This is a genomic window from Microbispora sp. H11081, from assembly GCF_012999535.1.
Lineage (GTDB): Bacteria > Actinomycetota > Actinomycetes > Streptosporangiales > Streptosporangiaceae > Microbispora.
Genome location: NZ_JABBWV010000017.1, coordinates 1 through 55,949, shown reverse-complemented (window position 1 = coordinate 55,949; position 55,949 = coordinate 1). Strand labels below are relative to the sequence as shown.

Here is a 55,949-nt window from a genome sequence, read left to right as displayed (position 1 = left end):
GGGAGCAGCGGCGCCACGGCCTTGGGGTGGTTCTTCCAGTAGCCGATGGTGAGCGTGCATCCCACGGGCGGCGGAGTGGTGCAGCCCACCGTCACCGTCGCGGTCGCGGAGGGTCCCGCCGTGTTGTCGTCGGTGTGGGTCAGGGTCGCCGTGTTCGTCCGCACGCCGGCGTCGTCGCAGGTGAACGTCCGTGTGTAGGTGGTCGTGGCGCTGCCGGGGAACGTTCCCAGGTTCCCCTGCATGGTGTCGTCGACGGACACCTCACCGTGGACGTCGGTGATTCCCGACGGCCAGCCGAAGCTGGCGGACGTGTTCGGGCCGAAGGGCGTCCCCAGGCGTCCCGAGTGGTTGGTGATCGAGGTGTCGGCCGACACCTTGTACGCCTTGCCGACCTCAGGCGGCGACGGGACCGCTATCTCGTACCCGTAGCAGCGGGACTCGCCCGGCGCCAGGACCGGATGGGCGGAGGTGTCGAGCGGCGTCGAGACCACGACCGTGGAGCTCGGGGGCTTCGTGACGTTGATGACCGAGGTCAGGCCCTCCGTGGCGATCGCGCCGCCGTTGGTGATGCAGACCTGTCCCGCGATGTACGCCGCTTCCGTGCCGTCGTCCCTGGTCAGTCCCACCACGTACGTGACGGCGCCGGTCTGACCTGGCGTCAGGTCCAGACTCGTCGGATCGGCAGTCTTTGTCACGTTCCATTCGTACGTCCTGGTCCAGTGCGGCGTAGCTGACACTGTCTGAGCCAGCGTCGTGCCGGCCTTCGAATCCGCGAGTGCCGGCGCCGCCGGCAGCCCGCCGGCGACGACCAGGGCGACCACAGGCACCCAGCCGAGGCGACGCGTCCGAAATCGCATATCAAATCCCTTGCTGTCCCCCGCCGCCACCACGACCGTGGGGCCGATGATGCCGACGGGTAATCACTTATGCGATGTCCGAGTCTAGGAATTTTGCACATATTTAGCTATAGATGAGGGGTTTTCTACTTAATTGTCAAGATGCCTGTCCGGGGCATGGGGAACCGCCCCCAAGCCGGAAGCGATCGCGTGAAAGTTTCGTCCTCCACGGCTGGTGGCGAGTGTCCGGAAGTCACCCGGATTGACCCGAATTCCCGCCGCTTCCTACGGTCAGCGGGAATGTCGAGGGAGGAACCATGACATCCCGGCTAAGGTCCGTCTGGGTCACCATGCTCGTGGCGCTGCTCACGGCGGCGCTGAGCGCCGTCCTCGTCGCCGATCGCGGGGTCGCGCGGGCGGCGGACGTCCCGTACAAGGACCCCGGCCTTCCGGTGGCGGCACGAGTGGACGACCTGCTGTCCAGGATGTCGCTGGACGACAAGGTCGGGCAGATGACCCAGGCCGACCGGTCGGCCCTGACGACGATCTCCGACGTCGCGGCGTACCGGCTCGGCTCCATCCTGTCCGGCGGCGGTTCGGCGCCCTCGCCGAACACCGCCTCGTCCTGGGCCGACATGTACGACAACTTCCAGCGGCAGGCGCTGTCCACCCCGCTCGGCATCCCGATGATCTACGGGGTCGACGCCGTGCACGGGCACAACAACGTCGCCGGCGCGACGATCTTCCCGCACAACATCGGGCTGGGGGCGGCCCGCGATCCCGACCTGGCGGAGCGGGTCGGGCAGGCGACGGCGGAAGAGGTGTCGGGCACCGGCGTCGACTGGACCTTCGCCCCCTGCCTATGCGTGGCCCGCAACGACCGCTGGGGCCGCACGTACGAGTCGTTCGGCGAGGACCCGGAGCTCGTCACGAGGATGACCACGATCGTGGACGGGTTCCAGAAGGCCGGGAACGCCTCCATCCTCGCCACCGCCAAGCACTACGTGGGCGACGGAGGCACCACGGGAGGCAGGGACCAGGGCAACACCGAGCTGAGCGAGGCCGACCTCCGCGCGACCCACCTCGCGCCCTTCAGGGCCGCCGTGGAACGTGGCGTGGGCTCCGTCATGGTGTCCTACAGCTCCTGGAACGGCGCGAAGCTGCACGGCCACAAGTACCTCCTCACCGACGTGCTGAAGGGCGAGCTGGGCTTCACGGGCTTCGTGGTCAGCGACTGGGCGGGCATCGACCAGCTCGACGGCCAGACCGGGTTCACCGCGAGCGAGATCACCACGGCGGTCAACGCGGGCGTCGACATGGTCATGGTGCCGAACGACTACAGGAGGTTCGTCACGCTGCTCAAGCAGGAGGTGCAGGCAGGGCGCATCCCGATGTCGCGCGTCGACGACGCCAACCGGCGCATCCTGACCCAGAAGTTCCGGCTCGGGCTCTTCGAGAAGCCGCTGACCGACCGCTCCTACACCTCCACCGTGGGCAGCGCGGCGCACCGCGCCGTGGCCCGCGAGGCCGTACGCAAGTCGCTGGTCCTGCTGAAGAACGCCGGCAACGTGCTCCCGCTGGGCAAGAGCGGCGGCAAGATCTTCGTGGCGGGCAAGAGCGCCGACGACATCGGCAACCAGAGCGGCGGCTGGACGATCAGCTGGCAGGGCTCGTCCGGGAACATCACCAGCGGAACCACGATCCTCCAGGGAATCCGCGACGCCGTCGGCTCCGGCGCCCAGGTCACCTACAACAGGGACGGCAGCGGCATCGACTCGTCCTACCGCGCGGCGATCGCCGTCGTCGGCGAGACGCCGTACGCCGAGGGCCAGGGCGACAGGACGGGCTCGATGGGCCTCGACTCCACCGACCTCGCGACGCTGCAGCGGCTCAAGGCGTCCGGCGTGCCGCTGGTGGTGGTGCTGGTCTCCGGCCGGCCGCTGGACATCGCCGCCCAGATCGACCAGTGGAACGCGCTGGTCGCGGCGTGGCTGCCGGGCACCGAGGGCCGCGGCGTGGCCGACGTGCTGTTCGGCGACCACACCCCCACGGCGAAGCTGCCGGTGACCTGGATGCGCAGCGCCGACCAGCAGCCGATCAACGCGGGGGACGGCAAGCAGGCGCTGTTCGAGTACGGCTACGGGCTGACCTACGCGGGTTCCAGCCCGTCGCCGTCGCCCTCGCCGTCACCCTCGCCGTCGCCCTCGCCGTCACCCTCCCCCAGCCCGTCGCCGTCGCCGTCCCCCAGCCCGTCGCCGTCGCCGTCGCCCAGCGCCAGCCCGTCGGCGCCGTCCGGCGGATGCGTGGTGACGTACAAGGTGAACGACTGGGGCGGCGGGTTCACCGCGGACGTGACGATCACCAACAGGTCGTCGAGCCCGGTCAGCGGGTGGCGGCTCCAGTGGGCCTATGCCGGCGACCAGCAGGTCACCGGCTACTGGAACTCGACGATCACTCAGTCGGGCCGGCAGGTCACCGCGTCCAACGCCGCCTGGAACGGGACCATCGGCGGGGGCGGCGGCACGGCCAGCTTCGGCTTCCAGGGGACCTACAGCGGCGCCAACGCCGCCCCCACCGCGTTCACGCTCAACGGGACGGCCTGCGCCACCGGATGACGGCGCCCCGGCGGGGGCGGCGCGGCTCAGAACGTCTGGGCCAGCGCCACCCCCGCCCCCGCGGCGAACAGCACGATGCCGATCGCGAGGAAGACGACACCGAGGAGCGTTCCACTCCCCGCCAGACTGTCGACGCGGATCCGCGTCGGCTTGGCCGGGTCGTACAGCACCGGGACCTCCTCACCCGGCACGGCGGGCGGCGGATTGCTCCCGTGTGTGGTCTCCGCCTCGACCTGCTGGCCGTACGTGGTGGTGAAGCGGATCGTCGGGTAGTACACGGTCCCGTCGCCGGACCGGCTCGCCCGCAGCCGGACGACCATGCCGCGGGTGCGCCGCGCCCGGCGGCGGAACTCCCTCGCGTTCATCGTGACGCCGCCGCCGATGAGGGCGAAGAGGAGTCCGATACCCGAAAGAATCGCAGTGATGAGAGCGGTTGGTGACACGTTGGGACTTTAGGGCTCCCGCTCGCGATCTGGTTGCACCGTTCCCAAACCGCGACAGTCCAGGACCACGACACCCCGTACGGATCAGGGGCGCATCCGCATGAGCGTCTCGGCGACGTCGACGACCGGCTCGCCGAGGTCGAAGCGGCTGAACAGGTGGATCTGCTCGCCGGCGTCGATCTCCAGCAGCTCGGTCGTGAGGCCGTAGCGGCGGTGGGCGTCCACCCGGATGCGGTCCACGTCGTTCCACGAGATGCGTTCCCGCCCGGCGATCCCCGACACGACCAGCCCGTCCTCCCCCGCGGCGAGCCGCACCGGCGCGACCAGGTCGCGGCCGGTCAGCACGCCGATCCCCAGGGCCGCCATCCCGGCGAGGAAGAGTTGCGCGCCGTCGCCCGCGACCGCCAGCACGCCGCACAGCACGGTGCCCGCGGCCTTCAGCGCGACGATCCCGCGCGGCACCCGCCACTCGTGCCGCTGCTGCTCCTCAACTCCCGCCATCGGGGCAGCGTAGCCAATGTGAGGTCCTTTCGCGGCTCCTTCCCGCCGCTCGCGTCGCCCTAGGGCGTCTCGTCCTCCACGCGCATCGCCTGCTCCTCCGCCGTGTAACCGCCGAGATCGGGCCCCACGTCCTCGGCGATCAGGTCCTTCTCCGTGTCCACGCCCATGCCGCCGTCGGGATCGACGAGCCGGCCGGCCCGGCCGGGTTCGCCGCCCGCGTAGGAGTCGGCGTCCAGGTCCGGCTCCTCCCGGGACAGGCGCAGGTCGTGGGGCTCCCCCTCGCGCATCTCGGTGGTCGTGGTGCCGTACTCGTCGACTCCCATGGGCCGGTCGCCGGGCAGCGGCATCTCCTCCGGGTCCTCGGCCCACTGCCGGCCGGGAGTGCCCTCCTGCAGGTCCGGAATACCTTCGTCCTCGAACCGCGAACGCGGGTCGGTCTGTGGCCTGTTCTCTCTCATACCGGCCCCATGCCCCGCCGCGCGGACCTTAGGCGGGTCAGGTGACGGGGACGATCGTGGCCCGCCGCAGCACGCCGTCCTCGACGTCGAGGACGCCCACCGTGCCGTACGGCTGGCGGCGGCGGTCGGTGGGCGAGCCGGGGTTGAACACCCGCACTCCGTCGCCGGTCACGTCCATGGGGATGTGCGAGTGGCCGAAGACGACCACGTCGGCCTCCGGGAAGCGGCACCGCATGCGCGCGGTCCGCCCGGCGGCCTGCCCGCTGTCGTGGATCATCGCCAGCCGGAGCCCGCCGAGGTCGAGTTCGAGCGTCTCAGGGGCGCCCCAGGCCGCGACGTCCGGGCCGTCGTTGTTGCCCAGCACCGCGTGGACCGGGGCGTACTGGGACAGCTCCACCAGCACGTCCGCGGTGCAGACGTCGCCGGCGTGCAGGATCAGGCCTGCCTTCCGCAGGTGCTCGGCGACCGCGGGCGGACAGGACTTCCACCGCCGGGGCGCGTGGGTGTCCGCCAGTACCACGATCTTCACCATTCCATCTTCTCCCCATAGAAGAGGTGCCAAATCACAGATTCGGGGAATAGAGATCAGCGTCCCGATTGACCCTCACGCCCTGCACCCCTACACCGGTCTCCCCCGGCCGGTCCCGCTCGGGAGGAACGATGAGCAGGCAGATCGCCGACGGCTTCCAGGCCCCCACCCTGTTGGAGCTCGAGGCACGCGTACGCGGGCTGGAAACCCAGGTCGCCCACCTCACCGAGCTGGTCAAGACGTTGTCCGGGCAGAATCGGGAGAACCGCTGACGGCGCCCCCGCCAGGAAGACCTGGCCGGAGACGCCGTCGTGGGCCTCGGCTCCCCGCGACGGCTACGCGCGCCGTACGGAGGCGGCGACGGCCGGGATCTGCCGGCTCCCGCCCAGGCCCGCCGCGTGCCCGTTGCCGGACCCGCTGCCTGACCCGTTCGCGGACCCCTTGACGGATCCGTTCGCCGATCCGTTCGCCGATCCGTTCTGGGACGGCTGACCGGACCGGTTCGCGGGCGCGTCGGCTTCCAGGGGCTTCCGGGCCTCACCGGCCCGGGAGTCCCGCGCGGGCTCTTCCGCGCCCGCCGGGACGGGTGCGGCCCGTCCCTGGGACTCGCGCCCGGTGCCCACCGCCATCGCGCCCAGCCAGACGAGGGTCACGACCGCGATCGCCACCACCGCTCCGAGCACCAGTACCGCCACCGCCGCCAGGGAGACCACGGCTCCCAGCAGCTCCACCATTGAGACTCCTCCAGAGGTCGACCCCGATTACGGCACTCCGGTGACCGGTGGACAAACCACCCGTCATATGAGGGAACGGAAATTGCCGGGTATTGGTGCCTTGCCCCGTTTGGACGATCCTCATACCTTACTGATCGGCCAGCGCCGACCGACCCATGGGCAGGCCGTCGAGCCTGCGCAGGATCACGCCCTCCCGCAGCGCCCACGGGCAGATCTCCAGCACCGGCAGTCCGAACAGGTCCATCGCGGCGTCCGCGACGACCGCGCCGGCGAGAAGCTGCGCGGCCCGGCCCTCGGACACGCCGGGAAGCTCCGCCCTGCGGGCCGCCGGCATCGTCGCCAGCCTGGCCGTCCACTCGACCAGGTCATCGTGCGTCAGCGTCCGCTTGACGTACGGGCCGTCGCTCGACGAGGCCGCCCCCGCGATGCGCGCGAGCTGGCGGAAGGTCTTGGACGTGGCGACGGCGTGGTCGGGCCTGCCGTACCTCGCGACCGCCCCGGCGGCCCGCCCGATCTCGGTGCGCACGTACCGGCGCAGCGCGCGGATCTCCTCCAAGCCCGGCGGGTCCGCGGTGAACCAGTCGCGGGTGAGCCGGCCCGCCCCGAGCGGTAGCGAGACCGCGACGTCGGGCTCCTCGTCGATGCCGGAGGCGATCTCCAGCGAACCGCCCCCGATGTCGGTCACCAGCAGCCGTCCCGACGACCAGCCGAACCAGCGGCGTACCGCGAGGAACGTCAGCCTGGCCTCGTCGTCCCCCGACAGCACCTGGATGTCCACCCGCGTGTCGGCCTTGATCCTGGCCAGCACCTCCTCGCCGTTGACCGCGTCGCGCACCGCCGAGGTGGCGAAGGCGACCAGGTCCTCCACACCCTTGTCCTCGGCGATGCGGGCCGCCTCGCGTACGAAGGCCCCGAGCCGCGCCGCGCCCTCCTCGCTGAGCCTGTCGCCGTCGACGAGGTGCTCGGCCAGCCGCAGCTCCTCCTTGTGGGAGAACGCGGGCAGGGGACGCGCGCCCTGATGCGCGTCCATCACCAGGAGGTGCACCGTGTTGGAACCGACGTCCAGGACTCCGAGTCGCATGCTCCAGACGGTACCGCCCGCCCGGGGAAGATCCACAGTCTCCCGGCTTCGACCCTGTTCCCGGGGGTAGTTGCAGGCCGATCGGGCGAGGGAGTGCGATGGCATGAGCGTCAGGCAGAGGTACGGAGGCCTGTCCGGCGGACGGTCCGGTGACAGGCGCGGCGGCGCCGGGGGCGGCTGGTCGCGGGACTGGTCGGGAAGCTGGGCCGGCGGCTGGGGCGGGGGGCGCTTCGGGCGGCGCTTCGGGCGCAGGGGCAGGCGGCTGCGGGCCACGGCCAGGGACGCCTTCGGCTGGCAGCAACTGCGTCCCGGGCAGCAGGAGGCGATGGAGCTCCTGCTCGCGGGCCGGGACGTGCTGCTGGTGATGCCGACCGGCGGCGGCAAGTCGGCCGTCTACCAGGTGCCGGGGTTGCTCCTGGAAGGCCCGACCGTCGTCGTGTCGCCGCTCATCGCCCTGCAGCGCGACCAGGTCATGGGCCTGCTCAAGGCGGGGGCCGCGGGCGCCGTCGCGGTCAACTCGGCCGGCTCGGTCGATGCGGGCCTCGACCAGGTCACGGCGGGTGATGCCGAGTACGTGTTCCTCTCGCCGGAGCAGCTCGCCAAGCCCGAGGTGGTCGAGCGGCTGGCCGAGGCGCGTCCCTCGCTGATCGCCGTGGACGAGGCGCACTGCGTGTCCGCCTGGGGCCACGACTTCCGGCCGGAGTACCTGCGGCTCGGCAAGGTCATCGAACGCCTCGGCCGTCCCCCGGTGATCGCGATGACGGCCACGGCCGCGCCGACCGTACGCGAGGAGATCATCGAGTCGCTCGGCATGACCGGGGCGCAGCAGATCGTGCGGGGGTTCGACCGGCCCAACCTCCGCCTCGACGTCCGCCGGTTCACCGACGACGACGACAAGCGCAAGGCCCTGGCCGACCACGCCGCCGGGCTGGACGGCGTCGGGCTCGTCTACGTGGCGACGCGGCGGCAGGCCGAGGAGTACGCGGAACTGCTTCGGGAGAAGGGCCGCCGGGCCGAGGCGTACCACGCGGGGATGAAGGCTAAGGACCGCCGCCGCATCCACGAGCGGTTCCAGGACGACGACCTCGACACCGTCGTGGCGACCTCGGCGTTCGGGATGGGCATCGACAAGCACGACGTGCGCTACGTGCTGCACGCCGCGCCCCCCGAGTCGCTCGACGCGTACTACCAGGAGATCGGCCGGGCGGGCCGCGACGGCAACCCCGCCGACGCGGTGCTGTTCTACCGGCCGGAGGACCTGGGGCTGCGCAAGTTCTTCTCCGGGGGCAGGGCGGACGAGAACCTGATGCGGCGCATCGCGACGCTGGTGCACGAACACGGCGGCGACGTGGCCGCGGGCGACCTGCGCGAGCTTCTCGACATCGGGGCGGCCAGGCTGTCCTCGCACGTCAACCTGCTCGAACGCGCGGGCGCGCTCGACGTCTCCCACGGCGGCGCCGTGCGTTACGCGCCGGACGGCCCGCCGCCTGACGAGGCCGCCGCCCACGCGGCGCGGATCGACGAGATCCGGCACCGGATGGAGGACTCCCGGCTCGAGATGATGCGCGGCTACGCCGAGACGACCGGCTGCCGTCGCCGCTTCCTGCTGGAGTACTTCGGCGAGCCGTACGAACGGGCCTGCGGCGACTGCGACACCTGCCGCTCGGGGACCGTGACCGCGCCGGAGACCGGCGAAGGGCCGTTCCCCCTGCACGCCGACGTACGGCACGCCGAGTGGGGACACGGGATCGTGATGAGCCGCGAGCAGGACCGGATCACGGTGCTGTTCGACTCCGTGGGCTACAAGACGCTGGCCCTCGGCGTGGTGGACGAGCTGCTCGAAGTGGTCTGACCGGCCTGGGGCGTGTTCCTCCGGCTGGGCAATCATTACCGATCGTGTCCATGCCACCACTTGCGGTGATTTCACCGCGTGCTGAGACTCGTAAGGGGTCTTGAGTTCGGGGGTGGTACCGGTGCGTGAGGGGATCAGCACCAGGGAGACGTGGCCGTTCGAGTGCCTGCACTGCGCGCGGGTCTGGGAGGAGGAGTACGTCGTCCACCGCGGGCGCCACGAGGACGGCGACGACGTCGTCGTGTGGACCAGGGACGGCGCGGCCGTCCAGCCGCCGTGGTCGGGGATGACCTGCCCGGGGTGCGGCTGCGGCACCGTGACCACGTTCTCGACCGGCTGCCTGGCGAACCGCCGGGAGATCACGCCGGGCCTTCCCGCGCTGCGGCATCCCGCCGGGGAGGAGACCGCCCGAGGCGGCTGGTGGTTCGCGTCGCACGGCCTGCTCGGCATCGTGTTCCTGCTGCCGTCCGGTTTCGGCCTCTAGGAGGCGGCATCTCCGATTTATCCGGGAGCGGGCGGACGTCGTCCACAGGCGGCCGGGTATCCACAGGCGGCGTGAGGGGACGCGGTGGATCCGGCAGAATGAGAGCCTCCCGGAAGAAGGCGGATCAGGATCGTGACGACGTCCATTCAGCAGCGGATCGCCGAAGAGCTCGGCGTGCGCCAGAGCCAGGTCACCGCGGCCGTCGACCTGCTCGACGGCGGGGCGACGGTGCCGTTCATCGCCCGCTACCGCAAGGAGGCCACCGGCGCGCTCGACGACGCCCAGCTGCGCACGCTGGAGGAGCGGCTGCGTTACCTGCGCGAGCTGGAGGAGCGGCGGACGGCCGTCCTCGACTCGATCCGCTCCCAGGGCAAGCTCGACGAGGCCCTTGAAGCGCGGATCATGGAGGCCGACTCCAAGGCCCGGCTGGAGGACATCTACCTGCCGTTCAAGCCCAAGCGCAGGACGAAGGCGCAGATCGCCAGGGAGGCGGGGCTGGAGCCGCTGGCGGACGCGCTGCTGGCCGACCCGTCGCTGGACCCCCACGCGTCCGCGGAGGCATACGTGGGCGAGGGCGTGGCCGACGCCGCCGCCGCGCTGGAGGGCGCCAGGGCCATCCTGGTCGAGCGCTTCGCCGAGGACGCCGACCTCATCGGCGACCTGCGGGAGCGGATGTGGTCCCGGGGACGCCTCGTCTCCCAGGTGCGGGAGGACAAGCAGGAGGCCGGGGCCAAGTTCTCCGACTACTTCGACTTCTCCGAGCCCTTCACCCGGCTGCCCTCGCACCGCATCCTCGCGATGTTCCGGGGCGAGAAGGAGGAGGTGCTCACCCTCACGCTCGACCCGGAGGCCGAGGAGCCGAACGACTACGAGGCGCGCATCGCCCGGCGTTTCGGCATCGCCGACCAGGGCCGCCCGGCCGACAGGTGGCTGCTCGACACCGTGCGCTGGGCCTGGCGCACCCGCGTCCTCGTCCACCTGGGCATCGACCTGCGCACCCGGCTGTGGCAGGCGGCCGAGGAGGAGGCCGTGCGGGTGTTCGCTGCCAACCTGCGCGACCTGCTGCTCGCCGCTCCCGCCGGGGCGAGGCCGACCATGGGGCTCGACCCTGGCCTGCGCACCGGGGTGAAGGTCGCGGTCGTGGACGGCACGGGCAAGGTCGTGGCCACCGACACGATCTACCCCCACGAGCCCAGGCGGCAGTGGGACCAGTCGCTCGCGGTGCTGGCGCGGCTGGCGGCCGAGCACAAGGTGGAGCTGGTCGCCATCGGCAACGGCACCGCGTCGCGGGAGACCGACAGGCTCGCCGCCGAGCTGGTCAAGCACATGCCGCACATCACCAAGATCGTCGTTTCCGAGGCCGGGGCCTCGGTCTACTCCGCGTCGGCCTACGCCTCGCAGGAGCTGCCCGGCCTCGACGTCTCCCTGCGCGGCGCGGTCTCGATCGCCCGGCGGCTGCAGGACCCGCTGGCCGAACTGGTCAAGATCGACCCCAAGTCCATCGGCGTCGGCCAATACCAGCACGACGTGTCCGAGGTGAAGCTGTCGCGCTCGCTCGACGCGGTGGTCGAGGACTGCGTGAACGGGGTGGGCGTGGACGTCAACACCGCCTCCGCCCCGCTGCTGACCCGGGTCTCCGGCATCAGCGCCGGGCTGGCGGAGAACATCGTCGCGCACCGGGACGCCAACGGGCCGTTCCGCTCCAGGCGCGGGCTGAAGGACGTGCCGCGGCTCGGGCCGAAGGCGTTCGAGCAGTGCGCGGGCTTCCTGCGCATCCGGGGCGGGGACGACCCGCTCGACGCCTCCAGCGTGCACCCTGAGGCGTACCCCGTGGTGCGCCGCATCCTCGACTTCAGCAAGAGCGACCTGCGCACGCTGATCGGCGACACCGCGGCGCTCCGCTCGCTCAGGCCGTCCGACTTCGTCGACGACACCTTCGGCCTGCCGACCGTGACCGACATCCTCAGGGAACTGGAGAAGCCGGGCCGCGACCCCCGTCCGGCGTTCAAGACCGCCACCTTCAAGGACGGCGTCGAGAAGCCCTCCGACCTGTCGCCCGGCATGATCCTGGAGGGCGTCGTCACCAACGTGGCCGCGTTCGGGGCGTTCGTCGACGTCGGCGTGCACCAGGACGGTCTCGTCCACGTGTCCGCGATGTCGAACTCGTTCGTGAAGGACCCGCGCGAGGTGGTCAAGCCAGGCGACATCGTCCGGGTCAAGGTGCTCGACATCGACCTCCAGCGCAAGCGCATCTCGCTCACCCTGCGCCTGGACGACGAGGCGGCGGGCAACGGCCGCGGAGGCGGGCCTGACGGCGCGGCCCGGGGCGACCGGCAGGGCGGCCGGCGCGGCCAGCCGCGTCAGAACGCGTCCGGAGAGAACCAGGGCCGCCAGAACGCCGGTCGGCAGAACCAGACGGGCGGCATGGGCGGTTCCGGCCGCGGCAACGGACGGGGCTCGGGCGGCGCGCCGCAGAGCGGAGCCATGGCCGAGGCCCTTCGCAGGGCCGGCCTGGCCGACCCCGCCTCCGGTTCCGGAGACCGCCGCTCCCGCTGACACCCGCTCCCGGCGCACCGCCTGCCTGGCGTTACGCCTGTCCGGGCCGCCGGTCGCTCAGCGAGCCACGCCGGGGCCGCCGGCGGCCGGGGCCAGCAGGTCCTCCAGGACGGCGGCGAGGGCGGCGACCCCGGCGAGGCAGTCGGCCTCCTCGGCGCGCTCGTGCGGCGAGTGCGAGACGCCCGTGGGGTTGCGCACGAACAGCATGGCCGACGGGATTTCCCCGGCGAGGATGCCCGCGTCGTGCCCGGCCCCCGTGGGCAGCACGGGCGCGCCGCCGAGGACACGCGCGACGCGGTCGCGCAGCGGCACGTCGAAGTCGACGACCGGCGTGTAGGACTCCCGCGTCACCCGGGCCCCCTCCGCCGCCGCCGTCGTCTCCTCGACGAGCCTGTCCAGCAGGGCGGCGTCCGGAGCGCGGCAGTCGAGCCAGGCGGTGACCAGCGACGCGATGGCGTTGGTGCCGTTGGGCTCGACCCTGACCCTGCCGAAGGTGGCCAGGGCCCCCAGGCGCTCCGCGCCCGCGCGCGCGGCAAGCACGGCCGCCGCGTAGGCCGGCATGGGGTCACGCCGGTCCTCCAGCCGGGTGGTCCCGGCGTGGTTGGCCTCCCCGTGGAAGTCGAAGCGCCAGCGGCCGTGCGGCCAGATCGCGGAGGCGACGCCGACCGGGTGCGGCGTGCCGGCGAGGTGGCGGCCCTGCTCCACGTGCAGTTCCACGAACACGCCGATCCGCGCGAGGCGCTCGTCGTCGCGGCCGGCGGCCTCCGGGTCGCGTCCCGCCCGCTCCATCGCCGCCGCCAGCGTGACGCCGTCCGCGTCGCGCAGCGCCCCGGCCGTCTCCGGGCGGACGGCGCCGGTCATCAGCCGCGACCCCAGGCAGGCCAGGCCGAACCTGGCACCCTCCTCCTCGGTGAAGTTCACCACCGCGAGCGGCCGTTGCGGCCGCACGCCGCGCGCCCGCAGGGCGTCGAGCGCGGCGAACGCCCCGACGACCCCCAGCGGGCCGTCGTACGCCCCGCCGTCGGGCACCGAGTCCAGGTGGGAGCCGGTCACCACGGCGTTCCCCGCCCCGGGATCGCCCAGCCAGGCCCACTGGTTGCCGTTGCGGTCGGTCTCGTACGCGAGGCCTCTCTCGCTCGCCTGCGCGGCGAACCAGTCCCGGCACTCGGCGTCGGCCGACGTCCAGGCGTGCCTGCGGTATCCGCCCGTCGCGTCGTGCCGCCCCACGGGGAGCAGGTCGCGCCACATGCGGCGGAAGCCGTCCGCCACTTCCTCGCCAGGCAGATCCTCCGCCGTTCCCTCAGGCATCGGCGTCCGCACCGGCCGGCCCCGCACCGGCCGGCCCCGCACCGGCCATCGGGACGCGTACGCCCCGCTCGTTGGCGACCTCGGCGGCCCTGTCGTATCCGGCGTCCACGTGCCGGATCACGCCCATGCCGGGGTCGTTGGTCAGCACCCGGCGGATCTTCTCCCCCGCGAGCGGCGTGCCGTCGGCGACGGTGACCTGCCCCGCGTGGATGGAACGGCCGATGCCGACCCCGCCGCCGTGGTGGATCGACACCCAGGACGCGCCGGAGGCCACGTTGACCATGGCGTTGAGCAGCGGCCAGTCGGCGATCGCGTCGGAGCCGTCGAGCATGCTCTCCGTCTCCCGGTAGGGCGAGGCGACCGAGCCGCAGTCGAGGTGGTCCCTGCCGATCACGATGGGCGCGGAGATCTCCCCCGAGGCGACCATCTCGTTGAACCGCTCGCCCGCCCTGTCGCGCTCGCCGTACCCCAGCCAGCAGATCCGCGCGGGCAGGCCCTGGAACCGCACCCGCTCCCCCGCCATCCTGATCCACCGGGCCAGCGGCTCGTTGTCCGGGAAGAGATCGAGGATCGCGCGGTCGGTCGCCGCGATGTCGGCGGGGTCGCCGGACAGCGCCGCCCACCGGAACGGGCCCTTCCCCTCGCAGAACAGCGGCCGGATGTAGGCCGGCACGAACCCGGGGAAGTCGAACGCCCGCGCGTACCCGGCGAGGCCGGCCTCGCCTCTGATGGAGTTGCCGTAGTCGAACACCTCCGCGCCGGCGTCCTGGAAGCCGACCATCGCCTCGACGTGCCGGGCCATGGACTCACGGGCCCTGCGGGTGAACCCCTCGGGGTCCTTGCGCGCCAGCGCCTCCATGTCCTCGAACGCGACGCCCGTCGGCAGGTAGGCCAGCGGGTCGTGCGCGCTCGTCTGGTCGGTGACGACGTCGATCTCCGCGCCCGCGGCGAGCAGGGCGGGCACGGCCTGCGCGGCGTTGGCCACGACGCCGATGGACAGCGGGCGGCGGGCGTCCCTGGCCTCATACGCCAGGCGCAGCGCCTCGTCCAGGCTCTCCGCCCGCACGTCGAGGTAGCGGTGGCCGATGCGGCGCTCGACACTCCGCGGGTCGCAGTCGACGCAGATCGCCACGCCGCCGTTCATGGTGACCGCGAGCGGCTGCGCGCCGCCCATGCCGCCGAGCCCGGCGGTGAGGGTGATCGTCCCGGCGAGGCTGCCGCCGAAGCGCTTGGCCGCGACCGCGGCGAACGTCTCGTACGTCCCCTGCAGGATGCCCTGGGTGCCGATGTAGATCCACGAGCCGGCCGTCATCTGGCCGTACATCGTGAGCCCGAGCCGCTCCAGCCGCCGGAACTCCGGCCAGGTCGCCCAGTCGCCGACGAGGTTGGAGTTGGCGATGAGCACCCGGGGGGCCCACTCGTGGGTGGTCATGACGCCGACCGGCCGGCCCGACTGCACCAGCAGCGTCTCGTCCGCCCGCAGGGTGGTGAGCTCGCGCACGATGGCGTCGTACGACGGCCAGTCGCGGGCCGCCTTGCCGCTGCCGCCGTAGACGACGAGGCGCTCCGGGTGCTCGGCGACCTCCGGGTCGAGGTTGTTCATGAGCATGCGCAGGGCGGCCTCCTGCTGCCAGCCGCGCGTGGTCAGCGTGGCGCCGCGCGGAGCCCTGACGGGGTTCCGGCCCGCGGCCCCGCCGCGTGCGCTGTCGTCGTCAGCCACCAGTCCTCCTCCGCCGTGCCCGGCGCGCGTGGTCCCGTTCCGCGAGTCCATTCATCCTCGATGAATGAATAGATTCAGTCAATGAGGAAAACGCCGCGGGCCGCGGCCGACGCCTCGAACGCCTCAAGCCGGGCCTGCGCCCCGGGCAGTTCGTCGCACATGGCCTCCAGCAGCACCCGGCCGAGCATCATCGGCGCGCACGCCGTGTCGAACACCAGGCGGGTGCCCACGGCGGCGGTCAGCAGGACGTGGGACAGGCCGGCGAGCGACGGCACCCGCCGGTCCGCGACCGTGACGACGTTCAGCCCGGCCGCGCGGGCGGCGCGGAGCGCGTCCAGCAGTTCGGCCGGATAGCGGGGCAGGGCGAAGCACAGCAGGGCCGTCGCCCCGGCCGCCGCCGCCTGCTCGACCCGGTCGGTCAGGAGCGACCCCGCCTCGTGCAGGGGCCGTACGTCGGGGTGGATCTTCGCGGCGAAGTAGGCGAACCCGGCGGCCTGGGCCGCGGCGGCCCGCAGGCCGAGCACCGGCAGGGGGCGCGAGGCGGCGAGCAAGCGGGCGGCCTCGGCGACGGGACCGCCGTCGTCCAGCGACTCGGCCAGGGCGCGCAGGTTCTCGATCTCCGCCAGCACGGCGCGGCGGTACTCCCCGCCCGGGCCCTTCGCCCGGTCTGGCGCGGAGACGGGCTCATGGAGCACAGGGTCCCGGGGCGTGGGGTCCTGGGGCGTGGGGTCCTGGGGTGTGGCGGGGCGCGTGTCCGCGGGCTCCCCGCCGCCGGAGAGCTTCCCGGCGGCCTGGTGCGTGGAGGATCCCGCCCCGGATCCCGCGTCCGCCCCGTTCCGGCCGGCCGGAACGCCCAGTTCCCGGAACCTGCGCCGCAGACCGGGGTATCCGCTGTAGCCGAGCGCCATCGCGAAACGGGTCACCGACGGCTGGCTGACCCCGGCGAGCTCGGCCACTTCGATGCTCGACAGGAACGGCGCCTCGGCAGCGTGCCGGGCGAGGCAGTGGGCGATCCTGCGCTGCACGGGGGTCAGCCGGTGCCCCTCGAACAACCGCAGCAGGCGGGACGCGGCCTCCCCGCCGGGCTCCCCGTAGATCTCCCCGCCGGACTCCCCGCCGGACTCCCCGCCCGACTCCCCGACGGGCTCGCCGGGGGCCTCACGATGGGCGGCCGGTCCGTCGTCCGCGTCGTGCCCCGTCTTCATCGCCCCCGTCTTCATCGCCCCCGTCTTCATCGCCCCCGTCTTCATCGCCCCCGCCTCCGCCGGCCCGCGCCGGGCCGGTCGGCCCGCGTGCTCGCGCTCGACAGGAAGTCTCCACTGACGGGTTGTCCACAGGCAAGGCGCCGACGGCGCGCGCAGGCCCGGCGATTGCCTAGTCTGATCGGCAGAACCCAGCAAGGGAGATCACCGTTGAATACCGGTGTACTGAAAAGTGGTGGCATGGGCCGCCGCCTGGGGCTGGCGGCCGGAGCGGCCGCCCTGGCGGCGGCGGTGTGGGCGATGCGGGACGTCCCCGCCGCACTGGGGGCCCGGCCGTCCGGCGAGCGGGCGGGTCGGGTGCGCCGCTCCCGGCAGTTCCGCGACGGCGCGTTCCGCAACACGAGCCCCAACCCCGTCCTTCCGCCGGGAACCGGGCGGCAGGTCGCCCGCGAGTTCCTGCGCCGGACGCCGCGCAGGCCCCGCCTGCCCGTTCCGCTGATGACCCCCGGCCCGTCCCTGGGCGGGGACCTCGACGCCGTCTGGTACGGCCACTCCTCGGTGCTGATCGAGATCGAGGGGCGGCGGGTGCTGCTCGACCCGGTGTGGAGCGAGCGGTGTTCCCCGACGTCGTTCACCGGGCCGCGCCGCCTGCACCCTCCGCCGGTGCCGTTGTACGAGCTGCCCGAGCTCGACGCGATCGTCATCTCGCACGACCACTACGACCACCTCGACATGGACACGGTGCGTCTGCTGGTCCGCACGCAGTCGGCGCCTTTCCTGGTGCCGCTGGGGGTCGGCGCCCACCTGGAGCGGTGGCGGGTGCCCGCGTCGCGGATCGTCGAGCTGGACTGGGACGAGGAGGCCACGGTCTCCGGCCTCAGGTTCGTGGCGACCCCCGGCCGTCACTTCTCCGGCCGCGCGTTCCGCCGGGACCAGACCCTCTGGGCCTCCTGGGTCGTCGCGGGAGAGCGCAGGCGGGTCTTCTACACCGGCGACTCCGGCTACTTCGACGGGTACGCCGCGATCGGCGAGGCGCACGGGCCGTTCGACCTGTCGGTGGTGCAGATCGGCGCCTACAGCAAGGGCTGGCCGCACGTCCACATGACGCCTCAGGAGGCGATCCTCACGCACATCGACGTGCGCGCCGGGGTGCTGCTGCCGGTGCACTGGGGCACGTTCTCGCTCGCTCCGCACGCCTGGGACGACCCGGTCGACCAGCTGTGGCGGGAGGCGAAGGCACGCGACGTGCGCCTCGTGGTGCCGCGGCCGGGCGAGCGCGTCACGATCGACGATCCGCCCCCGGTCGACGGCTGGTGGAAGACGATCATGTGATGGCCGTTACCGCGGCCGGCGTCAGGAGGCCCGGTCGCGGGCCGCGGTGCGGCGCAGCGCGTCGGCGCGGGTCGGGTACATGGTGAGCCGTGAGGTGAGGCCGAGCAGCGAGAAAAGGTGACGCATCTGCGGGCTCATGCCGCAGACGGCGCCGTCTCCGCCCTCGGGCGGGGTGCGGACGCAGGCGTCGATGAGCACCCGCATGCCCGCGCTGTCGATGAACCGCAGCCGCTCCACGTCGAACAGGATGCGCGTCGCGCGACGGGCCAGGAGTGGGTCCACCTGCTCGCGCAGCGTGGAGACCGTGAGCACGTCGAGTTCACCGCTGAGGGTGATGAGGGTGAACGGAGGCGCCTGCGCCACCGAGACCTGGAAGTCGTGCAAGGATCCCCACCTCCGCCGGTGAGATGACCCACCCGGAAATTCTTCCGAATAATCCACATTACACGCGATATACAAAAATTCGCATATTCCGGACGAAAAGGGTGCGCACGTTTCCCATCCACCCCCGGGTAGTCGCGGTCCATGGGCATTCGGGCAACGGCGGTCGTCTGCCTCGCGCTCGCCACCGCGGGGTGCGGGTCGGCGGACGACACGTCGGTCACCGCGACGGCGGAACGATTCCTGTCGGCGGCCGGGCAGGGCCGGGCAGACGAGGCATGCCCGCTTTGCCGGCCTACTCCGGGCACACCTCGGTCGCCTCCCTGGCCCGCTACGCCCGCGTCTCGCCGGAGGCGCTGGCCCGCTGGGGCAGGGGGGCCGCGATCCGGCCGCGATCCGACGACTCTGATGCGGGCGGCCGATTCAGCGCGGGATGTCTCACCCTGGAAGGGCCAGTTGGCAGGGCGCCTGGCGGTCGCCGAGGATCACGCTTGTGCCGGCGTGCGCGGGTGGCGCCTGCGGGCGATCGCGCGCGCGATCAAGGGGGAGCCGATCAAGGTCGGGAGCAGCCAGTAGGCAACGGTTGGGAGCCTGTCCCACAGCGGCAGGTGGGGGCCGTTGTCGATGTAGAAGCCGGTCAACAGCAGCACGTAGGACGCGCCCATTGCGAGGATGTGGAGGTCGGGCCGGTGCCGCCGGTTGGCGTAGCCCGTCAGCGCGGCGGTGAAGCCAAGGGTGCCGATGACGAACAGGTGGGCGTTCTCCCGCCAGCGGATCGTCGACATGACGGTCAGGGTGACGTAGACGACAGCCCACGACCACAGGTAGATGCGCCCGAATCGCCGGTGCCGTGGGCTTCCCTTGCGCGTCAGTGCGGCGCTCGCGCCGCAGCCCACGCAGGTGATCCCGGCGGTGATGTGGATGGCGAGTGCGGCGAAGAAGACCGGTCCGGCGTTGGGGACCGGAGTGCCCAGGATGTCGATGTGGTCCATCGCATCTCCAATACGTAGTAACGCTACATGTAGCGACGCTACTCCGGGTCTTGGCTCGCGGGAAGAGCAGGTATAGCGTTGCTACCTATGAGGGCGGAAGCACTCAAAGGACACCTGGACGGTCTCCTGCTCGCCACGCTGGAGGACGGGCCGCAGCACGGCTATGCCGTGAAGGAAGCGCTGTGTGACGCCACGGGCGGCAAGCTCGATTTGCCCACCGGCACCGTCTATCCGGCGTTGCACCGACTGGAGCGCGCGGGACTGATCAAGGGGAGCTGGTCGGTGGTGGGCGGTCGCAGACGGCGCACTTATGAGCTGACCGAGCAGGGGCGGCGCTCCTTGGCGGGGGCACGCGACCACTGGCAGGAGTTCGCCGCCGTGATATCCGCTGCGCTGGGTGGTGGACCGTGGCCGGCCACGAACTGATCGAACGCCATCTGCAGACGCTCGCCGAACGGCTGCCCGGCCCCGTGGTCGACGAGCTCGCCGACGGCCTCTTGGCGTCCTACGACGACCAGATGGAGCGGCTCGGGGACCCGGACGCGGCGGCCCGGGCCGCCCTGGTGGACTTCGGCGATGCCGACACCGTCACCGCCGCCTTCGTCCGCGCCTCACCGGCCAGGCACGCCGCATTCACGCTGCTCGTGGCCGGGCCGATTGTCGGGCTGGGCTGGGGAGCCACTCTCCTCACCGCCAACGGCTGGGCTTCGGCGATCCCGCTGGCCTCACGCCTGGCCTTCGGCCTCCTGCTCGGCTCGGCCGTGCTCATGCTCGTGACCGCCGCCCGGGAACAGCGGCACTACCGCACCGTACGGCTGGCCGCCCTGGGTGGCGCGGGAACCGTCGCTGTACTGGACACGGTCATGCTGGGCACAGTCGTCACGCTTGCGCCGCCACCGTCCTTGCTGTTGCTCGTGGCGTTGACCGGCAGCGTCGCGAGGATCATGCTGGCGGTACGAGCTATCCCCGCCCTGATCACACGCTCATGACCCTGCTGCGGCATCGGCGCCGGGATCAGCGACCCGCGCTCCAGGACGGCGTCCACCGGCTGACAGGCGGGCCTCGCGGCCGAATGACAAGCTCCGGCAAAGCTCCCTATGTCCACGTTTGTCGCATTCCATGGCCTGGGTAGGGCCTGCGCCAATCATGGGGAGGAGCACCGAGATGACGTTCAATCCGCTGCAAGAGCGGGGAATCCCGCTGGATCGGCAGTTGCGCAACTGGCGCGAGCTGAATGTCACGCCGATCGACCCCGACCGCGCCGATCCCTACACCCGGTGCCGGATCATCACGATGAACGGCATCGAGACCGAGGCGATCATGTTCAGCCACCATTGCGCCCGGCACCAGTCCGATCTGCAGGCGAGGCGGCGGCTGGCAGAGGTGCGCTACATCGAGGCGCAGCAGCAGCGGACGGTGAACTGGCTGCTCCCGGGGCTGGCCTCGGTGCTGGAGACGACGATCGCCTACGAGCAGGTGGCGGTCGACCTCACCGCGTGGGTCGCCCGGATGGAGCCCGACCCCTATCTCAAGCAGGCCTACCAGTTCGGCGTGCTGGAGGACTTCGACCACCTGTACCGCTACGCCAACCTGTACGAGATGATCGAGCACCGCAAGGCCGAGAAGATCGTCGACGGGGTGACCGAGGTGATGCCCGGTCGGCCGACGATGATGCACCACCGTCATCCGATCGACAACGTCCGCGAGCACTACGACCGCGAGACCGCGCAGGCGATCTCCAAGCTGCACGCGCTGACAATCATGTCCGCCGAGCAGCAGACGATGAACTTCTACATGAACGTCGGACCGACCTACATGGAGCCGATCGCGCGGCAGCTCTACCAGGAGATCGGCCTGGTCGAGGAGGAGCACGTCACGCATTACGAGTCGCTGGTCGACCCGGGCGAGTCGTGGTGGGAGCAGCTGCTCAACCACGAGTACAACGAGTGCTACCTCTATTACTCCTTCATGGAGACCGAGTCCGACCCGAAGGTGAAGGCGATCTGGGAGCTGCATCTCAACATGGAGCTTGAGCACCTGCGGATCGCCGCGGAGCTGTTCCGCCGGCACGACGGGCGTGACCCGGAGCAGTTGCTGGCCCCCACGCTGCCCAAGCCGGTGACGTTCGAGCCGAACAAGGAATACCTGCGGGAGCTGCTCACCACGCAGATCGACTACACCACCCTGGGCACCGGCTACGTCCAGGAGGCACACGAGCGGTTCCAGCGCTGGCAGGAGCAGCTCATGGGTGGTGCGGAACCGCCCAGCGAGCGCGTCATCGACGAGAACCGCTCCAGGTCGGGCGACGAGTATCGCCTGGAGTCGGAGGGCACCCACCCGCTCCACAGCCTGCGCACCCACTGACCGGGCGCGCCCCCGCTCGGGCCCGCGCACGCGGCCCCGAGCGGAGGGGCTCGCGTGCGTGTCTACTCGCGTGCGTGTCTACTTGCGCAGCGCCCGGCGGATCAGGTCCTTGGCCCGATCCATGACCGCCGCCGGCGGGCCGAAGAGCAGGTTCTTCGTCATGCTCTCCACGCCCGGGTGCGGACGGGTCGGCGCCATCGCCTCGGCGGCCCGGACGCCGAAGGCCATCGCCCGCCGCTCGGCCGCGGTCGTCTCCGCGCGGAGTTTGACGAACTCGTACCGCTCCTCGGCCCGCGCGTGGGCGAGCACGGCCAGCCGCAGCCTGTCCAGCTCGTCCATGAAGCCGGGGTGCTCCGGGCCCATCTCGTCCAGCCTGCTGAGCATCTCCTTGGCCTCGCGCTCCTCCCTGAGCCGGTCGGCCACCACGCCCGCCCCTCCGTCCACCCGCAGCCGGGTGAAGGGGTGGAGGATCTCCTCCTCCGCCGTCTCGTGGACGGCCAGCATGCGCACGAGCCGCCGGAACGGCTCGCGGCGCTCCCCCGGCGCGGCGCCGCGCACCTCGTCGAACATGTCCCTGATCAGCGCGTGCTGCCGGATGAGCAGGTCGACGACGTCGCCCTCCTTCATCAGTTCCGGTGTCGGGTGCTGCACGTCGGTCATGTCCCTCTCCCTTCGGCTGCGGTGCCAGGCCTCCCCTGGAGGCCTGGCACCGGACGAACACGGGACCACGTCGAGCCTGACCGCACCTGGCGGACACCCGGCTATCTACCCCTGTCGGCGCTGATCAGCAGCCGATCGGGCTCGATCCGAGCGCCACGTCGTCGTACCAGATGGTGTCGGAGTCGCTGCCGTAGCTCTCCCAGCCCAGGCGCAGCGTCGTGGGCCGCGGCGCGGTGGAGCGGCGCAGCCACTGGGAGTCCACGTCCTGCGTGGGCGTGCCGTCCACCCGGAGGCCTACGATCTCCTGGTCGTCCAGGTAGGTCCGCATCGCCTGCTGGGTGGTGTCGACCTGGAAGCGCAGGCACACCCAGCGGTTGACGGGCAGTGGGCTGCTCAGCGCGACGCCGGAAGGGCTCTGCTCGGGCAGCGTGGCGTCGTCGGACTCCCGGTTCCACTGGAGCGCGCCGTTCTGGCCGCCGATCCGCAGGTCCTTGCCGCCGTCCCTGGAGTCCGCCATGGTGATCATCGAGATGTGGCTCGCCGGAAGGGCGGTCGTGTGCCGCACCCACATCCGCCCGTACACCACGGGCGAGATGGTGGAGACGTTCTTCGTGGACGAGGCGAAGATGTGGTTGCAGTAGTTGCCGCCGCCGTTGATCCGCAGCGACTTCCCTCCGCTGTGCACGGTGGTGGTGTCGATCGTGGCGGTGCCGCTGCCGGAGCAGTTCGGGGTGGTCACCTGCCACTCACCGGACGGAGTGCCCGACTGGTCCTCGAAACCGGAGCAGACGACCAGGCCCGTCCCCGAGCAGCCGGGCGGCGTGGGCGTCGCCGACGGGCTCGGACTGGCCGAAGGCGAAGGAGACGGTGAAGGCGACGGCGAAGGCGAGGGGGACGGTGAAGGAGACGGGGAAGGCGAGGGAGAGGCCGACGGCGACGGTGACGCCGAGGGAGAGGCCGACGGCGACGGTGACGCCGAGGGAGAGGGGGACGGCGAGTGGTCGATGGTCGGCGACGGCGTCGGGGACGGCGAGGGGGCGCCGCCGCACGGCACGCCGTTCAGCGACCAGTCGGACGGTGTCGTGGGGCTGCTCGACCAGGTGCCCTGGAAGCCGAAGTCGGCCGCCTGCCCGGTGGCCAGCGAGCCGTTCCAGTCGGCGTTGACCGCGGTGACGCTCGTGCCCGACTGGCTGACCTGCGCGCTCCAGGCGTTGGTGATCTGCTGGCCGGCTCCCGCCGTCCAGCGCAGCGTCCAACCGCCGACCGCCGCGCCGAGGTTGGTCAGCCGCACCGACGCGGTGAAGCCGCCGGGCCACTGGTTGATCGTGTAGTCCACCTTGCACACGGGGGCCGCGGTGGCGGTGCCCGGCACCAGCACGACCACGAGGCCGGCGACCAGCGCGGCCAGCGCCGCGACCAGGCGCGCCACCGGAGAGCCCACGCGGGCGCCCGGGCGAACCCCTTGGACAGGACGGAACTGCTTCATGCGCACCTCGATTTTCCGCGCATCCGCCCGTTCGGCGCGCCGCCCGGCTCCGCGCCCGTGGGGACGGGAAACGGACGGGCGGGCAGTCTCGGGCGGGCGCTCGCGCTCGGGCCGCGGCCCCTGGGAAAGACGGGTCGCGACGCTGCGGCCCCCGGACGCAGATGTTTTCTCCGGGTCGGCGGACAGGTCAACACGCCCGCGGCCCAGGGGCGGGACCGCCCGGCCGGTGGCGGCGTCCGTCGCAGCTCACGGGCGCCACCCCCGGCGCGGGGCGCGGGGGGCGGCCACGAGCAGAACTGAATCTTTCACCGTGCGCGTCCGCGGGCGGCGGGCGTTCCGCCTGTCGCGCCCCGGCCGGTGCCCGAGAGCGCCGGTTCTCGTAGTCTTCGCACTGACACGCACGAACACAAAGGACATCCCCCAATGGCAGAAGCAGGGTCCTGGGTCGTCGTCGGGCTCGACAACGGCGGCACCAGCAACAACGCGACGGTTCTGGACGCCTCCGGGCGGTTTCTCGTGGACCGGTTGGTGGAGACCCCCAGCCGCGTGCGTGAGGGTCCCGAGGTGGCGGTCGAGGAACTCCTGCTCGCCCTCGACAACGTGCTGGAGCTGACCGGCACCCCGCGGTCCACCGTGCGCGCGGTGGGCCTCGACACCCCCGGCCCGGCCAGCGCCGACGGCGTGATCTCCTCGCGGGGCGCGACCAACTTCGTCGATCCCGCGTGGTCCGGCTTCGACTTCCGGGGCGCCCTGGAGGCCCGGCTCGGGCTGCCGGTGGTCTACAACAACGACGGCAACGCCGCGGCCCTCTACACCCACCACGTACGCTTCGGGCCCGAGGCCTGGCAGCACTCGTCGGTCTCGGCGATCGTCGGCACCGGCCTCGGCGGCGGCATCGTCCAGTCGGGGCACGTGGTGAAGGGCGCGGCGGGGATGGCCGGCGAGCTCGGGCACGTGCACATCCCTCTGCAGGGCCTGCTGGAGGACGACCAGCCGCTGCCCGTCTGCAACTGCGGCTTCGTCGGGGACGCCGAGAGCGTGGCCTCGCTGACCGGCATCGAGAAGAACCTGCTGCCCTACTGGCTGACCCGTTTCCCCGATCACGAGCTCCACGAGGCCAGGGCCACCGGGAAGGCCGCCAAGCTGCTGCGCGGCTACGCGGAGAACGGCGACCCGCTCGCGCTCAAGGTCTTCGAGCAGCAGGCGATGGCCATCGGCAGGCTGTTCACCATCGCGGCCAACTTCACCGACCCGGACGCGTACTTCCTGGGCGGCGGAGTGGTGGAGGCGGCCCCGCAGTTCCGCCAGTGGTTCCTCGACAGGGTGCGCGAGCACACCCTGCTGCGCGAGGAGCAGCGGCGGGTGGCCACCGTGACGCTGGTGGAGGACCTCGACATGGCCGGCGCCCGTGGCGCGGCGCTCGCCGCCCTCACCGAGATCGTCGGCCACTGACACGGCCGTCCGCTCCGCGGCCCGGCCGCGGCGTGTGTCCTGGACGGATCACATGCCGGGCCGGGGTCTGGTGAGCGGAACGTCCAGAGCGAGTTGCGCATCCCGTACAAATCGGCACGATGCGGACTCGTGAACGACACAGACCTGCTCAACGGCCGCCGCTTCGTCATGATCAGCTCCACCGCCAGCGAGGTGAACACCGACGCGCCCACCGAGTTCGCCTACGAGGAGTCGGACGGCGTGGTCTGGGGGCACTACACGGGCGACACCGTCGTCCACGGCCGGTTCGTCGGCACACGTGACGCCGACCGCGTGCAGATCTCCTACGTCCACCTGCTGAAGACCGGCGATCGCGCGAGCGGCCGGAGCACCAGCCGCATCGAGACGGCCGAGGACGGCCGGCTGCGCCTGGTTGAGGAGTTCCAGTTCGAGGACGACGGCGCCGTCCACGTCAGCGTCTGCGCGGAAGTCGCCTGAACCCTACGATTCGTCTCGCAGCGCGGCCCGGCCCTCAGCCGCGCCGACGAACCGCATCTTGCCGAGCGGCAGCCCCTGCCCGTGCCCCTGCTCAGGCTCCGGCGCGGGGGCGGCGCCCGGCCGCCGCGCGGCCCCGCGGCCACGGTCGCTCGGCAGCACGTACGGCCGCCTGAGCACCTCGTCGAGGATGAACACGGTCTCGGTCGCCTTGACGGCCGGGATGTTGGCCAGGCGTTCTGTGACCATCGCGTGCACCTCGGCCACGTCGGCCATCCTGACCTGGATCATCGCGTCGTGCTGCCCGGTGGTGATGGCGCAGTACTCCACCTCCGGCATCTGCGCGAGCTGGGCGCGGAACTGCCGCCACATCTGCTGGCGCACGGTCACGAAGATCAGCGCGACTATGCCGAGGCCGGCCCGCTGGTGGTCGATCTCCGCCGTGAACCGCCTGATCACGCCGTCGGCGCGCAGCGCCTCGAACCGGGTGTACGCGTTGGCCCGGGAGATGCCCACCCGCTCGGCCAGGGCGGACACCGAGACGCGTCCGTTCTCCCTGAGCACCTCGAGGATCTTCAGGTGGGTGGCGTCCAGTTCGAGACCGATGCCGATCCGTCCAGCGGCACCGCCCCCGGACCCCGTGTTGCTTGACATTTCGGTCACTTTCTCATCCTCCACGGCGAGATTCGTCTCCGCTCGGCCTCATGAGCTGGACTTTCTGCAGCACAATCCTGGACGATCGGCGACCAAACGTCCATACGGCCATGAGTTGGCCTGTTTTCGGAGGACACATAATGACGACCCGTTCGTGGCAGGTGAGGGCCGGCCTGCTCCCGGTCATGCTCACCGGCGCCCTCGCCCTCGCGGCCTGCTCCGGCGGCGACTCGTCCAGCAGCACCCAGAGCGGCGCCGCGGGCAAGACGCTCGTGATCGACACCTCGTTCGACCTCAAGACGGCGGACCCCGGGCGGACCTACGAGCCGACCGGCCTGATCGTCGGCAAGGCGACCTACGACACGCTTCTCACGTTCGAGGGCTCCGACGTCACCAAGCCCGTGCCGTCGCTCGCCGAGTCCTACGAGCTGTCGCCCGACGGCAAGGTGCTCACGCTCAAACTGCGGCAGGGCGCGACGTTCGCCGACGGGTCCCCGGTGACGGCCGACGACGTCGTGTTCTCCCTCACCCGGGTCCGCGACATGAAGGGCACGCCGTCGTTCCTGCTCGACGGGGTGGACGTCGCCAAGACCGACGACACGACCGTCACGCTGACGTCGAAGACCCCCAACCCGGCGCTGCCGTACATCCTCCCGAACCCCGCCCTCGGCATCCTCAACTCGAAGGTCGCCAAGGAGCACGGCGCGACGAACGACCCGGGCGACAAGGCCGAGCAGTACCTGAACTCCGCCTCAGCCGGCTCCGGGCCGTACACCATCGAGTCGTTCAACGTGAGCAGCCAGGTCGTGCTGAAGGCCAACGCGAAGTACTGGGGCGCGCGCAAGCCCACCTACGACAAGGTGGTCATCCGCAACGTCGAGTCGGCCACGCAGAAGCTCAACGTGCAGCGCGGCGACAGCCAGGTCGCGCTGAACCTGTCCGGCGACCAGGTCGGCGGCATCTCCGGCGGCCTGCAGGTCAAGCGGACCGCCTCGGCGTACGTGTTCTTCCTGCTCGCCAACCAGGACCCGGGCGTCAGCAAGGTCACCTCCAACCCCAAGTTCGTCGAGGCGCTGCGCAAGGGCATCGACTACCAGGGCCTGCTCGAACTGGCGGGCGAGGGCTCGACGCAGGCGTCGGGCATCATCCCGTCGATGTTCCTCGGCGCGCTCCCCGCCGACCAGGCGGCGCAGCGCGACGTCGAGGGCGCGAAGGCGGCGCTCCAGGCGAGCGGCGTGGCCGACCCCAAGATCACGCTGGAGTACCCCAGCGAGCTGACCGTGAACGGCCTGTCCTTCCAGCCGCTGGCCGAGCGCATCCAGGCCAACCTCAAGGAGGTCGGCATCACGGTCGAACTGGCCCCCGCGCCGGTCACCACCGCCCTGGACAACTACCGCAACGGCAAGGAGGAGCTGGGCCTGTGGTACTGGGGCCCTGACTTCCCCGACCCCAGCAACTACCTGTCGTTCGCCCCCGGCAAGCTGGTCGGCCTGCGGTCCGGCTGGAAGGCGGGCGCGGACAAGGACGTCGAGGCCGCGGCCGACAAGGCCGGCGCCGCGGTGACCGACGACGACCGCAGGCAGGCGTTCACCGGCTTCCAGCAGAAGCTCAACGCGACCGGGCCGTTCATGCCGCTGATCCAGCCCGGCCAGAACATCGTGACGGCGGCCTCCGTCACCGGCGTTGAGTACCACCCCGTGTGGACGATCGATGTCGCCGGCCTCGGCGCCAAGTAGCCGTCGTACGGGGAACCGGGCGGTGCGCAGCCCGCTCGCCCGGTTCCTGGTGCGGCGGATCGTCACGGCGCTGCTGCTCGCGGTGGGGATCACGCTGGTCACCTTCGTGCTGACCAACCTGGTGCCGGGCGACCCGGTGGCGGCGAACCTCGGCCAGCGGGCGCTCGGCGACCCGGCGATCGTGGCCCAGTGGCGTGCCGACCACGGCCTCGACCGGCCGCTGCCGCAGCAGTACCTCATGCACCTCGGCGGGCTGCTGCACGGCGACCTCGGGACGAGCCAGCAGAGTCACCGGCCGGTGCTCGACGACCTCGCCGAGTCCGTGCCGGCCACATTGGAGCTGGCCGGGGCGGCGATCGTCGTCTCGCTGATCCTCGGCGTCGCGTTCGGGGTGATCGCGGCGCTGCGCCGGGACCGTCTCCCCGACCACGTGCTCCGGGTGGTGAGCCTCGTCGGCATCTCGGTGCCGACGTTCTGGCTCGCGCTCGTGGCGTTCTACGTGTTCTTCTTCCGGCTCCAGATCACCCCGGGCAGCGGCCGCATCGACCCGGGGATGACCCCGCCGCCGCACTTCACCGGGCTCTACACGGTCGACTCCCTGCTGTCGGGCCGGTGGGACGCGTTCGCCTCGGCCGTCGGCCACCTGGCCGCCCCGGCGCTCGTGCTCGCCCTCTACACGATCGGCCTGCTGACGCGGTTCACCCGTTCGGCCGTGCTGGAGGTGCTCGGGCAGGACTACGTCCGCGCCGCCCGTGCCAAGGGCCTGCCCCGCCGCGTGGTGCTGTTCCGGTACGTCCTGCGCCCCGCGCTGGTGCCCGTCATCACCGTGGCCGGTCTGGCGTTCGGCAGCCTGCTGTCCGGCACCGTGCTGGTGGAGGCGGTCTTCGCCTGGCCGGGGGTCGGCCAGTACGCCTACAAGAGCGCCACCACCCTCGACCTGCCCGCCGTCATGGGCGTCGGCCTCGTCGTGGGCGTGGTCTACCTCGTCATCAACCTGGTCGTCGACGTGCTGTACGGCGTCGTCGACCCGAGAGTGAGAGTCTCGTGAAGCGCCGCGGCCTGTTCGCGCGGACCCGCGTCAGACGGCTCCCCCGGGCGTGGCGGCGGCCGCTGGCGGTCGTCGGCGTCGTCGTCGCGCTGGCCTGGGTCGTGATCGCGCTGGCCGCGCCGGTGCTCGCGCCGCACGACCCCCTGGCGCAGGAGCTGCCCAGGCTCGCGCCGCCCGGCCCCGGGCACTGGCTCGGCACCGACCAGCTCGGCCGCGACATCCTCAGCCGGGTCATGTACGGCGCGCGGGTGTCCATCCCGCTCACGCTGCTCCTCGTGGTGCTGTCGGTGCTGATCGGCGGCCTGCTCGGCGCCTGCGCGGGCTACTTCGGCCGGTGGGTGGACGAGACGATCATGCGTCTTGCCGACCTCGTGTTCGCCTTCCCCACCGTCATCCTCGCGATGGTCGTGGCCGCCGCCCTCGGCGCGAGCCTCGGCAACGCGGTGCTCGCCGTGCTCGTCGTCGCCTGGCCCGCGTACGCGCGGGTGACCCGGGGCCTCGTGCTCGGCGTACGGGAACGGGAGTACGTGCTGAGCGGCCGGCTGCTGGGCTTCTCGGCCTGGCGGTCGCTGCGCGTGGACGTGCTGCCGAACGTCACCGGCCCGATCCTGGTGCTCGCCACCCTCGACATCGGCACCGCGCTGCTGCTGCTGTCCGGCCTGTCGTTCCTCGGGCTCGGCGCCAGACCGCCGTCGCCCGAGTGGGGCGCGATGGTCGCCGCGGGGGTGGACGTGTTCGACAGCTGGTGGGTCGCGACGTTCCCCGGGCTCGCCATCCTGACGGTCGTCCTGGCGTTCAACTTCCTCGGGGACACGCTGCGCGACGCGCTCGACCCGCGTACCGCACGGGCGATCAAGGAGCGTGCCCTGTGAGCGCCGCGTTGACGATCGAGGGGCTGCGGGTGTCCATCGGCGGCCGTGAGGTCCTGCACGGCGTGGACCTCACGCTGGAGGCGGGCCGCGTGCACGGTCTCGCCGGGGAGAGCGGCTCGGGCAAGACCATGACCGGTCTCGCCGTGCTCGGCCTGCTCCCCCACGGCTCGGAAAGCTCCGGACGGATCGAGTTCGGCGGCCGTGACCTGCTGCGTACGCCGGAGCGCGAGCTCGACGCGGTGCGCGGCGCGAAGATCGCCATGGTCTTCCAGGACCCGTCCACCAGCCTGCATCCCATGCTGACGGTCGGACGGCAGCTCACCGAGCACATGCGCCATCACCTGGGCCTCGGCAGGCGTGAGGCACGGGAGCGGGCCACCGGCCTGCTCGCCAAGGTGCGCATCCCCGGCCCCGAGGAGGCGCTCAAGCGCTACCCGCACCAGTTCTCGGGCGGCATGCGGCAGCGGATCGCCATCGCGGTCGCGCTGGCCTGCGAGCCCGAGGTGCTGATCGCCGACGAGCCGACGACGGCGCTCGACGTGACGGTGCAGGCCGGGATCCTCCGCCTGCTGCGCGGCCTGTGCGACGACCTCGGCCTCGCGGTCCTCCTCGTCACCCACGACCTCGGCGTGATGTCGGCGGTCGCCGACGAGGTGAGCGTGATGAAGGACGGCCTGGTCGTGGAGACCGGCGCGCGCGGCCAGGTGCTGCGCGAGCCCCGCCACCCCTACACCCGTTCGCTGCTCGACGCCCTGCCCGTTCCGCCTGGGGAGAACTCGCCGTGACCATGCCTCTGACCGGTCCCCTTCTGTCCGTGGAGGACCTGGTCGTGGAGCACCGCACGCCGGGCCGCCCGGTGGTGCGCGCGGTGGCCGGGGCCAGCCTGCGCGTCGCCGCCGGGGAGGTGGTCGGCCTCGTCGGCGAGTCCGGGTGCGGCAAGTCCACGCTGGCGCGGGCGGTGTGCGGGTTGCACGGCACGGCCTCGGGACGGATCCTCGTCGGCGGGCACCCGGTGACGCCCCTCGGGCTGCGCCGCAGGGACCGGGCGCTCACCGGCGTGCAGATGGTGTTCCAGGACCCGTACTCCTCGCTGAACCCGCGCAGGCGCGTCGGCGCGCAGATCGCCGACGGGCTCCGCACGGCGGGCGACACCGCGACGCAGCCCGCCGACCTGCTGGAACGGGTGGGGCTGCCGCGCGCGTTCGCCGACCGTTTCCCGCACGAGTTCTCCGGTGGACAGCGGCAGCGCGTCGCCATCGCGCGGGCGCTCGCCGCCCGGCCTTCGCTGCTCATCGGGGACGAGCCGATCTCCGCCCTGGACGCCTCCGCCCAGGCGCAGGTCGCCAGGCTCATGCGCGACCTCGCCGTGGAGTCCGGCGCGGGCCTGCTGTTCATCAGCCACGACCTGTCCGTCGTCCGGCTGATCGCCGACCGGATCGCGGTCATGTACCTCGGCAAGGTCGTGGAGACCGGACCGACCGCCGAGGTGTGGGCCGACCCCCGGCACCCGTACACGCGGGCGCTGCTCGCCGCGATCCCCTCGCCGGACGGCGCCGGGGTGTTGCCCGCCGAACTGCCCGGGGACGTGCCGGATCCCGCCGATCCCCCGGCGGGCTGCAGGTTCCACCCCCGCTGCCCGCTGGCCATGGACGTCTGCCGGGAGCGGGAACCGGACTTCGGCCCGGTGGCCTGCTGGCTGCATGCGCCGGAGCCGCCGGCCTCGTCATGATCGACGCGCTGGTGCTGGACGCCGTACGCGCCGGGATGACCGACGCGGGCATCGACGCCCTCGTGCTGCGTCCCTCCCCTGACTACCGGTACCTGCGGGAGGACCCGCTGTCGGCGGCGGGCGGCGAGGAGGGCTACCTCGTGGTGACGCTCCACGGGCCGCCCGCGCCCGCCGCCGACCTCGCGCGGGCCGCGGCTCTCGTGCCGCCCGTGGCCGGCCGCGTGGCCGTGGATCCCCTGATGCACGCCGCGGAGCTGTTCACGCTGCGCGTCGACGCGGAGCTCGTGCTGGCCTCGGTCGTGCTCGCGCCGCTGCGCCTGCGCAAACGCGCCGCCGAGATCGCCGCGCTGCGGCACGCCGCCGGCGCGGCCGACGCCGTGCTGCTCGCCGTACGCGACCTCGCGTGGTTCGGCGCGACCGAGGCGGCGATGGCCCGCCGGCTGCGGGCGATGCTCGCCGAGGCGGGCTGCGAAGGGGCGCCCTCCGTGCTCGTCGCCGCCGGGGAGCACTCCGCCGACGCGGGCCACCGGCCGTGCGAGCGCGTGATCAACCCCGGCGACGCGCTGCTCGTCTCGGTCCGCGGCCGATGGAACGGCTACTGCGCCGAGGTCGCTCGGGTCTTCGCGGTCGCGGAGCCGCCCGAGGACTTCGACGCCATGTACTCGGTCGTCCGCGCCGCGCGGGACGCCGCCGCCGACCGCGTACGCCCCGGGGTGGCGTGCGCCGAGGCCGCCGAGGCCGCCCGCGAGGTCGTCGACGGCAGCGGGTACGGCGACTACACCGCCGCGCGGACAGGCCGGGGCATCGGGCTGAGCCAGGCCGAGGCGCCCTGGCTCGCGGCCGGGGAGACGTTCGCGTCGGGGATGACCGTCTGCCTGGAGCCCGCCATCTACCTGCCCGACCTCTTCGGCGCCCGGGTGGCCGACATGGTCGTGTGCGGCGAGGACGGGCCGGAGACGCTCAGCACCGGCTCCCTGGCGCTGCACGTCCTCGACCGGTAGGCCGGGTCGCGACTAGAAGAAGGTTCTGGAAATCGGCGCGCCTCAGGGTGTCGAGAATGTGGCGCCGGCTCCGTCCCAGGGACACAGTGGCCACGACGGGCCGCGTGACGAAGGAGAACCACATGAAGTACCTGCTGCTGAAGCACTATCGCGGCGGCCCGGCCCCCGCCGTGGACTGCGAGCCGATGGACCGGTGGACGCCGGAGGAGGTCGACGCGCACATCCAGTTCATGCGCGACTTCGCGGCCCGCCTGGAGGAGACGGGCGAGTTCGTCGACGCGCAGGCGGTCGCTCCCGGGGGCGCGTTCGTGCGCTACGACGGCGAGGGACGCCCGCCGGTGACCGACGGCCCGTTCGCGGAGACCAAGGACCTCATCGCCGGCTGGATGGTCATCGACGTGGAGTCGTGGGACCGCGCCGTCCAGCTCGCCGGGGAGCTGTCGGCCGCTCCGGGTCCCGGCGGGGAGCCGATCCACGAGTGGCTGGAGGTCCGGCCGTTCCTCAGCGAGCCGCCCACGGTGACCGAGTGAACGAGCCGCTGCTCCGGGAGCTCGTGCCCGCGGTGATCGGCGTCCTCGTCCGGCGCGGAGCGGATTTCGCGTCGGCCGAGGACGCCGTGCAGGAGGCCCTGATCCGGGCGCTGGACACCTGGCCCGCCGATCCGCCGCGCGATCCCAGGGCATGGCTCGTCGCGGTCGCCTGGCGCAGGTTCCTCGACGCCGCCCGCGCCGACGCGTCGCGACGGGGGCGGGAGCTCGTCGTGGAGGCCGAACCGCCCGCCGGTCCCGCGTCCGCCGACGACGACACCCTGCGGCTGTACTTCCTGTGCGCGCACCCCAGCCTGCCGCCGAGCTCGGCCGTCGCGTTGACGCTGCGCGCGGTCGGCGGCCTGACCACGCGGCAGATCGCGGCGGCCCACCTCGTGCCCGAGGCGACCATGGCGCAGCGGATCAGCCGGGCCAAGCGGCGGCTCGCCGGGGTGCCGCTCGACCGGCCGGGCGATCTGGGCACGGTGCTGCGCGTGCTCTACCTCGTCTTCAACGAGGGGTACGGCGGAGACGTCGACCTGGCGACCGAGGCCATCCGCCTCGCCCGCCAGCTCGCCACCCTGGCCGACGAGCCCGAGGTCGCGGGGCTGCTCGCGCTCATGCTGCTGCACCACGCGCGCCGCGCGTCCCGCACCGGCCCGGGAGGCCGCCTGGTGCCGCTCGCCGAGCAGGACCGGTCGCGCTGGGACACCCGCATGATCGCGGAGGGGGTGGAGATCCTGCAGACCGCGCTGGCCCGCGACCGGCTGGGCGAATACCAGGCGCAGGCCGCGATCGCCGCCCTGCACGCCGACGCCCGCAGCGCCGCGGAGACCGACTGGGTGCAGATCGTGGAGTGGTACGACGAGCTGCTGCGCCTGACCGGCAGCCCGGTGGTGCGGCTCAACCGCGCGGTGGCGGTCGGCGAGGCCGACGGGCCGCAGGCCGGCCTGGCGGCTCTGGCCGGCGTGGATCCCGCCCTGCCCCGCTACGCCGCGGTGACGGCGCACCTGCGCGAACGCGCCGGCGACCTCGAACGCGCCGCCGAGCTGTACGCCGAGGCGTCCCGTGCCGCCGCGAGCGTGCCGGAGCGCGACCATCTCACGCGGCAGGCCGCACGGGTGCGGCAACTCCTGCGCCCGTGAGCACCACGACCTCCTCCGGACGCGGTTCCCCCGGGGTGCCGAGCGCGAAAGTGGCGGCAAAAATGGGCAAATAGTCGCTATTAGCAACAGCAATCACAGAAGGCCCGATAGAGGATAGAAAGGTCATTTTCTAATTCCCGCGGGTCGGGCCGAGATCCGCGATCGGGGGACACGTCATCGGGGAGGACTCATGACCACGACCGAGGCGACGCCGGGCACGACCACGGCGGGCACGACCAGCGGCACCGCGACCGGCACGGCCACGACGACCGCCAGGGCCCGCGCGGCCCGCGCCAGGACGACGACCACACCGACTCCGCCTCCGGCTCCGATGACCGGCCAGGAGACGAGGGAGGGACACCCGCCCCAGCTGGACCTGAACCTGCCGTTCCTGCGCATCCAGCTGCGGGCGCCCGAGATGCACATGCCGCACGTGGGCATGCCGCACATCACCGGCCGCGACGTCGGGCACGCCGTGGACATGGCCAGGACGTTCCTTCCGCCGCCGGAGCGCATCATGTACTACGGCGGTCTCGGCGCGCTGGCCGCGTTCGGCATCCTGGAATGGCCCGTGGCGGCGGCGATCGGCGCGGGGACGCTGATCGCGCAGCGGGCCAGGGGGCGCGATCAGCGCTGGTCTCCGCTCAGCGGCCCGAAGAAGGAGATCCGCGGGACGACCACTCCCATGCCGGGCACGCCCGGGGGGATGCAGGAGCCGGCGGCGACACGGGCGGCCGGGCGGAGGACGACCGCGTCCACGGGCGCGCCCACGGGCGCGGCGAAGACTCCCGCCGCGGGAACCACCCGGCGCGCCAGGACCACCGGCAAGTAGCCGGGAGAGCACGAGGAGTACGACGGGAGGCGCCTCGCGCGGGTCCGCGAGCGGCGGCACCGCGCGACGGGCGCGCCGGCCCGCGCCCGGATCCCGCCGAGTCCCTACGCGCGCCCGTACGCCGTGACGGTCACGCGTCCGCCGCCTTGTCCGGCGTGCCGCCGAGCCCGAGCAGGCGTACGGCGTTGTCCTTCAGGATCTTCGGGCGGACCTCCGGCTTGATGTCGAGCTTGTCGAAGTCGGCGAGCCAGCGGTCAGGGGTGATCACGGGATAGTCGGAGCCGAACAGCACCTTGTCCTTGAGCAGCGTGTTGGCGTAGCGCACGAGCTGCGGCGGGAAGTATTTCGGGGACCACCCCGACAGGTCGATGTAGACGTACGGCTTGTGCGTCGCCACCGCCAGCGCCTCGTCCTGCCAGGGGAACGACGGGTGCGCCAGGATGATCCGCAACTCGGGGAAGTCCACGGCCACGTCGTCCACCAGCATCGGGTTGGAGTGCTTGAGCCGGATCCCGCCCCCGCCGGGAACGCCCGCGCCGATGCCCGTCTGGCCGGTGTGGAACAGCGCCGGGACGCCCAGTTCCTCGATCGCCTCGTACAACGGGTACGCCACGGGGTCGTTGGGGGCGATGCCCTGGATGCTCGGATGGAACTTGAAGCCGCGCACGCCGTGCTCCTCGACCAGCCGCCGCGCCTCGCGCACGCCCGCCCGGCCCTTCCACGGGTCGACGCTGGCGAACGGGATCAGCACGTCGGCATGCTCGGCGCAGCTGTCCGCCACCTCCTCGTTGGAGATGCGCGGATGCCCGGTGGCGTGCTCCGCGTCCACGGTGAACACGACCGCCGCCATCGCGCGCTCCCGGTAGTACGCCGCCATCTCCGCGATGGTGGGCTGCCGGCGCCCATGGGCCTTGAAATAGTCCGCGGAGGCGCCGAACAGCTCCGGGCTCAGCGAGCCGTGCCCGTCCTTGGATATCTCCGCGTGGGTGTGGACGTCGATCGCGACCAGGCCGGCGACGTTCATGTCCGTCATCTCAGGCTCCCCGCGCCTTGCCGGAATGATCCATGGACTCCCCCTGACGGTGTACGGCGGACGGCGCGAATATAAGCCGTGATCCTGACGATCGTCAAAGATATGCCGAACGTGGGGCCCTCTGCCGCCAGGAGCGGGTCAGCTGAACGCGAGGATGGAACCGGTCCTGTGGTGGGCGACCAGCTCGGCCAGCCCGGGTTCGAACTCCGCCACGATCTGCTTGACGCGGAACTCGGCGAGCGGCCCAAGGGTGTCGTAGACCTCCACGAAGAGGTCCCTGGCCGCGGCGCGCGGCCAGTCGGCGGGCAGCAGCTCCGCCGGCAGGCCGGGATCGTGGTTGGGGAACGTCCGCCAGGTGTCCATGATCCCCGTACGCGCCACCAGCGCCTCGGACGCGCTGACCGCGCCGTTGCGCACGCGTTCCAGCAGGGGCGAGTGCTGGGCGAGAAACCGCTCGTAGGTGTGCCTGAGCTGGCCGAAGTCCCACGCATCCTGCGGGGCGCGCATGCCGGGAAAAGCCAGGGCCTCGGCGCGGAAGATCGTCGCCATCGGGATCTCCAGCTCGGCGAGCACCGCCGCCGCCCTGTCGGCGTCGGCCGTCGGCGACACCCACAGCCCGTCGTAGAGCGGGGCGAAGCCGAGCCAGCGCAGCCTCGCCCGCAGCGCGTGACGCAGGTCGCGCTGTTCCTCCGAGACGGAGAACGCCGCCATCACCCATGTCCCGTCCCAGTCGCCCTGCTCCAGGCCGAAGGACATGATGCGCTGCCGCCCCTCCAGCATCACCGCGGCGGCCCGATCCGTCAGGCGATAGTAGGTGCGCCGCCCCGACTTGGCGGACTCCAGCAGATCCCGCCTGGTCAGGCGGCTGAGCGCGGCCCGGGCCGCCACGGCGGAGACGCCGAACTCCCCGGCCAGCCTCACCAGGGCCGCGGACGGCAGTTGCTCGGGCCTGCCGATCCAGTAGTCCCCCAGGATCGTCGTGATCAGGTGCTGCGGGGGCGCGCCCACCTGGAAACGCGGAAAATCGACATCCCCTGCCTGGGACCTCTCCCGATCATTCACGGCACGAGTATATTGACAACGCTTGTGCGTGCGCTCGTTATTAAACTGTCATGCTTTCTCGGCGATCCGCCTGTGGAGCCGAACCGATCTCCCAGTATCCCCCCGGGACACTCGGCTGGACACCCGTGGGGCACCCGAGCGGCGCGGGCCGGATCGACCACCGGAGACTCCCTCACGCCTGAAACATTCGACAGTTCAACGAACGGCGGCCGACCGTTCACCGCTTATAGGCGGGCGAAAATCGCATGGACGTCGCATAAGTGCTGAAGCGAGTGGATCCGACATTCCCCCTGGGCTACCCGGCGACCGCCATGGTTGACACCTATGACATAAACCACAACGATCGCTTCGTCAGCGACTGATATACGTCTCGCGACGGCTGCCGGGCGCCCCGCCTGCCATTCGCGGACCTCGCCGGGCTCCGGGCCACTGGCATCGGCCCGTCCATCACCGGCTTCGCCGCGCGAGGACCGGGCCGCGTGCCGAGAACGCCTCGATGATCGAGCCGAAGGGACTGTCACTGTGATCAGCCGCGTAGCTACCGCGTGCCTGGCCATCGCGCTGGCGGCCACCGCCGCCGGAGGCGGAACCGCCGCCGCCACCGCCGGGCCCCCCGCCGCGCCTCCTGGCGGAGCTCCGTGCCTGCCCGGCTCTCCCGCCCGCCCCACCTGCGTCAGCGGCACCCTCGAGGACGGCACGCCGTACGAGTTCGTCGTCCCGGCCCGCTGGAACGGCACCGTGGTGGTCGCCCTCGACTTCGCCGGCACCGGCCGGGACGAGCCCCTGACCGCGCGCCTGCTGGCCGCCGGCGTCGCCCGCGGCGGGACGAGCCGGGCGATCACCGGCTGGGACATCCGGGCCGCCATCGACAACCAGGCCGAGGCGCTGGCCCGCTTCGAACAGGCCTACGGACGGGCCCGTACGGCGATCGCCTCCGGAGCCTCGATGGGCGGTTTCGTCGCCGCGGGCGTCGCCCAGGTCCACCCCGGCGCCTTCGACGCCGCCGTTCCGATGTGCGGCGGCCTCGGCGGGTCCGTCGGCCAGTGGAACCAGAAGCTCGACACGGTCTTCGTGCTCGAACGCCTGGTCGCGCCGGGGCTGCCGGTCGTCGACATCCCCGCCGATGTCGAGGCCGCCAGGAAGGCGTGGTTCGACGCCCTGGCCGCGGCGCAGCAGACTCCCGAGGGAAGGGCGAGGATCGCGCTGGCCGCCGCGATCGGCCAGGTGCCCGCCTGGGGACGCGACCCCGACGGGTCCGCGCCGCCGCCTCCGGCTCACGGGGACGCCGCCGCGCTGCAGCGGGGCGCCTACCTCGCGCTCGCCGGTGGGCCCCTGCCCTACATCGGGCAGGCCATGGGCAGCCGGCGCCAGCTCATGGCGGTGGTCGGCGGGAACCCGTCCTGGAACACCGGTGTGGACTACACGAAACAGCTGAGCCTGGCCGAGCCCGCGCTCCGGCGCGCCGTCCGCGACCTGTACGCGGCGGCGGGCCTCGACCTCGGGGCCGATCTGCGGACGCTGGCCTCCGCGCCCCGCGTCGCGGCGGACCCGGGAGCCGTGCTGCGGTTCTCCCGTGGGATCGTCCTGGACGGCGACCTGCGCGTCCCCGTGCTGACCTTGTCCGGCACGGGCGACCAGATCTCCACCGTGGCCCAGCAGCAGTCGTACGAGGAGAAGGCGCGCCGGGCGGGGGCGAGTGCCCTGCTGCGCCAGACGTACACGGAGACCGTCGGCCACTGCGACTTCTCGCCGGCGGAGCAGGAGGCCGCGCTCAGGACGATGATCGACCGGCTGCGGACCGGTCGCTGGCCCGCCACGTCCGCCCCCGCGATGAACGCCCGCGCGGCGGCGCTGGGGGCCGATCCCGCTCCCCGGTACGTGCCGTTCACCCCGCCCAGGTTCAACCGCCCCTATCCCGGCTGAGCCGTCCGGTCGTGCCGCCCGCATCGGGGCGGCACGACCGGACGGGACGCTCGGACCGCGGGCCGGACACAGCGGCGAACACGGCGGCGGACACGGCGGCGGACACGTGGCCGGGAGGCGTGATCGGGACGCGTACCCACAACGCTCACCGACCGTTCACCGAACGGTAACCTTAACTACGCCGTTCTGGGAGGTTTATGCGGCAGTCTTCCCTTGTAGCCGATTTGTCCTACCGAGGTGTGAAGTGTCTGAGTTCCTCGCCGCCGTGCTCTCCCGGGCGGCCATCATGGTCCTGGAAGCGCTGCTCGTGCGTCTCATCCAGGCGCTTGTGACGTCAGCCTTCCGCGTCACGCTGCCGCAGCCCGCCTGATCGGCCGGGATCCCTGGCGGGCCGGCCCCACCGGCCCGGCCCCGTATTTCACGTCGCGGCCACCGCGAACGCCGGCACACGCCGGCCCCGCGGACGGCCGGTTCTTTGTGGATCAGTCCTTGAAAGCGTCCCGCACCTTGCCGGCGGCGTCCTTCACCTTCTCGCCCGCCTGCTTCAGGTGGCTCTTCGACTGGTCGGCCCGGCCCTCGGCCTCCAGGCTCTCGTCGTCGGTGACCCGGCCGAGTCCTTCCTTGGCCTTGCCGGCGACCTCTTCCGACTTGTTGCGGAACTTGTCCTCCGTGCCCATGTGGACGCTCCTCTCAGTTCCAGAAGCTGACGCACTCCCTCTTTCCCCAGGTGGGGCGGCTAAACGCCGCCGGGAGCGGCGCACCCGCCCCTGCAACAACAACCCCTCCAAACCGGGAAAAAGTGACGAATCGGGCGTACGCTAGGAATAAGGACTGCAGCACACACCTCTGAAGGGTGGTGTGACGTATGACACATGGTGCCGACATCGGGACGCATCCCGACATCATGCAGATGCGCGCCCGCTACGAGGCCGCGGCGGCCAATCCCGCGGCACAGCTCGCCGACGGTCTCACGCTCCTGAGCGGCATGTATCTAGCGCTCTCGCCGTGGATTGTCGGCTTCAGCGGGACGCGGACTCCGCTCGCGGTGAACAACCTGGTCACGGGCCTCGCCGTGGCGCTCCTTGCGATGGGGTACAGCTCGGCGTTCGGGCGCACCTACGGACTCTCCTGGGTCGCCCCGCTGCTCGGTATCTGGACCATCGTCGCCCCCTGGGTGATCAGGGGAGGCATGGCGACCACTGGGACGATCATCAGCAACGTGATCGTCGGCGCGCTGATCCTGCTTCTCGGCCTGGCGATGATGCGGTTCGCCATGACGCAGCGCGGGCACACCGGCGGCTTCCGGACCGGGTCGCACATGGGACCGGCCCACTGACCGGCCCGATGCCGGACCGGATGGCCGGATCAGACGGCCGGATCAGATGGCCGGACCGATGACCGGACCACGGCCGAAGGGCGGGCGGTGCGCCGCCTCGTCCGCACCTGACGCGGGCGCGGCACCGCCGCCCCCCGGGACGCCGGCGGCTCAGGGACCGTGGGCGTCGCGCCGCCCGTCGCCGTAGGCTCGTCCTGCGGGCGACGAGAGGAAGGACGGCGGCGTGACGACAACGGCCCCCGTCGCGAGTCCGGTGGACTTCGCGACCCACGGCGACTACACGGTGAAGGCGGCCACCCGGCCGGACGGGTCGTTCGAGCGGCCTCTGTACCGCTTCCGCGACCGCGTGACGGCCGACGGGAGCAGCGGCTTTCCGGCCGAGCCCGGCCGGTATCACCTGTACGTGTCGCTGGCCTGCCCATGGGCCCACCGCTCGGTCATCGTGCGGGCGCTCCTCGGCCTGGAGGACGTCGTGTCGATGTCCGTCGTCGACCCCGTGCGCGACGGGCGCGGGTGGGCGTTCCGTGAAGGCCGCGGGCACGGCCCGGACGAGCTCAACGGCTTCACCCTGCTGCGGGAGGCGTACGAGGCGACCGAGGCCGGCTACGACGGCCATGTGTCGGTGCCGGTGCTGTGGGACCGCCGGACCCGCCGGATCGTCAGCAACAACTTCCCCGACATCAGCCTCGACCTCGGCCAGGCGTTCGCCCGGTGGGCGAGGCCGGGGACCGATCTCTACCCCGAGGACCTGCGGGGCGAGATCGACGCGCTCAACGAGCGCGTGTACGCCGACGTCAACAACGGCGTGTACCGCTGCGGCTTCGCCGAGAGCCAGGGGGCGTACGACGCGGCGGTGGCGACGCTGTTCACGGCCCTCGACGAACTGGAGGAGCGCCTCGGTGGCGGGCGCTACCTGTTCGGCGACCGGCTCACCGAGGCGGACGTCCGCCTGTGGGTCACGCTGGCCAGGTTCGACTCGGTGTACGTGACCCACTTCAAGGCCAACCTCCGCCGCCTGGTCGACTACCCCAACCTCTGGCGTTACGCCCGCGACCTGTACGCGAACCCGGCCTTCGGCGGCACCACGAACTTCGACCACATCAAGCGGCACTACTACGGCACCCACCCGAAGATCAATCCGCTGCGCGTCGTGCCCGCGGGGCCGGTGATCGACTGGCGCCTCTGACGCGGCGCGGGGGGCCGGTTGACGTAAGAAACCGAACCCAGGGATACTTGCCCGGAGTTCGAGGGGGAGTACCCGGCTACCTCAGCGTCGTCATCACGGCCGCCGCCGCAGGCGTCCCGGCGCGAGGGCCACCTTCGCTGGTGGTAGGGGAGACCGTCGGCCTACCGAGCCCGTCGCACGCGACGGTGATGGAGGTTGACGATGTCGGTTCCCTTGTGGGTTTGGGCCGCCGTTCTGGCGGTCATCCTGGTGATGCTCGCCATCGATCTGTTCGCCCATCGCCGGGCCCACGTGGTGGGCACCCGTGAGGCGCTGGTCTGGTCCGGGTTGTGGATCACCCTCGGCCTCGGCTTCGGAGTCGTGGTGTGGCTGGTCTGGGGGGCCGAGGCGGGCGGGGAGTACCTGGCCGGCTACCTCCTCGAGAAGTCCCTGGCCGTCGACAACGTCTTCGTGATCGCGCTGCTGTTCTCGTTCTTCGCGGTGCCCCGCGAGTCGCAGCATCGCGTGCTGTTCCTCGGCGTGCTCGGCGCGCTCGTCTTCCGCGCCGCGTTCATCGGTGCGGGCGCCGTCCTGCTCGACCGCTTCCACTGGATCCTGTACGTCTTCGGCGCGTTCCTGCTCTACACCGGCGTGAAGATGGCCAGGCATTCGGCGATCGAGGTGCACCCCGAGCGCAACCTGGTGCTGCGCGCCATGCGCCGGATCATCCCCGTCACCGACTCCTACCAGGGCCAGCGGTTCCTCGTACGGCAGGAAGACGACCAGGGCGGGCGGGGCCGGTGGGTCGCGACGCCGCTGCTGGCCGTCCTGGTCGCCGTGGAGACCAGCGACATCGTCTTCGCCGTCGACTCGATCCCGGCGATCTTCGCGGTCACCTCGGAGCCGTTCCTCGTCTTCACCTCCAACGCGTTCGCGATCCTGGGACTGCGGGCCATGTACTTCCTGCTGGCCGGGGCCATGCACCGGTTCGGGTACCTGCGGTACGGCCTGGCGGCCATCCTGGTGTTCGTCGGCGCGAAGATGCTGCTGGCCGACGTGTACAAGATCCCTGTCTGGCTGTCGCTCGTGGTCATCTGCGCCTGTCTGGCTGTCGCCGTGGGCGCGAGTCATCACAAGAACCGCCGCGAGGAACGCGAGGGGGCGCGCCTGACCGCCGGGGAGCACCACTGAGCGGTGCCGGCGCCGCTCGTCAGCGGACGCGAAACCCCTGAGTCGATCTTCCGCCGCGGCGGGCGGATATGTACCCTCCACACAATGGAGGGGACGTCCGCGGCGCCCGGGACCGCCGCATGATCAACGAGATCCTGCCCCCGTGGGTGGCGTCGGCCGAGAGCTTCGGCGACGCCCCGGAGGACTCGCTGTTCCCGGAGGAACGGCCGCTCATCGCGCGGGCCGTCGACCGGCGGCGGCGCGAGTTCGTCACCGGACGCCACTGCGCGCGGCTCGCGCTGGGCCGGATCGGCGTGCCGCCGGGGCCGATCCCGCGCGGTGAGCGGGGCGCCCCTGTCTGGCCGGCCGGCGTGGTCGGCAGCATCACCCACTGCGCGGGATATCGGGCCGCGGCCGTCGCCTCCGCCGACGAGGCGCGGGCCGTCGGCATCGACGCGGAGACGCACGCGCCGCTTCCCGCCGAGGTCCTTCCCACGGTCGCCTCTCCCGGGGAGATCGCCGCCCTCCGGGCACTGGACGACGCGGACGCCAAGATCTGCTGGGACAGGATCCTGTTCAGCGCCAAGGAGTCGGTCTACAAGGTCTGGTTCCCGCTGACCCGCCGCTGGCTCGACTTCTCCGAGGCCGTCGTGGACATCGACGCCTCCGGCTCGTTCAGTGCCCGGCTCCTGGCCGGCGACCCCGCCCTGGGCACCCGCGTCCTGTCCGGCCGGTGGGTGGTGAGCGACGGGCTCATCGCGACCTCGATCGCGCTCCCCCGGCCCTGACGCCCCCGCACCGGCGCGCCCTGCCGGCGGCCGGTCACCCGGCGCGGAAGTAGTGGCCCTTGTCGAGGTCGTCGATCAGCCCCGGCCGCACCGGCTGCCATCCCAGCAGTTCACGCGTGAGCGCGCTGGACGCCGGGGCGTCGACGCCGACCATGCCGGCCAGCCAGGAGAAGTGCCCGGCCGCCTCCTCCGCGGGGACCGAGACGACCGGCAGGCCGAGGTTGCGACCGATCACCCCGGCGATGTCCCGGATCGGCACCCCCTCGTCGGTGACCGCGTGCAGCACCGATCCCGCCGGGGCCTTCTCCAGCGCGAGGCGGAACAGGTGGGCCGCGTCGAGCCGGTGCACGCCGGGCCAGCGGTTGGACCCGTCGCCGACGTAACCTGACACGCCCTTGGCGCGGGCGATGCCGACCAGGGCCGCCATGAAGCCGGGGTCTCCTTCGCCGTACACGGTCGGGGCCAGCCGCAGCACCGACGAGCGGACGCCGCGGAAGGCGAGGTCGCGCGTCCAGCTCGCGGTGGCATGCCGGGACGCCGGGCCGTCGCCGGACTCCCGCATGTCGTGTTCGGTCACCAGCCGTCCCGGCATGATGCCGAGGAGCCCCGAGGCGAGGACGAACGGCCGGTCGGAGCCCGCCAGCGCCTCCCCGAGCGTCTCGACGGCGCGGCGGTCCGCGTCCGTGGCGCCCTGGAAGTCGCCGGTGAAGGCGAGGTCGTGCTTGAAGGCGAGGTGGATCACGCCGTCCGAGGCCGCGGCCGCGTCCCGCAGCGTGCCGAGATCGTCGATCGTGCCGCGGCACACCTGCGCCCCGGCCCTGGCGAGTGCGGCGGCCGAGGCGTCGGACCGCGCCAGCCCGACGACCTCGTGACCCGCCTCGATGAGTTCGGGGACGACGGCGGAGCCGATCCAGCCGGACGCTCCGGTGACGAAAACCCGCATTGCGCGCTCCAAGTGGTGGATTGCTCTCCGGAGCGGAAACCCAGCCCCGGCCGAGCGCGATGTCAGTGACTGCCATCAAGCTAGCACCGATGTCAGCGACTGTCATCAGGGTAGGATCACCGGCATGGGTCGATGGGAGCCGAACGCGCGCGGCCGTCTCGCCGATGCGGCGCTCGATCTCTACATCGAGCGCGGATACGAGCAGACGACGGTGGCGGAGATCGCCAGGCGGGCGGGGCTGACGGAGCGCACGTTCTTCCGGCACTTCGCCGACAAGCGCGAGGTCCTGTTCGGGGGCTCGGACGCGCTGCGGGAGCACCTCGTGGACGCCGTGACCGGCGCGCCGGAGTCGGCGGCGCCGATCGACGCGATCGCCGCGGCCGTCGAGAGCGTCGGCGTCCTCTTCCAGGAGCGCCGCGAGAGCGCCCTGCGGCGGCAGGCCGTGATCGCCGCCAACGCCGAACTGCTGGAACGGGAGCTGATCAAGCTCGCCGCGCTGTCCGCGGCGCTCGCCGGCGCACTGCGGCGGCGCGGCGTGCCGGAACCGGCCGCGAGCCTGGCCGCCGAGGCGGGGATCGCCGTGTTCAAGATCTCGTTCGAGCGCTGGATCGGCGACCCGGGCGAGCCTGACCTGTCGCGCCTCGTCCGGGAGTCGTTCCACGAACTGAAGGCCGTGACGGCGGGCGCGTGACGTCCCCGCTCTCACCGGTCTAGGGGATTCACCACAATCGAAAAGTCCCCGTGAGTCCCTTTTCTCCGGACCGAAAACGGCTCTAGTATCCCGGCTATGATCGCGCTCCCGCTCGCTCCGCCGCGGGCGGTCCCCTGCGGCCCGCCGTCCGTACGCGCCGCCGGGGCGGTCTCATGACCACGAGGTTCGCCGCCGTCCAGGCCTGCCGTGAGGCGTACGCCCTCGCCGAGGGGCCCGTCTGGGATCAGGCGAGGGAACGCCTGCTGTGGGTGGACATCGACGCGGGGACGGTGCACGAGGGACGGCTCGACCTCGCGACCGGCGCCGTCACCGCCACCACGGCCCACACCTTCGGCGGCACCGTGGGCGCGGTCGCCGTCTCCGCCGACGGCGAGTTCCTCGTCGCCGAGCGCGAGGTCCTCACCCGGGTCGACGCCGGCGGCCGCCGCACCGAGCTCGCCCGGGTGCTGCCGCCCGGCGTGCGCAGCAGGCTCAACGACGGAGCCGTGGACCCGGCCGGGCGCTTCCTGATCGGCAGCATGGCGCTGGACGACCGGGAGGGCCAGGACGTGCTGGCCCGCCTCGACGGCACGGGCTGCGTCCTGCTCGACGACGACCTGACCCTGTCGAACGGCCTCGCCTGGAGCCCTTCCGGCGACCGCCTGTACAGCATCGACAGCGTCCCGCGCGTGGTGTGGGAGCGCGCGTACGACCCGGTCACCGGCCAGGCCGGGCCGCGGCGGGAGCTGTTCAGGCTCGCCGACGGCATGCCCGACGGGATGTGCGCCGACGCCGACGGCAACCTGTGGATCGCCGTCTACGGCGGCGGCCGGGTCGAGTGCCGCGATCTTGGCGGGCGCCTGCTCGCCGTCGTCGAGGTCGGCGCGCCCGACGTCACCTGCCCCGCCTTCGCGGGGCCTGACCTCGACGTCCTCGTCATCACCACGGCCGGCGGCGGCGCCGATCCGGCCCGGCACCCCGGGGCCGGGCGCCTGTTCACCGCCAGGGTGGGCGTACGCGGCCTGGCGACGCCCTACTGGGCTCCGCCGCGGTCATGAGCCGCGATCCCCGCCGGGGAGACGGCGCGCCCGCCGCTCCCGTCGTCCTGCCCCCGAGCTAGGGACGGCACGTGCGCGCGCTCGTCATCACCGGCCCCGGCAGGGCGGAGGTCAGGGACGTGGAGCCGCCGGTCGCCGCGCCGGGACAGGTCGTCGTGGACGTCGAGCGGGCCGGCGTCTGCGGCACCGACCTGGAGCTGTTCAGCGGCGCGATGAGCTATCTCCACTCCGGCCAGGCCTGGTATCCGCTGCGTCCGGGCCACGAGTGGTGCGGGGTCGTCACGGCGCTCGGGGAGGGCGTCGACCCCGGCTGGCTCGGCCGCCGCGTGACCGGCGACACGATGCTCGGCTGTGGCGACTGCCGCCTCTGCCGGGCCGGCCTGCGCCACGTCTGTCCCGACCGGGCCGAGATCGGGATCCGCATGGGCTTTCCCGGCGGGCTGGCCGAGCGGCTCGCCGTACCGGCATGGGCCCTGCACGCGCTGCCGGAGACGCTCGACGCGACGCTCGGCGCGCTCGTCGAGCCCGGCGCCAACGCCCTGCGGGCCGTACGGGCCGCAGCCACCGGGCCGGGCGACCGGCTGCTGGTGCTGGGCACCGGCACGATCGGCCTGCTCGTCGCGCTGCTCGCGCGGGCGCGGGGGGCCGAGGTGGATCTGCTGGGCCGCGAAGAGCCCGACCTGCGGCTGCCCCGCGACCTCGGCTTCCGCGACGTGTGGACCCGCCCCCGTCTGCCTGCCCGGCAGTGGGACGCCGTGGTCGACGCCTCCAACGCGGCGGATCTCCCCGCGCTCGCGCTCGACCTGGTCAGGCCCGCGGGCCGGGTAGTGTGTATCGGAATCGCGGCCTCCCCCAGCCGCGTCGACACCCGCGACCTCGTGTTCAAGGACGTCACCGTCGTCGGCGTGCTCAGCGGCTCGGGCGGGCTGGCCGGAACGATCGAGGCGTACGCGGACGGGTCGGTCGACGCCCATCCGCTCGTGGGGGCCACCGTCGGGCTCGGCGACGCCGCCGAGGTCCTGGCCGGACGGCGCCCTGCGGGCGCCGGCCCAGGCCCGAAGATCCACATCGACCCCCGGCGATAGAGGCGCGTCCGCGCCTCGGACGGAAGCGTTGAGATCATGAGCCTTACCGATGCCGAAGCGCGCCGGCTGACCCCGCCGGACCCCGCCGTCCTCGCGGCGGTGGAGGCGGCCGTCCCGGGGATCGTCCGTGCGCGGGCGAGCGACCGGCTCGGCATGGCGCACGACGCCTCGCACTACCTGCTGACCCCGCAGGCCGTCCTCGTGCCGGAAAGCGCCGCGCAGGTGGCGGCGCTGCTGCGGACCGGCCTGCCGCTGACCTTCCGGTCCGGTGGCACCAGCCTGAGCGGGCAGGGCGTGAGCGAGCACCTGCTCGTCGACACCCGCAGGCACTTCAGGGGCATCGAGGTGCTCGACGGCGGGGCCCGCGCCCGGGTGCAGCCCGGCGCCGTGCTGCGGCAGGTCAACGCCAGGCTCGCCGCGTACGGCCGCAAGCTGGGCCCCGACCCGGCCAGTGAGGCGGCGTGCACGATCGGCGGGGTCGTCGCCAACAACTCCAGCGGGATGACCTGCGGCACCCACGCCAACGCCTACCGGACGCTGGAGTCGCTGGTCCTCGTGCTGCCCAGCGGGACCGTCGTCGACACCGGCGCGCCCGACGCCGACGCGCGCCTGCGCGCACTCGAACCCGCCCTGGCCGAGGGCCTGGCGCGGCTGCGCGACCGCGTCCGCGGCAACCCTGACTCGGTGCGCAGGATCGAGGCGCAGTTCTCCCTCAAGAACACCATGGGCTACGGCCTGAACAGCTTCCTCGATCACGACTCACCGGCCCAGATCCTCGCCCACCTCGTCGTGGGCAGCGAGGGGACGCTCGCGTTCGTCGCGGAGGCCGTGCTGCGGACCGTGCCCGCGCACCGCCTCGCCACGACAGGCCTGGTCGTGTTCCCCGCCATGCGGGAGGCGATGGCGGCGGTGCCGGAGATCGTCGCGGCGGGGCCGGCCGCCATCGAACTGCTCGACGCGGAGTCGCTGCGGGTCGCCGCCACCGACCCGTACGCCGACGACGTCCTGCGCACGATGGAGGTGCGCGACCACGCGGCGCTGCTGGTGGAGTGGCAGGAGTCCGACCCGGAGCCGCTCGCCGCGCGCGAGGCCGAGGCCGCGCGGGTCTTCGCCCGCCTGAACCTCGCCGCCCCCGCCCGTCTCAGCGGGGACGCCTCCGGGCGGGCGGCGCTGTGGCGGATCCGCAAGAACCTGTACGCGGCGGTCGCCGGCGCCCGGCCGAGCGGCACGACGGCGTTGCTGGAGGACGTGGCGGTCCCGGTGCCCGCCCTGGCCGACCTCTGCGACGACCTCGCGACGCTGTTCGCCAGGCACGGCTACGAGCGCAGCGCGGTCTTCGGGCACGCCAAGGACGGCAACCTGCACTTCATGCTCAACGAGCGCTTCGACGTGGACCTCGACCGCTACGAGCGGTTCACCGAGGAGATGGTCGCCGCCGTGCTCGGCCGCGGCGGCACCCTGAAGGCCGAGCACGGCACAGGACGCGTCATGGCGCCGTTCGTGCGACGCCAGTACGGCGACGAGTTGTTCGAGGTGATGTGGGAGGTCAAGCGGCTGTGCGACCCCGCGGGCACCCTCAACCCCGGCGTCGTGCTCACCGGCGACCCACGGGCGCACCTGCGCGACCTCAAGATCGTCGCCACCGTGGAACCCGAGGTCGACCGGTGCGTGGAGTGCGGCTACTGCGAGCCGGTGTGCCCGAGCCGGGACCTCACCACGACCCCGCGCCAGCGGATCGTGCTGCGCCGCGAGATCGCCGCGGCCCGCGCGGCGGGCGACGACGCGCTCGCGCGGCGGCTGGAGGAGGAGTACGCCTACGACTCCGTCGACACCTGCGCCGTGGACGGCATGTGCGCCACGGCCTGTCCCGTGCTGATCAACACCGGCGACCTCACCAAGCGCCTGCGCGGCGAACGTCACGGGCGCGCGGCGCGGGCGGGCTGGAAGGCCGCCGCCAGGCACTGGGGCACGGTGACCCGGGCCATGGATCTCGCGATGGACGCGGCGGCCGCGGCCCCCGCCGGGCTCGTGGAGGGCGCGAGCCGCGCGGCCCGCGCCGTGGGCGGCCCCGACAGCGTCCCCCAGTGGACCCGCGACCTGCCGCGCGGTGGCACGCCCCGGCGGGCCGCGCCGGTTCGGGACGCCGACGCCGTGTATGTGCCGTCGTGCCTGAACACCCTGTTCGCCCCCGCCGACGGAGGGGCCGGCGTCATGGCCGCCGTGCGGCGGCTCGCCGCCCGGGCCGGTCTGCGGCTGCACGTGCCGGAGGGCGTCGAGAACCTGTGCTGCGGCACGCCCTGGTCCTCCAAGGGCTTCGGCGACGGCTACGAGGTGATGGGCCGCCGGGTGCGGGAGACGCTGCTCAACGTGACCCGCGACGGCCGGATTCCCGTGGTCAGCGACGCCGCCTCCTGCACGGAGGGGTTCGAACGGCTCGTCACCGCGGCAGCCGGGGAGGGCACCGCCGCCTCCCCCGCCGTACGGGTGGTCGACGCGGTGACCTTCGTGGCCGAGCACGTCCTGCCGCGCCTGCCGCAGCCGGCGGAGGGCCGCCGACTGGCCTCGCTGGCCCTGCATCCGACCTGCTCATCCACCCGGCTCGGCCTCGACGCCGCCATCGCCGAGATCGCCAGGGCGGTCGCGAAGGAGGTCGTCGTCCCCGATGGCTGGCAGTGCTGTGCCTTCGCCGGCGACCGGGGCATGCTGCACCCGGAGCTGACCGCCTCCGCCACCCGCGCCGAGGCCGCCTCCGTGGCCGAGGGCGGTTTCGCCGCGCACGCGTCGGTCAACCGCACGTGCGAGATCGGCATGACCCGCGCCACCGGCGAGACCTACCACCACCTGCTGGAGCTGCTCGACCAGGTCGTGAACGATGACGACCCCGGGGCCTGACCGCCGTCAGACGGGCCGGTATCGTCGCAGAGCGGATGATATTGATCGCAACGGACGGAGCCGCCGATGAAGCTCATGCGGGCACGAGAGATGCCGGGCCGGGTCGCCACGGGCGCGTACATCCTGCACTCCGGCGTGGAGAAGTGGAACGGCGGCGAGGAGCAGGCCGCCGGGCTCCACGGCACGGCCGCCGCCGCCTTCCCGATCCTGAAGTCCGTTCCGCCCCGCCGGTTCCTCAAGCTGCTGTCCGCGGCCGAGATCGCGACGGGCGTGGCGCTCCTCGCGCCGATCGTGCCGGCCGCGGTCGCCGGGGCCGCGCTCACGGGCTTCTCCGGCAGCCTGGTCGCGCTCTATCTGCGTACGCCCGCCCTGCGCAAGCCCGGCAGCATCTGGCCGAGCAAGGCCGGCATCGGCATCAGCAAGGACGTGTGGATGCTGGGCGTCGGGCTCGGGCTGCTCGCCGACGCCGCGAGCCGGCGGAGCGGCGACTGACGGGTCACAGGTCCGCCGGGCGGTCCCGCAGGATGCGCGACAACAGGGCGGTCAGCCGTTCGCGCTCGGCCTGACCGAGGCAGGCGAACCACTCCTGCTCCCTGCGGGTCTGCTCGGCGAAGGCCGCGCGCACGGCCGCCTCGCCCTCGGCGGTGAGCGCGACCACCACCGCCCGGCCGTCCTCCGGCACCGGGCGGCGTTCGGCCAGTCCGCCTCGTTCCAGCGTGTTGACGGCGTTGGTCACAGCGGAGCGCGACATCGCCGAGATCTCCGCGAGCCGTACGGGCTGGGTGGGGCCGAGCAGCCAGAGCTTGAACAGCAGCCGGAACCCCGGCAGCGTCAGGCCGCGCGGGCGGTGGATCCGGGTCTCCAGGTCGGTGACCAGCAGGGAGGCGAGCTGGAGCAGGTGGTAGGCCAGCGTGAACGCCTCGGCGTCGGCCGGAGGCGACATGGCCGCCAGGCGCTCCCGCGCGTACGCGGCGTACCGCAGGTCCGGCGGCAGGTCCGGCGGCGCGTCCGGCGGAGGGTTCACGCCGAGGCCGGGCCGGTTGTCGCGCTCACTGCTCACCCGTCAAGTCTTGCGCAGCCGTTCGGAGGCCGTGAATATTGTTACGGCTGTAACAAGTTCTCGTCGCCCGGAGGCGCACGTGCACATCGTCATCGCCGGAGCGGGCATCGGCGGGCTGACCGCCGCGCTGAGCCTGCACGCGGCCGGGTTCGAGGACGTGACCGTGCACGAGGCCGCACCCGAGATCCGGCCGCTGGGCGTCGGGATCAACCTTCTCCCCCACGCCGTGCGGGAGCTGACCGAGCTGGGCCTAGCCGACCGGCTGGCCGGGATCGGCGTGGCCACGGCCGAACTCGCCTACTTCAACCGGTACGGCACGCCCATCTGGTCCGAGCCCCGGGGCCTCGCCGCGGGCTACGCCTGGCCGCAGTACTCCGTCCACCGCGGGAGGCTGCAGCTGCTCCTGCTGGAGGCGGTGACCGAGCGGCTCGGCCCGGACGCCGTAAGGACCGGCAGCCGGATCACCGGCCCCGGCGACGAGGACCTGCTGATCGGCGCGGACGGGATCCACTCGGCCGTCCGCGCCCATCTCTACCCCGGCGAGGGCCCGCCGCCGTGGAACGGCCTGGTCCTGTGGCGCGGCGTCACCTACGGCGAGCCGTTCCTGACCGGCCGATCCATGATCATGGCCGGGGACGGCACGCAGAAGTTCGTCGCCTACCCGATCGAGGCGGGCGACCGCACGCTGATCAACTGGATCGCGGAGCGCCCGCTGGACGGTGAGGCCCCCGACCGGGGGAACTGGAACCGCCCCGCCGACCTCGCCGAGATCGGCAGGCACTTCGCCGGCTGGCGCTTCGACTGGCTCGACGTGCCGGGCGTCATCGCCGGAGCCGAGACCGCCTACGAGTACCCCATGGTGGACCGCGACCCGCTCCCCCGCTGGACCTTCGGCGGCGTCACGCTGCTCGGCGACGCGGCGCACGCCATGTATCCCATCGGGTCCAACGGCGCATCCCAGGCGATCATCGACGCCCGGGTGCTGGCGTACTCCCTCGCGCGCGGCGACCTCGCGGCGTACGAGGACCTGCGCCGCCCGGTGACCACGGCGCTGCAGCTGTCCAACCGCGAGATGGGCCCGGAGGTCGTCATGAAGCTCGCCCACGAGCGCGCACCCGGCGGGTTCGACGACATCGAACAGGTCATCCCGTACGCGGAGCGGGCGGAGATCGCCGCGTCCTACAAGCGGACGGCCGGGTTCGACCCCGCGTCGCTCAGCGAACAACCCTCGTGGAGCGTCGATCGGAGCACCGATCGGAGCGCCGCGTCGTGAACCTGGAGCCGCTCGCCACGTTCCACGTGGAGCTCGACCCCGTGCTCGACCTCGGCGACTCGCAGTGGGGGCACCGCCGTGTGGTCAACATCGCAGGCGGCACGTTCGAAGGACCCCGCCTGTCGGGGTCCGTGCTGCCGGGCGGCGCCGACTGGCAGGTCGTGCACGCCGACGGCATGATCAGCATCGACACCCGCTACACGCTGCGCACCCACGACGGGGCGTACGTCTACATCACCACCAGCGGGGTGCGGCACGGCGCCCCCGAGGTGCTCGGCCGCCTCGCGCGAGGCGAGGACGTCGACCCGTCGGAGTACTACTTCCGGCTGTTCTGCCGCTTCGAGACCGGCGACGCCCGGTATCTGTGGCTCAACCGCACGCTCGCCGTGGCCTCGGCCGCCCGCGCCGCCACCGCCGTGCGCTACGACGCGTACGCCCTGACCTGAGGAGCGCTCATGCCGAAGCTCGACCGCTCCCCGCTCCCCGTCGCCGTCGAGCACGACGTCCCGATGCCGATGCGGGACGGCACCGTCCTGCGCGGCACCGTCCACCGGCCCGCCGGCGACGGCCGGTTTCCCACGCTGCTCATGCGCACGCCGTACGGCGAGGACTCGTTCCGCACGGCGCCGGTGACCCCCGCGCTGCGGGCCGGGTTCGCGGTGGTGCTGCAGCACTGCAGGGGACGCGGGAGCAGCGACGGCGAGTTCCGCCCGTGGGCGGACGAGGGCGCCGACGGGCACGACACGATCGCCTGGATCACCTCGCGGCCGTGGTCGGACGGCGAGGTCGTGATGACCGGCATGTCCTACCTCGCCGGATGCGCGCTGCAGGCGGCGGCGACCCGCCCACCCGGGCTGAGAGCCGTGGTCGCCTCGATGACGCCGCACGACTTCTACGACGGGCTCAAGTATCACGGCGGGGCCTTCGCGCTGGGCTCGGCACTCAACTGGGGCGCGTTCCAGACGATGCTCGGCCTGACGCACGCCGCCGAGGCGGGCGAGGACGTCGACGCGGGGCTCGCCGCGGTCCTTCCCGTCCTGCACGACCAGGACGCCGCGGCGCGCACCCTGCCGGTGGGGGACATCCCCGGCATCCCCTGGTGGCGCGAATGGACCTCGCACGTGGAGCGCGACGCCTACTGGGAGGGCCTGGCCGAGACCCTGCGTCACGACCGCGTCGAGGTGCCGGTCATGCACGTGGCGGGCTGGTTCGACCTGTTCCTCGGCGGGACCCTGGAGAACCACCGCCGCCTGGGCGGCCCTCTGGTGATCGGACCGTGGTCCCACCTCACCCCCGGCGCCGCGGGCACCGGGCGGCTCTTCTTCGGGAGCGCCGCCTCCGCGCAGGCGATCCAGCAGGAGCAGCGAGAGTTGGCGTTCCTGAAGGGCGAGGACACCGGCCCCGCCGTGAAGATCTTCGTGATGGGGGACGACGTCTGGCGGGACGAGGCGGCCTGGCCACTGGAGCGCGCGGTCGACACCCCGTATTTCCTGCACACCGGCGGCCTGCTCTCCCCCGAACCGCCCACCACTCACGAGCCGGCGACCTTCACCTTCGACCCGCGCGACCCGGTGCCCACGACCGGCGGGCCGACCCTGCTGCCCGACGTCACAAATGTCGGCCCGCAGGACCAGCGCGACGTGGAACGGCGGCCCGACGTGCTCTGCTACTCGACCGAGGTGCTCGCCTCCGACGTCGAGGTCACCGGCCCGGTGTCGGTGACCCTGCGTGCGGAGACCTCGGCCGCCTCGACCGACTGGACGGCCAAGCTGGTGGACGTGTACCCGGACGGCCGGGCGATGAGCGTCATCGACGGCATCGTCCGCGTCGCCGAGCCGTCAGGAATCTTCACCATCGACCTGGTCGCCACCAGCCAGGTGTTCAAGACCGGCCACCGGATCAGGGTGGAGATCTCCAGCTCCAACTTCCCCCGCTTCGACCGCAACACGGGCACCGGCCGAGCGGACGCGACCGACGCCGACCTGGTCGTCCAGCACCAGAAGATCTTCCCCGACTCCTACATCACCCTGCCGATCGTCCCCCGCTAACGCCGGTCGTCAGTCGTCCTCCGGCGCGACCTCCCGGCCGTCCACCTAGTAGTGGCGGACAATTCCGTCCTCCGTCCGGTAGGAAATCCACGCCTCTGCCACGTCCGGCCGCTGGGAGGTCAATTCCGCCGGGCCGATTGCTCACCAGGAGGGCAGGAACGAGCTGGGCTTGCCGTGCCAGGAGACGACCAGCTCCTCTCGTGCACGTGTGCAGGCCACGAAGAGCAGGCAACGTTCGCGCTGAAGGTCCTGCTCGTGGGCGAGGATGTCCTCCTCCGCAGGCGTGATGGCGGAGGCGGGCGGAACGCCGTGCTCGCTAACGCCGATGACCGCCACGCACCGGAACTCCATGCCCTTCATCCGATGCATGGTGCCCACGCCCACCTCCTTCTCGGTGTGCTTCTTGGCGAGGGTGGCGGCGGGGATGCCGGTGGCCTTGAGCTTCGCTATGGCTTGGTCGGCGAGCATGTTCGACCGGGCGGCCACGCCGATCTGTCCGTGCAACACCCCTTGGTCCAGCCACCGTCGTATGGTCGTCACGAGCCCGTCCAGCTCGGCCTGCTGCCGTCGGATAGCCGGACAGTCGTGGTTCCTCTCCGTGCACCTCCGCGCGGTATCCGGCAAGCGTGTCGAGGTCGCCGTTCATGTCGTCGGGGATTCGGAGGTTATCCCGTAGCTCGTAGAACTTGAAGTGGCGGTCCCCGCCTCGGGCCCTACCTGGTGGTAGGTCTCGAGCAATCGCCAAATCACTCCGAGTAAGGAGACGGGGACCGTGAGCAAGACCTACCAGAACAACCGCCGACGCGCCCAGCAAGCCGCCGAAGACGTGGCCGTTCCGCATACCGTGAGCGTGGCCATGGAGCAGATCGCCGCCTCGATGAAGGACGGCCTGCTCGCGCTGGCCGTGCAGTCCGGCCTGGCCGTGATGTTCGCGATGCTGGAGGAAGACGTCACCGCGCTGTGCGGTCCCCGGGGCAAGCACAACCCCGACCGCATCGCGGTCCGGCATGGCAGCGACGCCGGGCCGGTGGTGCTGGGCGGCCGCAGGCTGCCGATCCGCCGCCCCCGGGTACGCAGCGCAGACGGCGCAGGCGAGGTCGCCATCCCGGCCTATGAACTGTTCTCCTCCACCGAGATCCTCAATGAGATGGCGCTCGGCAAGATGCTCGGCAAGCTATCGACCCGCCGCTACCGGCTCGGGCTTGAACCGGTCGGCGGCGCCGTCGAGCGCTCCTCCACCGGCACGTCCAAGTCGGCGATCTCCCGACGGTTCGTCGCCGCCACCGAGCGTGCCCTGGCGGAGTTGATGTCGGCCGACCTGTCCGGGCTGGATCTGGCCGCGCTCATGCTGGACGGGGTGCACTTCGGCGAGCACACCTGCATCGTGGCGCTGGGGATCGGCATCGACGGCACCAAGC

The 55,949-nt window shown here is 72.3% G+C and carries 56 protein-coding genes and 2 pseudogenes (1 of these 58 running past the window's edge); 36 read left to right on the top strand and 22 right to left on the bottom strand.

What is annotated here, in order from left to right; translation table 11 throughout:
* Positions 1-695 carry the 5' portion of a hypothetical protein gene (locus HHX31_RS29670; RefSeq protein WP_169952371.1) on the bottom strand. The gene continues 328 nt to the left of window position 1, outside the view, so the window shows 695 of its 1,023 coding nt (coding positions 1-695); it begins with the start codon at positions 693-695; its stop codon lies off the left edge, out of view.
* A 458-nt stretch (positions 696-1,153) separates the two neighbouring features.
* On the opposite strand from HHX31_RS29670, the pseudogene HHX31_RS29665 reads away from it, so the two are divergent.
* Positions 1,154-2,977: pseudogene (locus HHX31_RS29665) on the top strand (glycoside hydrolase family 3 protein); the annotation flags it as partial.
* Between the two features lie 8 nt (positions 2,978-2,985).
* On the opposite strand, the gene HHX31_RS36080 reads toward HHX31_RS29665, so the two are convergent.
* Positions 2,986-3,180, bottom strand: coding sequence for a hypothetical protein (locus HHX31_RS36080; protein ID WP_396712135.1), 195 nt, complete (start codon positions 3,178-3,180; stop codon positions 2,986-2,988).
* On the opposite strand from HHX31_RS36080, the gene HHX31_RS36075 reads away from it, so the two are divergent.
* Positions 3,140-3,451 (top strand): cellulose binding domain-containing protein, encoded by a 312-nt coding sequence (locus tag HHX31_RS36075; RefSeq protein WP_396712133.1) that lies wholly within the window; start codon positions 3,140-3,142, stop codon positions 3,449-3,451. The genes HHX31_RS36080 and HHX31_RS36075 overlap by 41 nt on opposite strands.
* A gap of 26 nt (positions 3,452-3,477) precedes the next feature.
* Here the strand turns inward: HHX31_RS36075 and HHX31_RS29660 are convergent, their stop codons facing one another.
* The 4 genes from HHX31_RS29660 to HHX31_RS29645 form a co-directional block, all read right to left on the bottom strand.
* Complete coding sequence (locus tag HHX31_RS29660) at positions 3,478-3,894, bottom strand: DUF3592 domain-containing protein (protein WP_169952369.1); 417 nt, start codon at positions 3,892-3,894, stop codon at positions 3,478-3,480.
* An 84-nt stretch (positions 3,895-3,978) separates the two neighbouring features.
* Complete coding sequence (locus HHX31_RS29655) at positions 3,979-4,395, bottom strand: PH domain-containing protein (protein ID WP_169952368.1); 417 nt, start codon at positions 4,393-4,395, stop codon at positions 3,979-3,981.
* A gap of 59 nt (positions 4,396-4,454) precedes the next feature.
* Entirely contained in the window at positions 4,455-4,853 is a 399-nt protein-coding gene (locus tag HHX31_RS29650; protein WP_169952366.1) for a DUF5709 domain-containing protein, read from the bottom strand.
* Positions 4,854-4,890: 37 nt separating this feature from the next.
* Positions 4,891-5,385 carry a metallophosphoesterase family protein gene (locus HHX31_RS29645; RefSeq protein WP_211590510.1) on the bottom strand — a complete coding sequence of 165 codons (495 nt, stop codon included), beginning with the start codon at positions 5,383-5,385 and terminating at the stop codon, positions 4,891-4,893.
* 128 nt (positions 5,386-5,513) lie between these two features.
* Here HHX31_RS29645 and HHX31_RS29640 point away from each other — a divergent pair, with 128 nt between their 5' ends.
* Positions 5,514-5,654, top strand: coding sequence for a hypothetical protein (locus HHX31_RS29640; protein WP_169952364.1), 141 nt, complete (start codon positions 5,514-5,516; stop codon positions 5,652-5,654).
* A 63-nt stretch (positions 5,655-5,717) separates the two neighbouring features.
* Here the strand turns inward: HHX31_RS29640 and HHX31_RS29635 are convergent, their stop codons facing one another.
* Both HHX31_RS29635 and HHX31_RS29630 read right to left on the bottom strand, forming a co-directional pair.
* On the bottom strand, positions 5,718-6,116 hold the full coding sequence (locus HHX31_RS29635; protein ID WP_169952362.1) for a hypothetical protein: 399 nt from the start codon (positions 6,114-6,116) through the stop codon (positions 5,718-5,720).
* A 127-nt stretch (positions 6,117-6,243) separates the two neighbouring features.
* Complete coding sequence (locus HHX31_RS29630) at positions 6,244-7,197, bottom strand: Ppx/GppA phosphatase family protein (protein WP_169952360.1); 954 nt, start codon at positions 7,195-7,197, stop codon at positions 6,244-6,246.
* A 103-nt stretch (positions 7,198-7,300) separates the two neighbouring features.
* Here HHX31_RS29630 and HHX31_RS29625 point away from each other — a divergent pair, with 103 nt between their 5' ends.
* The 3 genes from HHX31_RS29625 to HHX31_RS29615 all read left to right on the top strand — a co-directional run bounded on the left by HHX31_RS29625 (position 7,301) and on the right by HHX31_RS29615 (position 12,089).
* On the top strand, positions 7,301-9,049 hold the full coding sequence (locus HHX31_RS29625) for an ATP-dependent DNA helicase RecQ (RefSeq protein WP_169952358.1): 1,749 nt from the start codon (positions 7,301-7,303) through the stop codon (positions 9,047-9,049).
* 121 nt (positions 9,050-9,170) lie between these two features.
* Entirely contained in the window at positions 9,171-9,533 is a 363-nt protein-coding gene (locus HHX31_RS29620; RefSeq protein ID WP_169952356.1) for a hypothetical protein, read from the top strand.
* A 132-nt stretch (positions 9,534-9,665) separates the two neighbouring features.
* Positions 9,666-12,089, top strand: coding sequence for a Tex family protein (locus HHX31_RS29615; RefSeq protein ID WP_169952354.1), 2,424 nt, complete (start codon positions 9,666-9,668; stop codon positions 12,087-12,089).
* Positions 12,090-12,146: 57 nt separating this feature from the next.
* Here HHX31_RS29615 and HHX31_RS29610 read toward each other — a convergent pair whose 3' ends face one another.
* The 3 genes from HHX31_RS29610 to HHX31_RS33895 form a co-directional block, all read right to left on the bottom strand.
* Positions 12,147-13,397: an allantoate amidohydrolase gene (locus tag HHX31_RS29610; RefSeq protein WP_249346982.1), complete on the bottom strand. Its 1,251-nt coding sequence runs from the start codon at positions 13,395-13,397 to the stop codon at positions 12,147-12,149.
* Positions 13,390-15,117: a urocanate hydratase gene (gene hutU, locus HHX31_RS29605; RefSeq protein WP_311932306.1), complete on the bottom strand. Its 1,728-nt coding sequence runs from the start codon at positions 15,115-15,117 to the stop codon at positions 13,390-13,392. The genes HHX31_RS29610 and hutU overlap by 8 nt, the downstream gene beginning before the upstream one ends.
* 74 nt (positions 15,118-15,191) lie before the next feature.
* Positions 15,192-16,367 (bottom strand): MurR/RpiR family transcriptional regulator, encoded by a 1,176-nt coding sequence (locus HHX31_RS33895; RefSeq protein WP_249346979.1) that lies wholly within the window; start codon positions 16,365-16,367, stop codon positions 15,192-15,194.
* A gap of 192 nt (positions 16,368-16,559) precedes the next feature.
* Here HHX31_RS33895 and HHX31_RS29590 point away from each other — a divergent pair, with 192 nt between their 5' ends.
* Complete coding sequence (locus tag HHX31_RS29590; protein WP_169952350.1) at positions 16,560-17,651, top strand: MBL fold metallo-hydrolase; 1,092 nt, start codon at positions 16,560-16,562, stop codon at positions 17,649-17,651.
* Between the two features lie 21 nt (positions 17,652-17,672).
* Here HHX31_RS29590 and HHX31_RS29585 read toward each other — a convergent pair whose 3' ends face one another.
* Both HHX31_RS29585 and HHX31_RS29580 read right to left on the bottom strand, forming a co-directional pair.
* Positions 17,673-18,035 carry an STAS domain-containing protein gene (locus HHX31_RS29585; protein WP_169952348.1) on the bottom strand — a complete coding sequence of 121 codons (363 nt, stop codon included), beginning with the start codon at positions 18,033-18,035 and terminating at the stop codon, positions 17,673-17,675.
* Positions 18,036-18,517: 482 nt separating this feature from the next.
* The gene (locus tag HHX31_RS29580; RefSeq protein ID WP_169952346.1) at positions 18,518-19,024 is read right to left on the bottom strand and encodes a DUF2306 domain-containing protein; all 507 of its coding nucleotides are present in this window, start codon (positions 19,022-19,024) and stop codon (positions 18,518-18,520) included.
* A gap of 87 nt (positions 19,025-19,111) precedes the next feature.
* Between HHX31_RS29580 and HHX31_RS29575 the strand changes: the two genes are divergently transcribed.
* From HHX31_RS29575 to HHX31_RS29565, 3 genes are all read left to right on the top strand, one after another.
* A complete protein-coding gene (locus HHX31_RS29575) occupies positions 19,112-19,450 on the top strand; it encodes a PadR family transcriptional regulator (RefSeq protein WP_169952344.1) in 339 nt (112 codons plus the stop codon).
* Complete coding sequence (locus tag HHX31_RS29570; RefSeq protein WP_169952342.1) at positions 19,432-20,013, top strand: hypothetical protein; 582 nt, start codon at positions 19,432-19,434, stop codon at positions 20,011-20,013. Before HHX31_RS29575 ends, HHX31_RS29570 begins: the two co-directional genes overlap by 19 nt.
* A 175-nt stretch (positions 20,014-20,188) precedes the next feature.
* The gene (locus tag HHX31_RS29565; RefSeq protein ID WP_169952340.1) at positions 20,189-21,388 is read left to right on the top strand and encodes a hypothetical protein; all 1,200 of its coding nucleotides are present in this window, start codon (positions 20,189-20,191) and stop codon (positions 21,386-21,388) included.
* 78 nt (positions 21,389-21,466) lie between these two features.
* Here the strand turns inward: HHX31_RS29565 and HHX31_RS29560 are convergent, their stop codons facing one another.
* Both HHX31_RS29560 and HHX31_RS29555 read right to left on the bottom strand, forming a co-directional pair.
* Positions 21,467-22,048, bottom strand: coding sequence for a hemerythrin domain-containing protein (locus HHX31_RS29560; RefSeq protein ID WP_169952338.1), 582 nt, complete (start codon positions 22,046-22,048; stop codon positions 21,467-21,469).
* A gap of 124 nt (positions 22,049-22,172) precedes the next feature.
* Positions 22,173-23,489 (bottom strand): cellulose-binding domain-containing protein, encoded by a 1,317-nt coding sequence (locus HHX31_RS29555; protein ID WP_311932303.1) that lies wholly within the window; start codon positions 23,487-23,489, stop codon positions 22,173-22,175.
* A 468-nt stretch (positions 23,490-23,957) separates the two neighbouring features.
* Here HHX31_RS29555 and HHX31_RS29550 point away from each other — a divergent pair, with 468 nt between their 5' ends.
* Positions 23,958-24,986 carry an ROK family protein gene (locus tag HHX31_RS29550; protein ID WP_169952334.1) on the top strand — a complete coding sequence of 343 codons (1,029 nt, stop codon included), beginning with the start codon at positions 23,958-23,960 and terminating at the stop codon, positions 24,984-24,986.
* Between the two features lie 129 nt (positions 24,987-25,115).
* Entirely contained in the window at positions 25,116-25,463 is a 348-nt protein-coding gene (locus HHX31_RS29545) for a hypothetical protein (protein WP_311932302.1), read from the top strand.
* 3 nt (positions 25,464-25,466) lie between these two features.
* Here the strand turns inward: HHX31_RS29545 and HHX31_RS29540 are convergent, their stop codons facing one another.
* A complete protein-coding gene (locus HHX31_RS29540; RefSeq protein WP_211590521.1) occupies positions 25,467-26,114 on the bottom strand; it encodes an Lrp/AsnC family transcriptional regulator in 648 nt (215 codons plus the stop codon).
* 140 nt (positions 26,115-26,254) lie between these two features.
* On the opposite strand from HHX31_RS29540, the gene HHX31_RS29535 reads away from it, so the two are divergent.
* From HHX31_RS29535 to HHX31_RS33890, 9 genes are all read left to right on the top strand, one after another.
* The gene (locus HHX31_RS29535) at positions 26,255-27,850 is read left to right on the top strand and encodes an ABC transporter substrate-binding protein (RefSeq protein ID WP_169952330.1); all 1,596 of its coding nucleotides are present in this window, start codon (positions 26,255-26,257) and stop codon (positions 27,848-27,850) included.
* A 22-nt stretch (positions 27,851-27,872) separates the two neighbouring features.
* Entirely contained in the window at positions 27,873-28,898 is a 1,026-nt protein-coding gene (locus HHX31_RS29530; protein ID WP_311932301.1) for an ABC transporter permease, read from the top strand.
* Positions 28,895-29,770, top strand: coding sequence for an ABC transporter permease (locus HHX31_RS29525; RefSeq protein ID WP_311932300.1), 876 nt, complete (start codon positions 28,895-28,897; stop codon positions 29,768-29,770). Before HHX31_RS29530 ends, HHX31_RS29525 begins: the two co-directional genes overlap by 4 nt.
* Positions 29,767-30,555 (top strand): ABC transporter ATP-binding protein, encoded by a 789-nt coding sequence (locus tag HHX31_RS29520; RefSeq protein ID WP_169952327.1) that lies wholly within the window; start codon positions 29,767-29,769, stop codon positions 30,553-30,555. Before HHX31_RS29525 ends, HHX31_RS29520 begins: the two co-directional genes overlap by 4 nt.
* 2 nt (positions 30,556-30,557) lie before the next feature.
* Positions 30,558-31,499, top strand: coding sequence for an ABC transporter ATP-binding protein (locus HHX31_RS29515; protein WP_169952491.1), 942 nt, complete (start codon positions 30,558-30,560; stop codon positions 31,497-31,499).
* Positions 31,496-32,500, top strand: coding sequence for a Xaa-Pro peptidase family protein (locus tag HHX31_RS29510; protein ID WP_211590509.1), 1,005 nt, complete (start codon positions 31,496-31,498; stop codon positions 32,498-32,500). The genes HHX31_RS29515 and HHX31_RS29510 overlap by 4 nt, the downstream gene beginning before the upstream one ends.
* 122 nt (positions 32,501-32,622) lie before the next feature.
* Positions 32,623-33,030, top strand: a complete 408-nt coding sequence (locus HHX31_RS29505) for a YciI family protein (protein ID WP_169952325.1) — start codon at positions 32,623-32,625, stop codon at positions 33,028-33,030.
* Positions 33,027-34,172: an RNA polymerase sigma factor gene (locus tag HHX31_RS29500; protein ID WP_169952323.1), complete on the top strand. Its 1,146-nt coding sequence runs from the start codon at positions 33,027-33,029 to the stop codon at positions 34,170-34,172. Before HHX31_RS29505 ends, HHX31_RS29500 begins: the two co-directional genes overlap by 4 nt.
* Positions 34,173-34,362: 190 nt before the next feature.
* Positions 34,363-35,004 carry a hypothetical protein gene (locus HHX31_RS33890; RefSeq protein WP_211590508.1) on the top strand — a complete coding sequence of 214 codons (642 nt, stop codon included), beginning with the start codon at positions 34,363-34,365 and terminating at the stop codon, positions 35,002-35,004.
* 130 nt (positions 35,005-35,134) lie between these two features.
* Here HHX31_RS33890 and HHX31_RS29490 read toward each other — a convergent pair whose 3' ends face one another.
* Together HHX31_RS29490 and HHX31_RS29485 are read right to left on the bottom strand one after the other, a co-directional pair.
* Entirely contained in the window at positions 35,135-36,028 is an 894-nt protein-coding gene (locus tag HHX31_RS29490; protein ID WP_169952488.1) for an amidohydrolase family protein, read from the bottom strand.
* Positions 36,029-36,175: 147 nt separating this feature from the next.
* On the bottom strand, positions 36,176-37,099 hold the full coding sequence (locus HHX31_RS29485) for a PaaX family transcriptional regulator C-terminal domain-containing protein (protein ID WP_311932298.1): 924 nt from the start codon (positions 37,097-37,099) through the stop codon (positions 36,176-36,178).
* A 522-nt stretch (positions 37,100-37,621) separates the two neighbouring features.
* Between HHX31_RS29485 and HHX31_RS29480 the strand changes: the two genes are divergently transcribed.
* A complete protein-coding gene (locus HHX31_RS29480) occupies positions 37,622-39,022 on the top strand; it encodes a S9 family peptidase (protein ID WP_211590507.1) in 1,401 nt (466 codons plus the stop codon).
* 244 nt (positions 39,023-39,266) lie between these two features.
* Positions 39,267-39,392 carry a hypothetical protein gene (locus HHX31_RS35400; protein WP_283244671.1) on the top strand — a complete coding sequence of 42 codons (126 nt, stop codon included), beginning with the start codon at positions 39,267-39,269 and terminating at the stop codon, positions 39,390-39,392.
* A 112-nt stretch (positions 39,393-39,504) separates the two neighbouring features.
* On the opposite strand, the gene HHX31_RS29475 is transcribed toward HHX31_RS35400, so the two are convergent.
* Positions 39,505-39,699, bottom strand: coding sequence for a CsbD family protein (locus HHX31_RS29475; RefSeq protein WP_169952321.1), 195 nt, complete (start codon positions 39,697-39,699; stop codon positions 39,505-39,507).
* Between the two features lie 188 nt (positions 39,700-39,887).
* Between HHX31_RS29475 and HHX31_RS29470 the strand changes: the two genes are divergently transcribed.
* The 4 genes from HHX31_RS29470 (at position 39,888) to HHX31_RS29455 (ending at position 43,481) form a co-directional block, all read left to right on the top strand.
* A complete protein-coding gene (locus HHX31_RS29470; protein WP_169952319.1) occupies positions 39,888-40,358 on the top strand; it encodes an SPW repeat protein in 471 nt (156 codons plus the stop codon).
* A 223-nt stretch (positions 40,359-40,581) separates the two neighbouring features.
* Positions 40,582-41,544, top strand: a complete 963-nt coding sequence (locus HHX31_RS29465; RefSeq protein WP_169952317.1) for a glutathione S-transferase family protein — start codon at positions 40,582-40,584, stop codon at positions 41,542-41,544.
* 201 nt (positions 41,545-41,745) lie between these two features.
* Positions 41,746-42,714, top strand: coding sequence for a TerC family protein (locus HHX31_RS29460; RefSeq protein ID WP_169952315.1), 969 nt, complete (start codon positions 41,746-41,748; stop codon positions 42,712-42,714).
* A 119-nt stretch (positions 42,715-42,833) separates the two neighbouring features.
* Positions 42,834-43,481, top strand: a complete 648-nt coding sequence (locus tag HHX31_RS29455) for a 4'-phosphopantetheinyl transferase (protein ID WP_169952313.1) — start codon at positions 42,834-42,836, stop codon at positions 43,479-43,481.
* A gap of 34 nt (positions 43,482-43,515) precedes the next feature.
* Here the strand turns inward: HHX31_RS29455 and HHX31_RS29450 are convergent, their stop codons facing one another.
* A complete protein-coding gene (locus HHX31_RS29450; protein WP_169952311.1) occupies positions 43,516-44,424 on the bottom strand; it encodes an SDR family oxidoreductase in 909 nt (302 codons plus the stop codon).
* 124 nt (positions 44,425-44,548) lie between these two features.
* Between HHX31_RS29450 and HHX31_RS29445 the strand changes: the two genes are divergently transcribed.
* From HHX31_RS29445 to HHX31_RS29425, 5 genes are all read left to right on the top strand, one after another.
* Positions 44,549-45,115 (top strand): TetR/AcrR family transcriptional regulator, encoded by a 567-nt coding sequence (locus HHX31_RS29445; RefSeq protein ID WP_169952309.1) that lies wholly within the window; start codon positions 44,549-44,551, stop codon positions 45,113-45,115.
* Positions 45,116-45,288: 173 nt separating this feature from the next.
* The gene (locus tag HHX31_RS29440; RefSeq protein WP_169952307.1) at positions 45,289-46,173 is read left to right on the top strand and encodes an SMP-30/gluconolactonase/LRE family protein; all 885 of its coding nucleotides are present in this window, start codon (positions 45,289-45,291) and stop codon (positions 46,171-46,173) included.
* Positions 46,174-46,244: 71 nt separating this feature from the next.
* Positions 46,245-47,258, top strand: coding sequence for an alcohol dehydrogenase catalytic domain-containing protein (locus tag HHX31_RS35860; RefSeq protein ID WP_169952305.1), 1,014 nt, complete (start codon positions 46,245-46,247; stop codon positions 47,256-47,258).
* Positions 47,259-47,294: 36 nt separating this feature from the next.
* Positions 47,295-50,150 carry an FAD-binding and (Fe-S)-binding domain-containing protein gene (locus HHX31_RS29430; protein ID WP_169952303.1) on the top strand — a complete coding sequence of 952 codons (2,856 nt, stop codon included), beginning with the start codon at positions 47,295-47,297 and terminating at the stop codon, positions 50,148-50,150.
* A gap of 66 nt (positions 50,151-50,216) precedes the next feature.
* Entirely contained in the window at positions 50,217-50,642 is a 426-nt protein-coding gene (locus HHX31_RS29425; protein WP_169952301.1) for a hypothetical protein, read from the top strand.
* 4 nt (positions 50,643-50,646) lie between these two features.
* On the opposite strand, the gene HHX31_RS29420 is transcribed toward HHX31_RS29425, so the two are convergent.
* Entirely contained in the window at positions 50,647-51,210 is a 564-nt protein-coding gene (locus HHX31_RS29420) for a MarR family transcriptional regulator (protein WP_311932295.1), read from the bottom strand.
* A gap of 79 nt (positions 51,211-51,289) precedes the next feature.
* On the opposite strand from HHX31_RS29420, the gene HHX31_RS29415 reads away from it, so the two are divergent.
* Genes HHX31_RS29415 through HHX31_RS29405 form a run of 3 tightly spaced genes read left to right on the top strand, consistent with a single transcriptional unit; the run spans position 51,290 to position 54,531 of the window.
* On the top strand, positions 51,290-52,483 hold the full coding sequence (locus HHX31_RS29415) for a flavin-dependent oxidoreductase (protein ID WP_169952299.1): 1,194 nt from the start codon (positions 51,290-51,292) through the stop codon (positions 52,481-52,483).
* Complete coding sequence (locus HHX31_RS29410; RefSeq protein ID WP_169952296.1) at positions 52,480-52,929, top strand: DUF3237 domain-containing protein; 450 nt, start codon at positions 52,480-52,482, stop codon at positions 52,927-52,929. The genes HHX31_RS29415 and HHX31_RS29410 overlap by 4 nt, the downstream gene beginning before the upstream one ends.
* Before the next feature lie 9 nt (positions 52,930-52,938).
* Positions 52,939-54,531 (top strand): CocE/NonD family hydrolase, encoded by a 1,593-nt coding sequence (locus tag HHX31_RS29405; RefSeq protein ID WP_169952294.1) that lies wholly within the window; start codon positions 52,939-52,941, stop codon positions 54,529-54,531.
* Positions 54,532-54,672: 141 nt separating this feature from the next.
* Here HHX31_RS29405 and HHX31_RS35855 read toward each other — a convergent pair whose 3' ends face one another.
* A complete protein-coding gene (locus HHX31_RS35855; RefSeq protein WP_311932294.1) occupies positions 54,673-55,071 on the bottom strand; it encodes a 3'-5' exonuclease in 399 nt (132 codons plus the stop codon).
* Positions 55,072-55,303: 232 nt separating this feature from the next.
* Here HHX31_RS35855 and HHX31_RS29395 point away from each other — a divergent pair.
* A pseudogene (locus tag HHX31_RS29395) lies at positions 55,304-55,949 on the top strand (IS256 family transposase); the annotation flags it as partial.

Excerpts from the sequence above, each read along its gene's own strand:
- HHX31_RS29650 (WP_169952366.1), bottom strand. The coding sequence starts at position 4,853 with ATGAGAGAGAACAGGCCACAGACCGACCCGCGTTCGCGGTTCGAGGAC.
- HHX31_RS29655 (WP_169952368.1), bottom strand. The coding sequence starts at position 4,395 with ATGGCGGGAGTTGAGGAGCAGCAGCGGCACGAGTGGCGGGTGCCGCGC.
- HHX31_RS29475 (WP_169952321.1), bottom strand. The coding sequence starts at position 39,699 with ATGGGCACGGAGGACAAGTTCCGCAACAAGTCGGAAGAGGTCGCCGGC.
- HHX31_RS29590 (WP_169952350.1), top strand. The coding sequence starts at position 16,560 with ATGGGCCGCCGCCTGGGGCTGGCGGCCGGAGCGGCCGCCCTGGCGGCG.
- HHX31_RS29505 (WP_169952325.1), top strand. The coding sequence starts at position 32,623 with ATGAAGTACCTGCTGCTGAAGCACTATCGCGGCGGCCCGGCCCCCGCC.
- HHX31_RS29430 (WP_169952303.1), top strand. The coding sequence starts at position 47,295 with ATGAGCCTTACCGATGCCGAAGCGCGCCGGCTGACCCCGCCGGACCCC.
- HHX31_RS29610 (WP_249346982.1), bottom strand. The coding sequence starts at position 13,397 with ATGCCTGAGGGAACGGCGGAGGATCTGCCTGGCGAGGAAGTGGCGGAC.
- HHX31_RS29560 (WP_169952338.1), bottom strand. The coding sequence starts at position 22,048 with ATGACCGACGTGCAGCACCCGACACCGGAACTGATGAAGGAGGGCGAC.
- HHX31_RS29535 (WP_169952330.1), top strand. The coding sequence starts at position 26,255 with ATGACGACCCGTTCGTGGCAGGTGAGGGCCGGCCTGCTCCCGGTCATG.
- HHX31_RS29580 (WP_169952346.1), bottom strand. The coding sequence starts at position 19,024 with ATGGACCACATCGACATCCTGGGCACTCCGGTCCCCAACGCCGGACCG.
- HHX31_RS29630 (WP_169952360.1), bottom strand. The coding sequence starts at position 7,197 with ATGCGACTCGGAGTCCTGGACGTCGGTTCCAACACGGTGCACCTCCTG.
- HHX31_RS29405 (WP_169952294.1), top strand. The coding sequence starts at position 52,939 with ATGCCGAAGCTCGACCGCTCCCCGCTCCCCGTCGCCGTCGAGCACGAC.
- HHX31_RS29575 (WP_169952344.1), top strand. The coding sequence starts at position 19,112 with ATGAGGGCGGAAGCACTCAAAGGACACCTGGACGGTCTCCTGCTCGCC.
- HHX31_RS29450 (WP_169952311.1), bottom strand. The coding sequence starts at position 44,424 with ATGCGGGTTTTCGTCACCGGAGCGTCCGGCTGGATCGGCTCCGCCGTC.
- HHX31_RS29510 (WP_211590509.1), top strand. The coding sequence starts at position 31,496 with ATGATCGACGCGCTGGTGCTGGACGCCGTACGCGCCGGGATGACCGAC.
- HHX31_RS29425 (WP_169952301.1), top strand. The coding sequence starts at position 50,217 with ATGAAGCTCATGCGGGCACGAGAGATGCCGGGCCGGGTCGCCACGGGC.
- HHX31_RS29640 (WP_169952364.1), top strand. The coding sequence starts at position 5,514 with ATGAGCAGGCAGATCGCCGACGGCTTCCAGGCCCCCACCCTGTTGGAG.
- HHX31_RS29645 (WP_211590510.1), bottom strand. The coding sequence starts at position 5,385 with ATGGTGAAGATCGTGGTACTGGCGGACACCCACGCGCCCCGGCGGTGG.
- HHX31_RS29445 (WP_169952309.1), top strand. The coding sequence starts at position 44,549 with ATGGGTCGATGGGAGCCGAACGCGCGCGGCCGTCTCGCCGATGCGGCG.
- HHX31_RS29565 (WP_169952340.1), top strand. The coding sequence starts at position 20,189 with ATGACGTTCAATCCGCTGCAAGAGCGGGGAATCCCGCTGGATCGGCAG.
- HHX31_RS33895 (WP_249346979.1), bottom strand. The coding sequence starts at position 16,367 with ATGAAGACGGGGGCGATGAAGACGGGGGCGATGAAGACGGGGGCGATG.
- HHX31_RS29635 (WP_169952362.1), bottom strand. The coding sequence starts at position 6,116 with ATGGTGGAGCTGCTGGGAGCCGTGGTCTCCCTGGCGGCGGTGGCGGTA.
- HHX31_RS33890 (WP_211590508.1), top strand. The coding sequence starts at position 34,363 with ATGACCACGACCGAGGCGACGCCGGGCACGACCACGGCGGGCACGACC.
- HHX31_RS29460 (WP_169952315.1), top strand. The coding sequence starts at position 41,746 with ATGTCGGTTCCCTTGTGGGTTTGGGCCGCCGTTCTGGCGGTCATCCTG.
- HHX31_RS29515 (WP_169952491.1), top strand. The coding sequence starts at position 30,558 with ATGCCTCTGACCGGTCCCCTTCTGTCCGTGGAGGACCTGGTCGTGGAG.
- HHX31_RS29625 (WP_169952358.1), top strand. The coding sequence starts at position 7,301 with ATGAGCGTCAGGCAGAGGTACGGAGGCCTGTCCGGCGGACGGTCCGGT.
- HHX31_RS29550 (WP_169952334.1), top strand. The coding sequence starts at position 23,958 with ATGGCAGAAGCAGGGTCCTGGGTCGTCGTCGGGCTCGACAACGGCGGC.
- HHX31_RS29440 (WP_169952307.1), top strand. The coding sequence starts at position 45,289 with ATGACCACGAGGTTCGCCGCCGTCCAGGCCTGCCGTGAGGCGTACGCC.
- HHX31_RS29455 (WP_169952313.1), top strand. The coding sequence starts at position 42,834 with ATGATCAACGAGATCCTGCCCCCGTGGGTGGCGTCGGCCGAGAGCTTC.
- HHX31_RS29470 (WP_169952319.1), top strand. The coding sequence starts at position 39,888 with ATGACACATGGTGCCGACATCGGGACGCATCCCGACATCATGCAGATG.
- HHX31_RS29490 (WP_169952488.1), bottom strand. The coding sequence starts at position 36,028 with ATGAACGTCGCCGGCCTGGTCGCGATCGACGTCCACACCCACGCGGAG.
- HHX31_RS29540 (WP_211590521.1), bottom strand. The coding sequence starts at position 26,114 with ATGTCAAGCAACACGGGGTCCGGGGGCGGTGCCGCTGGACGGATCGGC.